A 57671-nucleotide genomic window follows, 5' to 3' on the forward strand; every position below is an offset into this window, starting at 1 on the left:
CGGCGTCAGCGAAGGTCATCTGCTTCATGGGGAAACTCAGCGGGTGGAATCCGGGTATTTTGCCAAAATCTGGAAGTCTTCTTCAGAGTTTCCCTAAGGACCGCCTACGACCGGCTGCGCGTCGGAAAAACTGCGTTGAGAACGGCTTCGAAATGCTCATTTACAACTCGTAAACTCCGCTTTCTCAGCCGTTCTCGCCTGGTTTTTCTCTAGCTCGCACGCCCGTAAGCTGGCCCTTGTTAATTGAAGTGGGCTGCCCTTGGGAGAGCGGGCTTACGGGTCAGGAATCCCTGAACCCGCTCACCCAAGGGGTGCCGTAACCTGCGGTCACTGCACCAACGCCGCGCCCGCGCGGCTGGTTTGTTGCGTAAAGCGGTAAGGCTCCCCTCCCCCATTTATTGGGGGCACGCCTAGTGGAGAGGGGCTGGGAGAGAGGGCCGAAACACCGCAAAGCGGGCAGCAGCCCACTCTCCCTAACCCTCTCCCCAAAGGGGCGAGGGGACTGATCGGATGCAAGCGGATGGTCGCGAGAGATCGCCAGCAAGCTGGCTCCTACAGGTCGTCATCCACATCTAAAAAAGGGGGCTGATCCTGCGATCAGCCCCCTAGGTGTTACTTAGCCATTACTCGGGAAGGCGAACTGCGCCGCTTCGTGCGAAGCGCGCTGCGGCCAGCGTTGGGTGATGGCTTTTTTGCGGGTGTAGAAGCGCACACCGTCCGGGCCGTAGGCGTGCAGGTCGCCGAACAGCGAGCGCTTCCAGCCGCCGAAGCTGTGGTAGCTGACCGGTACTGGCAGTGGCACGTTGACGCCGACCATGCCCACTTCGATTTCGTCGCAGAACAGGCGCGCCGCTTCACCGTCGCGGGTGAAGATGCAGGTGCCGTTGCCGTATTCGTGGTCGTTGATCAGCTGCATGGCGGCTTCCAGGCTGCCGACGCGGACGATGCACAGCACCGGGCCGAAGATTTCGTCGGTGTAGATGGTCATCTCTGGGGTCACCTTGTCGAACAGCGTGCCGCCGACAAAGTAACCGTCTTCATGCCCTGCTACGACGAGATCGCGACCATCAACCACCAGGCGTGCGCCCTGGGCCACACCGGCGTCGATATAGCCTTTGACCTTGTCACGCGCCGCAGCGGTAACCAGTGGGCCCATGTCCAGGCCGCACTGAGTGCCGGCACCGATTTTCAGGGCTTTGATCTGCGGGGTTAATTTTTCCACCAGCGCATCGGCGATCTGGTCGCCCACGCACACGACCACGGAGATGGCCATGCAGCGCTCGCCGCAAGAGCCGTAGGCGGCGCCCATCAGTGCGCTGACGGCGTTGTCCAGGTCGGCATCGGGCATCAATACAGCGTGGTTTTTCGCGCCGCCCAGGGCCTGGACGCGCTTACCGCGCTTGGTGCCTTCGCTGTAGATGTATTCGGCAATCGGCGTGGAGCCAACAAAGCTCAGGGCTTTGACGTCTGGCGATTCGATCAGGCCGTCCACGGCTTCCTTGTCGCCGTGGACCACGCTGAGCACGCCTTTCGGCAGACCGGCTTCGATCAGCAATTGGGCGATGTACAGGGTGGAGCTGGGGTCGCGCTCGGACGGCTTCAAGATAAAGCAGTTACCGCAGACGATGGCCAGCGGGTACATCCACAGCGGCACCATGGCCGGGAAGTTGAACGGGGTGATGCCGGCAACCACGCCCAGCGGCTGCATGTCGCTCCAGGCGTCGATGTTCGGGCCGACGTTGCGGCTGTATTCGCCTTTGAGGATTTCCGGGGCGGCGCAGGCGAATTCGACGTTTTCAATGCCGCGCTTGAGTTCGCCCACGGCGTCTTCGATGGTTTTGCCGTGTTCTTCGCTGATCAGCTTGGCGATGGTGGCTTCGTGCTGCTCCAGCAGTTGCTTGAAGCGGAACATGATCTGCGCACGCTTGGCAGGCGGGGTGTTGCGCCAGGCCGGGAAGGCGGCTTTGGCCGAGTCGATGGCCAGTTGCAGGGTGGCGCGGTCGGCCAATGCCACTTGCTTGCTGACAGCACCGATGGACGGGTTGAAGACGTCTGCCGTGCGGCCGGTGCCGGCGATCAGTTCGCCGTTGATCAGGTGGTTAACGATGGTCATGGGTCTTCCTCGTTGGTAATTCGTTGGGCAGATGAGCCATGGCTCATTTACCGAAATTCATGCCCTGTTGCGGGCGTCCCCTCTCCCGCCTGCGGGAGAGGGGAGACAAGCATCAATCCAGGCTGTTCAGCACATCACCGACAGCGTTGAACACAGAATCCAGTTGCTCGGGCTTGGTGTTGAAGGTTGGCCCGAACTGCAGGGTGTCGCCGCCGAAGCGCACGTAGAAGCCGGCGTTCCACAGTTTGATACCGGCCTCGAACGGGCGGATCACCGGGTCGCCGTCACGCGGGGCGATCTGGATCGCGCCAGCCAGGCCGCAGTTGCGGATGTCGACCACGTTCTTGCTGCCTTTGAGGCTGTGCAACTTCTCTTCAAAGATCGGTGCCAGGGCGGCTGATTGCTCGATCAGGTTGTCGCGCTGCAGCAACTCCAGCGTCGCCAAGCCTGCGGCGCACGCCACCGGGTGACCCGAGTAGGTGTAGCCGTGGCCGAACTCGACCATATGCTCAGGGATCGCCTGATTCATAAAGGTGTTGTAGATCTCGCTGGAAGCGATCACCGCACCCAGCGGAATCGCGCCGTTGGTGACTTGTTTGGCGGTGTTCATGATGTCCGGCACCACGCCGAAGAACTCGGCACCGGTCCACTTGCCCATACGGCCGTAGGCGGTGATCACTTCGTCGAAAATCAGCAGGATGTTGTGCTGGGTGCAGATCTCGCGCAGGCGCTGCAGGTAGCCCACTGGCGGCACAATCACACCGGCGGAACCGGACATTGGCTCGACGATCACGGCGGCAATGTTGGAGGCGTCGTGCAGTTCGATCAGTTTCAGCAGTTCGTTGGCCAGCTCCACGCCACCGGTGGCCGCCATGCCCTTGGTGAAGGCCAGGTGCGACTGCAGGGTATGCGGCAGGTGGTCGGCGTCCATCATCTGGCCGAACATCTTGCGGTTACCGCCGATACCGCCCAGCGAGGTGCCGGCGATGTTCACACCGTGATAACCACGGGCGCGGCCGATAAACTTGGTTTTGCTTGGCTGGCCTTTCAAGCGCCAGTAGGCGCGGGCCATTTTCACCGAGGTGTCGGCGCACTCGGAGCCGGAGTCGGTGTAGAACACATGGTCGAGGCCGGCTGGCGTCAGCTCAGTGATTTTCTCTGCCAACTGATAGGACAGCGGGTGGCCGTACTGGAAGCCCGGCGCGTAGTCGAGGGTGCCCAACTGCTTGGCCACGGCTTCCTGTATTTCTTTACGGTTGTGCCCGGCACCGCAGGTCCACAGGCCAGACAAGCTGTCGAACACGCGACGGCCCTTGTCATCGATAAAGTAGTTACCGTCGGCACCGACAATCAAACGCGGGTCACGCTTGAAGTTGCGGTTGGCGGAAAACGGCATCCAGTGCGCATCCAGTTTGAGCTGGCTGGCCAGGGATGGGACTTCGATCTGCGGCATGTTCATGGTGGCCTCGGTGTGGGCGATTGAAGCGGTGAAGTCGAATCTGTTGCCAGTAAAGGTGCCACGGGCTTAGAGTCATGAAAACACGACTCTTCTTATCTTTAGTTATCCGCTTACTAAACAAAGCCCCAGACAACGAGCCTCCTCTATGAGCACCCGCCGCCCCGATCCGCTGGCCCAGGTCAGTGACTTTGATATCCGTCTGCTCAAGCTGTTTCGCAGCGTGGTTGAGTGCGGCGGCTTTTCCGCTGCTGAAAGCGCCCTAGGCATCGGCCGCTCGGCTATCAGCCAGCAGATGAGCGACCTAGAGCAGCGCCTTGGCCTGCGCCTGTGCCAACGCGGCCGCGCCGGTTTTGCCCTGACCGAAGAAGGCCGCGAGGTGTACCAGAGCACCCTGCAACTGCTGACGGCGCTGGAGAGCTTTCGCACCGAGGTCAACGGCCTGCACCAGCACCTGCGCGGCGAGTTGAACATCGGCCTGACCGACAACCTGGTGACAGTGCCGCACATGCGCATCACCCATGCGCTGGCACGTCTGAAAGAGCGCGGCCCGGATGTGCATATCCACATCCGCATGACGCCGCCAAGCGAAGTGGAGCAAGGCGTGCTCGACGGTCGCCTGCACATCGGCGTGGTGCCGCAGGTGACGGCGCTCTCCGGGCTGGACTATCAGGCGCTATACGACGAGCGCTCGCTGCTTTACTGCGCGGTCGGCCACCCGCTGTTCTACGTCGATGATCAGCAACTGGACGACGCGCGCCTGAACACGCAGGAGGCCATCGCCCCGACCTTCCGCGTGCCGCCCGAGGTGCAGAGCCACTATCAGGCGCTGAACTGCACCGCCAGCGCCTCAGACCGTGAAGGCATGGCCTTTCTTATCCTCACCGGGCGTTATATCGGCTACCTGCCCGATCACTACGCGCAAGCTTGGGTGCAGCAGGGCCGCCTGCGCGTGCTGAAACCGGCCAGCCGCTTCTATGACATCAGCCTGGCCTCGGTCACCCGTAAAGGCCGCCGCCCGCACTTGGTGCTGGAGAGCTTTTTGGAAGCGCTGGCGAACTGCAACTAAGCCGTTTGAGCGCACCAGCGCTGTAGCCCGGATGCAATCCGGGCTACGCGCTGAAGGCGCAGACCGGCCAAAGACGGGAAAAACCCTAAAAACCTGCACATTTACGGTGCAAAGCCCGTAAAAATCATCCGCTGCTGTGCTTTTTAATCCCTAGCGACTTGTCACCCAGCCAGCACTGGGGTATCAGTGCAGCGACAAAAACCTGACCACTGCGGAACCGCCCATGACCGTTGAAGTACTTGCGCACCGAGCCGATTCAACCAGCAAACCCGCCGGCCGCATTCGGCAGAAAAACGAAGAAGCGATCATCAAGGCCGCCGAAGAAGAGTTCGCTCGCCACGGGTTCAAAGGCACCAGCATGAACACCATCGCGCAGAACGTCGGGCTGCCGAAGGCCAACCTGCATTATTACTTCAGCAACAAGTTGGGCCTGTATCAGGCCGTGCTGCTCAACATTCTTGAGCTGTGGGACAGCACTTTCAACAACCTGACCGTGGACGACGACCCCGCTCAGGCGCTGGCAGCTTATATCCGCGCGAAGATCGAATTCTCCCGCCGTCACCCCAAAGCCTCGCGCATTTACGCCATGGAAGTGATCAGTGGCGGTGAAACCCTGTCGAAAATGCTCAACCAGGACTACCAAGCCTGGTTCCGTGGCCGTGCAGCAGTGTTCACGGCCTGGAGCGCAGCCGGCAAGATGGACCCGGTGGACCCTGCGCACCTGATTTTCCTGCTGTGGGGCAGCACCCAGCATTACGCCGACTTTGCCTCGCAAATTTGCCGCGTCACCGGCCGCACGCGACTGGTCAAGGCCGATTACGACGAAGCCGCCGACCAGCTCATTACCATCATCCTCAAAGGCTGCGGCCTGACGCCGCCTGCTAAAGACGCCTAATGCCCTTCACCCTGCTCGGCCCTTGCGAGTACCGTGAGGAAATTCGCAAAAGCCGCTTTATTGCCCTCGCCGCGCCGGTTAACAGCGCGGCTGAGGCGCAGGCGTTTATCAGCGCGCAGAGCGATGCCAGCGCCAGCCACAATTGCTGGGCGTGGAAGGTGGGCCAGCAGTACCGTTTTAGCGACGATGGTGAACCGAGCGGCACCGCTGGCCGACCGATTCTTGCGGCGATTGAGGCACAGGAGATGGATCAGGTAGCGGTGCTGGTGATCCGTTTTTACGGCGGCATCCAGCTCGGCACCGGCGGCCTGGCCCGCGCCTATGGCGGCAGCGCCAACAAATGCCTGCAAGCCGCCTCGCGCCGCGAATTAATCGCCCGCGATCAGTACCGCTGCCATTGCCTGTTTGCCGAACTGCCGCTGCTCAAGGCACGCCTAGCAGAACTCGACTGCCTGCTGGAGAGCGAAAGCTACGACGCCACGGGTGCTGAGCTGCAGCTGGCACTCCCAGCCGCTCGGGTGGCCGAATTGCAACGGCTGCTGGCGGATATCAGCCGTGGGCGGATTGAGTTGCTGTCGCTGTAAGAGCCTGTCGCGGCTACGACTGCATGGAGGCAGGAGGTAGGGCGAAGCAGGATGCCAGAGCCGAAAGCCCCTCCCACGACGCAGCGCACCCTGTGGGAGGGGCTGGGCGGCACTCCGCTTTAACCGCGACTTCCCGTAAGTGTGCGAAAACGCACCGAAATCAAACCCAGCGCACCACGCTGGAGCAGCCAAGTCATACGAGGCCGCAGCCAAACAGTTAGCAACGCTGCACAGCCGCTTTTCTGACCCAATGGCCAGCTTTTTGCTTTAGCTCGGGCAGTTGTCATTTCCGAGCCTCTGTCCATGTCCATTTCCCCTGCTATTCCACGCTTGCAGCTGAGCGGCATCAGCAAGCGCTACCCCGGCTGCCTGGCCAATGACCGTATCGATTTGAGCATCGCCCCTGGGGAGATCCATGCGCTGCTCGGCGAGAACGGTGCTGGCAAAAGCACCCTGATGAAGATCATCTACGGCGTCACCCAACCTGACAGTGGCGAGATTCGCTGGCAGGGTGAACCACTGAAGATGCGCGACCCGGCCATGGCGCGCCGCCTGGGTGTGGGCATGGTGTTCCAGCATTTCTCGCTGTTCGAGACGCTGACTGTGGCGGAGAACATTGCCCTGGCCATGGGCACGGATGCCGGTACGCCGAAACAGTTGGAGCCGAAGATCCGTGAAGTGTCGCAGCGTTACGGCATGGCCCTGGAACCGGGCCGGCTGGTGCACAGCCTGTCCATCGGCGAGCGGCAACGGGTGGAGATCGTCCGCTGCCTGATGCAGGACATCAAACTCTTGATCCTCGACGAGCCGACCTCGGTGCTCACTCCGCAGGAGGCCGACGAGCTGCTTGTCACCCTGCGCCGTCTGGCGGCCGAGGGCTGCAGCATTCTGTTTATCAGCCACAAGCTCGGCGAAGTGCGCGCCCTGTGCCAGAGCGCCACGGTGCTGCGCGGCGGCAAGGTATCGGGGCATTGCATACCGGCCGAATGCAGCGACCTGCAACTGGCGCGGCTAATGGTCGGCGACGCCGAAGGCCTGGAAAGCAGCTACCCAAAAGCCAGCGGCGGTCTGCCGCGTTTGCGTGTGGATGACCTCAGCTGGCACAACGCCGACCCGTTCGGCTGCACCCTCAGCCAGATCCGCCTGGAAGTGCGCAGCGGCGAGATCGTCGGCATCGCCGGGGTTGCGGGCAATGGTCAGGACGAATTACTCGCCCTGCTCAGCGGCGAAACCCGCCTGCCGCGCAACGAACGTGAACGCATCAGCCTGGACACTCAGCCGATTGCCGACCTGTACCCGGATGCACGGCGCAAACTAGGCCTGGCCTTTGTTCCGGCCGAACGCCTGGGCCATGGCGCGGTGCCGGACATGAGCCTGAGTGATAACGCCCTGCTCACTGCTTTCCAGCAAGGTTTAGTCAGCAAGGGGCTGATTCAGCGCGGCAAGGTGCGCGCCCTGGCCGACGAGATCATCAAACGTTTTGCGGTGAAAACGCCGGATGCCGATGCGCCTGCGCGCAGCCTGTCCGGCGGCAATCTGCAGAAATTTATCCTCGGCCGCGAAATCCTGCAGAACCCCAAACTGCTGGTGGCCGCGCACCCGACTTGGGGCGTAGACGTAGGCGCGGCGGCGGCGATTCATCGCGCGCTGATTGCCCTGCGCGATGCCGGTGCGGCGATTCTGGTGATCTCCGAAGACCTCGACGAACTGTTCCAGATCAGCGACCGCATTGGCGCGCTGTGCAGCGGCAAGCTCTCGCCCCTGGCCGCCACCGCAGAAACCGAAGCCGTTGAAGTCGGTCGTTGGATGGCCGGCGAATTCGCCCCACTGCCCCTCATCACAAGCCCACTCGCAGCCCCTGCTGCCCACCTGAGCTGACGGAGTTTTCCATGCTGTTATCCCTCGAACCGCGCGGTCAGCAATCGCGCGCAATGCTCTGGTTGTCGCCACTGCTCGCCGCCGTGCTGACCCTATGCAGCGGCGCGCTGTTATTCGCCCTGCTCGGCCACGACCCGCTGGACACCTTGCACACGCTGCTGATCGCGCCGCTGGCCGACTGGTATGGCGTCTCCGAACTGCTGGTCAAGGCGCTGCCAATTCTGCTCTGCGCTCTCGGCCTGGCGGTGGCCTATCAAGCGCGCATCTGGAACATCGGTGCCGAAGGTCAGCTGCTGCTTGGGGCGCTGGCCGGCAGCGCCATGGCGATCCAGATCATCGATTGGGACAGCCGCTGGGCGCTGGTCTGGGTGGTGCTTGCCGGTGTAGCGGCGGGCGCGGCCTGGGGCGGCCTGACCGCCTGGCTGCGCACGCAGTTCAATGCCAACGAAATCCTCACCAGCATCATGCTCAACTACATCGCGCTGAACCTGCTGCTGTTCTTCGTACACGGCCCGTTGAAAGACCCGGCCGGTTTCAACTTCCCCGAGTCGGCGATGTTCGGTGATGCCAGCCGCCTGCCGCTGGTGAGTGAGGACGGCCGCCTGCACGCCGGTCTGTATTTCGCCCTGCTGGCGCTGGTGGCGGTGTGGGTGCTTCTGCACCGCAGTTTTCTGGGTTTTCAGATCAAGGTGCTCGGCCTCGACCGCCGCGCCGCCGGCTTTGTCGGTTTTCGCGAGAAGCGCCTGGTGTGGTTTGCCCTGCTGGTCAGCGGCGGCCTGGCTGGCCTGGCGGGTGTGGGTGAAGTGGCCGGGCCGATTGGCCAACTGGTGCCGCAAGTCTCACCGGGCTACGGCTACGCGGCGATCACCGTAGCCTTTCTCGGCCGCCTGAATCCGCTCGGCATTCTGTTCGCCAGTCTGCTGATGGCCCTGCTGTACCTGGGCGGCGAGAACGCGCAGATGACCATGAACCTGCCCCAGGCGATCACCCAACTGTTCCAGGGAATGATGCTGTTCTTCCTGCTCGCCTGCGACGTGCTGATCCTCTATCGGCCACGACTGAAGTGGAAATGGGCGCAGCGAAAAACTAAAGCCACCGCCGAGGCCCTGGCCTGACAAAGAACCTGTAGGCGCGATCAAGCGCGCCTACAAAAGCGATACACAAAGGAATTCCCGATGGATCTCGACCTGTTAAGCAATATTTTCTACGCCATGGTGCGCACTGGTACGCCGCTGTTGCTGGTGGCATTGGGTGAACTGATCTGCGAGAAGAGCGGTGTGCTCAACCTCGGCCAGGAAGGCATGATGCTGTTCGGCGCGGTGATCGGTTTTATCGTCGCCCTGAGCACGGGCAACCTGTGGCTCGGCGTGCTGCTGGCGATGAGCGCCGGCATGCTGCTGTCGATGTTGTTCGCCGCCGTGGCCCTGGGCTTTAACGCCAATCAGGTGGCCACCGGTCTGGCGTTGACCATCTTCGGCGTCGGCCTGTCGACCTTTGTTGGCGCGGCCTGGGTCGGCAAACCGCTGGCCGGATTCGAGCCCATCGCCATTCCGCTGCTGAGCGAGATTCCACTGATCGGGCGCATGCTGTTTGCTCAGGACATTCTGGTTTACCTGTCCTTCGCCCTGTTCGGTTTAGTGGCTTGGGTGCTGCTGAAAAGTCGCATCGGCCTGATCATCCAGGCGGTGGGTGAAAACCCCGATGCGGCCAGCGCCATGGGCCTGCCGGTGCTGCGCGTACGCACCTTGGCAGTGCTGTTCGGCGGGGCCATGGCTGGCTTGGCGGGCGGTTACCTGTCGCTGGCCTACACACCGATGTGGGCGGAAAACATGACCGCCGGCCGCGGCTGGATCGCCCTGGCGTTGGTGGTGTTTGCCAGTTGGCGGATATTCCGTGTGTTGCTTGGAGCCTACCTGTTCGGCTTGGCCAGCATCATCCACTTGGTGGCGCAGGGCATCGGCCTGTCGATCCCCTCCAACCTGCTGGCGATGCTGCCCTATGTGGCCACCATTCTGGTGCTGGTCCTGCTGTCGCGCGATGCGATCAAAACCCGCCTGTTTGCGCCTGTGTCACTGGGCAAGCCGTGGCAGCCAGGGCACTGATAACGCGTGCCAACGCACCATCTGGCAGCACAGATGGCCCGCTACGCACCAGCGCAGAACCTACACAGAACCCCGCTCCGGCGGGGTTTTGTGTGTTTGCGCGGGGGGCAGCGCTAATTGTCCAGTTGGTCAGCTTTTTGCAATTCAACTGGCAGCTGTTTAACCACACCGTACCCACACACAACGGAGTTTCATCAACCATGTTCGAGAAGAGTAAAAAACCCCTGTTGCGCGCCCTCGTTGCCGCCCTTGGCTTTAGCGTCACGTTGGGCGCTTCCGCTGCCGATCCGCTGAAGGTCGGCTTTGTCTATATCGGCCCCATTGGCGACCACGGCTGGACCTACCAGCATGAACAGGGTCGTCAGGCGGTGATCAAAGAATTGGGCGACAAGGTTACAACCAGCTACGTGGAGAACGTGCCAGAAGGTGCAGACGCCGAGCGGGTGATTCGCAACATGGCCAAGGGTGGCTTTGATCTGATTTTCACCACCTCGTTCGGCTACATGAACCCGACGCTGAAAGTGGCCAAGCAATTCCCCAAAGTCACCTTCGAACATGCCACCGGCTACAAGCAGGACAAAAACCTCGGCACCTACCTGTCACGCTCGTATGAAGGCCGTTACGTCGGCGGTTACCTCGCGGCGAAGATGACCAAAACCAAGAAAGTCGGTTACGTGGCCTCCTTCCCGATCCCGGAAGTGATCCGCGACATCAACGCCATTCAACTGGCGCTGGACAAGTACAACCCCGGCACCGAGATCAAGGTGGTTTGGGTCAATTCCTGGTTCGATCCGGGCAAAGAATCCGATGCGGCCAACGCGCTGATCGACCAAGGCGTGGACGTGATGTTCCAACACACCGACAGCCCGGCACCGATCCAGACCGCCGAACGCCGTGGCGTGTATGCCGTGGGTTATGCCTCGGACATGGCGCACTTCGGACCGAAGGCCGTGCTCACCTCGATCGTCAACGACTGGGGCCCGCACTACGTTAAATCCACACAGGCCGTGATCGACGGCACCTGGAAATCCGAAGATTTCTGGGGCGGCCTGACCGAAGACACCATCAAACTGCCGATCAGCGATTTGGTGCCGGCGGACGTCAAAGCCGAAGCCGAGCAGATCATCGCCGACATCAAGAGCGGTGCCTTCCACCCGTTCACCGGCCCGATCAAGGACCAGAGCGGTGTCGAGAAAATCCCGGCCGGCGTCGCCGCCACCAACGCCGAACTGGCCTCGATGAACTACTACGTGGAAAACGTAAAGGCTGAATTGCCCAAGTAACCGCAGAATCGCGGCTGAAGCCGCTCCCACAGCGTGGGAGGCGCTTTAGCGGCGACAGCTTTCAGCAATAACCGATGCCGTCCCTGCTCACCTGCAGCAGAACCGCATCAAAAGGACGATGCCTTAACCGGCATCGTCCTTTTTCGCTGCCCTGGGTACGAGAAGACTCGCAGCACCGCCCCACCCGGAGCCTCTATGAACACCCTACCGATTATTGACATCGCCCCGCTTTACTCAGCCGATCCAACCGCCTGGCCCGCCGTGGCCGAGCGGATTGACAACGCCTGCCGCGAATGGGGTTTCTTCTATATCACCGGCCACCCGATCAGCCCGGCGCGCATCGACGAACTGCTGAATGCCGCCAAAACGTTCTTCGCCCTACCGGCTGCCGAAAAGCTCAAGATCGACATCACCCAGACCACCCATCACCGTGGCTACGGCGCGATTGCCACCGAGCAGCTCGACCCGAGCAAACCGAGTGACCTCAAGGAGACCTTCGACATGGGTTTCCACATGGCACTCAATCACCCCGAGGTACTGGCTGGCAAGCCGCTGCGGGGGGCCAATCGCCACCCGGACCTGCCGGGCTGGACCGCTCTGATGGAACAGCACTACGCCGATATGCAGGCGCTGGCGCAAACCCTGCTGCGCGCCATGACCCTTGCCCTGGACATCGAGCGCGACTTTTTCGACAGCCGCTTTCGCGAGCCGATCAGCGTGCTGCGCATGATCCACTACCCGCCGCGCCACACCGCCAGCAGTGCCGAACAGCAAGGCGCGGGTGAACACACCGATTACGGCTGCATCACCCTGCTCTACCAGGACGACGCCGGCGGGCTGCAGGTGCGCAACCGTGACGGTGAGTGGATCGACGCCCCGCCAATTGCCGGCAGCTTTGTGGTGAACATCGGCGACATGCTGGCGCGCTGGAGCAACGACCGTTACACCTCGACCCCGCACCGGGTGATCAGCCCGCTGGGGGTGGACCGCTACTCCATGCCGTTCTTCGCCGAACCGCACCCGGACACCGGAATCAGCTGCCTACCGAACTGCTCGGACGCCAGCAACCCACCCAAGTATCCGTCAGTAACCAGCGCCGAATACCTGCTGTCGCGCTTTGCCGACACCTATGCTTACAGGCGTGAAGAACAGGCGGGCATATAACACCGCCCGCGCCCCGGAGGAACGGCCTTGGCCGCGAGAGCGTTGCGCGGCCAAGGCGATTTAGCGCCCGGCTGATTCGGCGAAATCCTGTCCTTACGGTTAAACTTTGTCGCGACCACGCCTGATAACGAGATCTGACCATGTACGACTGGCTCAATGCCCTGCCCAAGGCCGAACTGCACCTGCACATTGAGGGCTCGCTGGAGCCCGAGTTGCTGTTTGCCCTGGCCGAGCGCAACAAGATTGCCCTGCCCTGGAACGACGTTGAAGCGCTGCGCAGCGCCTATGCCTTCAACAACCTGCAGGAGTTTCTCGACCTGTATTACGCCGGTGCCGACGTGCTGCGCACCGAGCAGGATTTCTACGACCTGACCTGGGCCTACCTGCAAAAATGCAAGGCGCAGAACGTCATCCACACCGAGCCGTTCTTCGACCCGCAGACCCATACCGACCGTGGCATTCCCTTCGAGGTGGTGCTGCGCGGCATCAAACAGGCGCTGGTCGATGGCGAAAAACAACTGGGCATCAGCCACGGTTTGATCCTGAGCTTTCTGCGCCATCTGTCTGAAGAGGAAGCGTTCAAAACCCTGGAACAAGCCAGGCCATTCCGCGATGCGTTTATCGCCGTCGGTTTGGACAGTTCGGAAATGGGCCACCCGCCGAGCAAGTTCCAGCGCGTGTTCGACAAGGCACGCAGTGAGGGCTACCTGACCGTCGCTCACGCCGGCGAGGAAGGCCCGCCCGAATACATCTGGGAAGCCTTGGACCTGCTGAAAATCGAGCGCATCGACCACGGCGTGCGCGCCATCGAAGACGAGCGCCTGATGCAGCGCATCATCGACGAGCAGATCCCGCTGACCGTCTGCCCGCTGTCCAATACCAAGCTCTGTGTATTCGACGACATGCGCCAGCACAATATCCTGCAGATGCTCGAACGCGGCGTGAAGGTGACGGTGAACTCGGATGACCCGGCCTACTTCGGCGGCTACGTCACCGAGAACTTCGCCGCTCTGTACGACAGCTTGGGTATGACTCAGGAGCAGGCCAAGCGCCTGGCGCAGAACAGCCTGGATGCAAGGCTGGTTTAAACCAAATCGTCGCGGCTAAAGCCCCTCCCACAGAACGTATGAGCTGTGGGAGGGGCTTTCCGCTTGCCCGTGACCATCGACAGCGGCAGGTTTTCCTTCAGGCGGTAGCTTTCAAACAACGCCGCCGCGATGTGCAGGCCCACCAAGGCCATCAGCGCATCGGCGCAGAATTCATGTATTTCTAACGGCAGATCTGCACCCCAGAAGTAGTCGACTTCTTCCATCAGAAAGCCGGTCACACCCAGGCCGAGCATCAGCAGCATCATGCCGATCATCACCAGCGCGCCCAGCGGGGAATGCCCCAAGCGGTGATAATCACGCCCACTGAGCAGTGCCCGCAGGTGTTCGGCCACACGCGCTCGGGTCGGCCAGAAGTCCGCCCAGCGCGCTGCCGGTGTCCCGATAAAACCCCACACCAGGCGAATCACCAGCCAGGCCATGGCGTAGTAACCGAACCAGCGGTGCCAGTTCTCGCCCTCTTCGGTGAAGAAGTAATTGGCCAGAAAAGCGCTCGCCAGAGACCAGTGGAACAGCCTGACCAACGGGTCCCACAGGCGTGTGGTCGAACTGTTCATCAGTCTTCAACGCCGCCTTTAATGACCTTGCCGCTAACCGGATCGAAGTAGATTTCGACCTTCTGACCGTCTTTGTTAAAGCCGTAGATTTCGTAGCAGTTACCGCCAGTGACCTTGAACTTCTTGATCTCGTAGCCCTGGGCTTTGAGGTCGGCCTGGAATTTATCCTGATCCTGCCACTGCGCCTTGTCGGCGGTAGTGCATTGGGTGGCGGCGAAGGTCAGGGGGCTGGCCAGAACCAGAGACAGCAGAAGCAGTTTGCGCATGATGAAATCCTCGTGATGCAGGGGGAATGTGTGTCTGCGAGGACTACTTTGGCGCGGCAAGCTTAAGGCTGTATTAGGTAAAACCGGCTGACTGCCGCAGGCTCACCCACCGGCAGCAGACATTCGCAGTACGAAAATCGACATCGCCGGAAGAAACGGCCTTTAGACAGGCCGTTCGACCACCGACAGGATTCTTGAGAAGCCAACTGCACGCTGTCTAGCCGTGCGCATACCCGGCCATTTACGTGCAGCAAGAGTCATCAATGATGGTGCTTCTCTGCATGGTCAGCGGATACAGGCGCATCAGCTTGCACCGCAATCTCCACTTCAACCGCGCCGGCCTTTTCAAAGGTCAGGGTCAGCGGGAAGCGTTCGCCGTCTTTGGCTTGTTGCTTCAGGTTAAACAGCATGACGTGATAGCCCATGGGTTCGAACTTCACCTCGCCGCCAGCGGGAATCTCCACGCTCTGCACCTGCTGCATCTTCATCAGGCCGTCGGCGTGAATGTGTTCATGCAGTTCGGCCTTGCCGGCCACCGGGGTGCTGGCACTCAGCAGACGATCGGCTTCGCTGCCTTTGTTATGCACCACAAAATAGGCCGCTGCAGTGGGCGCAACCGGCGGCATGGCGCGCGACCACGGGTGTTCGATGTGCAGGTTGCCGACGCTGTAGTCGTGAGCGTTGGCAAACAAGCTTGGGCTAAGCAGTGCGGCGATCAGCAGGGTCTTTTTCAGCAACATGGTGTTCCTCCAGTGGTGGACTGAATGTCCAATAAAGCTGTTGTAACGCAAAGTCTTGATGCGGGCCAAGCCTGAGCAGCTCAGGCCGCTCAAGTGCTGCATATCCTCGAAACTCATACGCTGGATGGATGCACGCGCGGCTGTTTGCTGACTCGCACAGGGCGCCGCCCACGCAACCGCCGCCAGCCCATCACCGTGCCGCTCAGGCAAATTAGCAAACCGCCCAGACTGGCCAGCCACATCCAGCCATCCCAGAGGGGCCGGTTTTGCAGCAGCGGCAACCAATCCCAACTGTGCAGCAGGGCAAACAACCAGCGCGAGGTACGCTGCCCTTCATCCATTCGGCCGAGCAAAGCACCGGTGCGCGGATCAAGGTGCAGCCAGGTCTGGGCCGGATCATTGAAGCGCACCCGCAGAATTGGCAATGGCCGTTCCAAGTGCCCAGTCATGCTGTGCTCGGTCCGTGCGTAGTAGTAAAAGTCATAAGCCGTCAGGCGCTCGACTGTCGGTACATCCCCTGGCCGAATCGCCCGAGCTGCGCGCAATACGTCCGTTTCGTCCAACCCCCACTGCGGTGCGGATGCATCCATGGCCAGCACCGCGCTGGCACCCGTATTGTCCATACCCAGCAGATAGCCACGGCCACCTAACAGGCGCCAATGCAGCTCACGCACCGGCAGCCCCATCGCATTGAAACGCGACAAAGCCTGTTCAGGCCCGAGAGAAAAGGCATCAGCCTGCAACGCTCCGCCTTGGTAGGGAGCCAGGTTCAACGGAGTCGCGCTGTCCAGCAGTCGCCAGGGGTTCATCGACATCAAGCCGCTGAAAATCCATGCCAGCGCCAACCCACCAAACAGCAAACCACCGATATGGTGCCAACGTGCCAGCCCTTTATAAGGGCTGCGTGCGCCACTGCGATAAGGCGCAGCAAAGCGCCAACGCAGGAGGCCGACCACAATGCCCAGGAGCGTCATCAGCGTGGCGGCCACGGACAGGTAGATCACCGCATCACTCCACCAGCGATCCAGCACACCGCCGCGCAGGGGATAGACCCAGTGCAGCCAGGCGCCCAGCCAGTTCCAGGTCCGCTCGGTGAAAGTGGCATCGCGCACCACTTCGCCGCTACGCCCCGAGACATACAGCAGCGTGCCGTCATCCAGCCCCACACGATGCAGCGGTCGATCGCCGTCGAGGGCGCGCGAGTGCGTCCAGGCATCCTCCTGTATAGAGGCCTGGAAGTGCACCGCACGCTCACCGGCAAAGGGTTGAGCGGCAGCCTCAGCCTCTGCTGGGGTCACCGAGTCAATACGTTTGCCGCTGCGCGCATCAACCGCCACCGCGCCCGTCGCAAACCGCACAACAAAGCGCGGTTCACCGGCCACCGTAGTCAGCCGAATGGATGCCGGGGCGGCCTTCTCACCCGTGGCAGCCAGCACCTGCTCGAGTGGTACGCAACAGCCCTCCAACGACAACGGTGGCAGATGGGCCAGGTGCTCGCGCTGGGTCAGTTTGGGATAGCCGACGTACATCATCACCAAGCCAGACACGAACCAAAGCACCATCAGCAGGCAGAGGAAAATACCCAGCCAGCGATGCCACAGGTAGAGATAGCGCTTCATCGGGCGGCCTCTTAAAAGCGTGACTGCAAGGCCAGCTCAAACGAACGTGGCGCGCCGAGGAACAGCATGTCGCTACTGGCCCAGCTGGCGTATACCTCGTCGGTCAAGTTGCGCGCCCGCAAGGTCAGCAGGCTGTCGGCATCCAGGCGATAGCTGACAAATGCACCGAACAAGGTATAGGCCGGTGCCTTTAACCGGTTGGCCGCATCCGCATACACCGAGGCCACGTGGCGGCTGTCTGCACCAACCTGCCAATGCGACGTGAGGTCGTAGGTCAGCCACAGGTTGGCAACCTGATCGGGCACGTTGCTCGGCGTGTTGCCCTTACGCGAGACCGACTGCCCGCCCACGCTTTCATTGAACTCATCGTATTGCGCATCGATCCACGCCAGATTGGCTTCTGCCAGCAAGCGCGGGGTGATGCGCAGCGCTGTTGCCAGCTCTACACCAAGCGTCGATTGCTTACCCACTGGTAGCGTTTGCCCGGGGTTAGCGGGGTCGCGCGTAGCCAGGTTTTCGCGTTCGATCTTGTACGCAGCAACGGTGGTGGAGGCGCGTCCATCGAAGAAATCAAACTTGCTGCCGACCTCCAGTTGACGGCCCTTGGTCAGGTCAAAATCCTGCACCTGACCGAGGGTCGCGGTGGTGAGGATGCCAGCAGGCGGGTCGGCAGCGGTGCTGTATTGCACGTACACATTGGCAGCAGGACTCAAGGCATAGACCATACCGACACGGCCAGTGGTGGGCTCGTACTCACGGGCGAAAAACGCCGGGTTGGTCAGGCTGGCGGCTTGGTGGTTGGTCACTTCCAGGTCGATGCGGTCATGCCGCAGGCCGGTGAGCAGGGACAGGCGCTCAGTCAGTGCCAGGCGGTTTTCGACAAACAACGCCCAGGTGTCGAGTTGATTGGTGCGCTGGCGTGCGTAACCAGGATTCATACCCGGCAGGTCGAAGAAATGCCCCGGTTCGAAGTGCTCAGCATCCACCACGCCGAAGGGACCGGCGACCGAGCGTGGATAGCGGGTTTGCACGTTATGGCTGTAATCCAGCCCGGCTGCCCACTCGCTCGACAGGCCAAACAGCCCGCCCTGATGGAGCAACTCAAACCGATTGCCGTTGAGCTCCTGATCATGCCGTTGCAACAGCGCGTTACTGCGCTGCACGGCGCTATTAGTGGCATCCGTGTAGGCATAGGTCTCCAGGTTGCGGTAATCACGCTGCGCGTTGTAGTGATAGAGCGTATTGCGCAGGCGGGTGGCGTCCGTCAGTTGATACTCGGTGATGGAACGCGCCCAACGCACCCGCTGTTCATAGCGGCCGTCTGCAACGTTGTAGTTCTCGAAACGCCGACTCTCATCCACCTTCAGATCACCCGAGCGGCCCTTGAGCACCGGGCTGCCCCAATAAGGGCTGTCGACCTGTTCTTCCTGATACTCAAACGCCAGGGTGTGCGACAGCTGCTCGTTGAAGTCCGTCAGCAGGGAGAATGCACTGGTCCACGCCTCACGCTCTTCGCGATCCACGTAGCCATTGCTGCTGGTGCGGCTGACATCCATGCGCAGGTGATTGGCCTCGCCCAGCGGCTGGTTGAAACCATAGGCCAGTTCGTTGGCATCAAACGAGCCGTAGCGGATGCGTCCTTCGCTGAACACCTGATCGCGCGTGGCCAATTTAGTCAGGTAGTTGATCGAACCACCGACAGCGCCCGAGCCATTGAGAAAGCTGGACGCACCGCCGACCGCTTCAACCCGGTCGTAAATCCAGCTATCCACCGGACGCGCCGCAATGGAGTCGTACTGCACCGTGATGCCGTTGAACATCTGCGTGACCTGGCTACCGGTAAAGCCACGCCACGACACGGCCCCGGCAAAACCAGGCGGCGCGGCAGCCACCACACCCGTTACGCCATTGAGCATCTGTTGGGTGTTGTCCGCACCGCGACTTTCAATCTGCTCGCGGCTAACGACACTGACCGAAGCCGGCGTTTCCCGAGGCGTCAGGCCCAGGCGTGATGCGCTCTCGACCGGAGTATCAAGAGATAGTTCAGAAGCAAGCGCCGCACGGCCACGGACCTCACTGTCGGGCAAAGTGACGGCCTGTTCAGCCCAGAGTGAAGGGGTTACAGCGCACAGCAAGGCGGCGCTCAAGGCGCGCGAGGACGGTATAGACATAGCGTATTGTTTTCCTGAAAACACAAGCAATCGCACGCGGCATGGCTTCGCCACATGCAAACGGTGGGCGCGCCCTAAAGGCGCCGTGCATCAGGAAAGAGGAGAAGCGCGGGGGTTGGCCGAAGGCCAGAGGTAGCGAACCGGTCGCGGGGTATAAAAAAGCGTCAGCAGTGGCGCACGGCTGATGGCCAGTAGCCCCAACAAGCCAAAGAACGCCGCGAGGATGAGCGCACCAAAGCTGGAGCTCAGGGAGCAGCCGGAGCCGGTGGCGGGGTTGGGCGCAACGACACCTGAGCCTTCAAGGTCAGCCCCGGCACCAAAGTTACCGTCGAAGGAGCAGTACTGGCTGTCCAGACCACTCAATTGCAAACCGGCCATTTGCCCATGACTGATGCTGCAGCCGAACGCACTGAACAGAACGCTGAAATACAGCATCCAGGCCAGCAGGCGACGGTCAGATCGGGTCATTTTCATGGGGCGCGACTCTAGCATTGCTCTGGGACGCATGTGACATAGCAGCACTGCGTTGGATTGCCGCACTGCGCTGCCGGCAATAGTAGCGGGGCTTATGGGGAATGTCCTCCCCGCCGAGGCAGGCCAACTCGATAGCTGCCATCAACGACCCGTTTGTGCGGTTATTCGGGTAACCGCCAACACGCCCATCTGGCCATACTGGAAGTCTGTCGCACGGGCGGCTTAACTCAGGGCAGTATTGAACAAGCGCCAAGGCCATGCCATAACGCCGCCTACATGGATGAGTGCACGACCTCAACGTGGGCATCCGCCAACGCCGCTAGGAGCATCGAGTGACCCTACTCCCCTTGGAAACCCTGCTGATCGCCGCGCTGGTGCTGTTGCTAGGACGTGTCGTCAACCGCCTGGTGCCCTGGCTGTCGCACTACAACATCCCGGACCCCATAACCGGCGGCCTGCTGTTTGCTGTCGGCATGCTCTTTGCCGGGCAGTTTTCCCCAGCCGAGGTGGTGTTTGACAGCACCCTCAAGCCCGTACTTTTGCTGGCGTTTTTTGCTGCGGTGGGCTTGTCGGCCAATCTCAGTTTGCTCAGGCAAGGCGGCAAGCGGTTATTGCTGTTTGTTCTGGTACTGATCCCGTTCCTGTTTCTGCAAAACCTCACCGGCTTGCTGATTGCCTGGGGACTGGACATGCACCCGCTGATGGGCCTTGTGGGCGGCAGTATTACCTTGGTCGGTGGCCACGGTACGGGGGCGGCCTATGCCGAGCGCTTTGCCGAAGTAAACAATATCCAGTCGATCATGGAACTGGCCATGACCGCCGCGACCCTCGGCTTGGTGCTGGGTGGCATCTGTGGTGGGCCGCTGGCCCAATGGCTGATCAAGCGTCATAACCTCGACAACAACGTGACGGGCCAGCCCACTGCGCAGAATCTTCAGGAGAGTCCGGCCAGCGCGCCAATCAATGCGGGTAACCTGATCCCGGTTCTCGCCGCTGTACTCATTGCCGTCATCGCCGGGCGCTGGCTGGGTGATCTGGTCAGTGGCGGCCCTGTCACCCTGCCCAGCTTTCTCTGGTGCCTGCTGGTGGGTGTGTTGATTCGCAACGCGGGTCATCTGGTGGGCCTGCGCTTGAACGACTCAGGGATCGATATGCTCTCGAGCCTAACCTTGGCGCTGTTTCTCGCCATCACCATGATGACCCTGAACCTGGCCAGCGTGGCCAGCCTGGCGGGCCCCTTACTCGTTATGTTGCTGGGGCAACTGCTGTTGGTGGTGATCTATGGTGGCTTGCTGGTGTATCGCGCAGTGGGCCGCGATTACGAGAGCGCCGTCATGTCGGCCGCCTTCTGCGGTTTTGCCATGGGCGCAACGGCCACGGCGATCGCCAATATGCAGGCCATCACACAGAAGTACGGCCCCGCACCTCAGGCCTTTCTGGTGGTGCCATTAGTCGGTGCATTCCTTATCGATCTCCTCAACGCGCTGGTGCTCACGGGTTATCTGTCACTGCCATGGATAGGGGGTTAGGCATGCGCGTATTACTGATGGTGTTCTGCCTGACACTGCTGACAGCCTGCTCCAGAGGCCCAGCCAGCGACACCCTGCAGCACGATGTGCAGCAACGGTTGCAGCAAGCCTTTCCCGATTCGGTGTTACGCCTGACGGAGTTAAAACGCCGCGGCAGCGCCAACGACGCCAAGGCGCCACCCGGCGAGAAACGCCTGGTGGTCTACTTTGATGCCACGCTCACAGTTACGCAGGCGCAGAACTTTGGGGCATGGGATTCACCGGGCGTGGCCAGCCTCATCAGCTTAATGGGCGCAGGCCCACGCGGGCTGACAGGGATCGAAGGCGGCGGTAATCACGCCGGTGATACGTTAACCATTCATGGCAGCTTGATTTACCGTAAACAAGACGGTCAGTGGTTTGCCGAGGTGCCACAAGGCTTTACCGCAGCCCGTGAGACACTTGCACATGAAGGCGGCAGTACCACGCGGGAAACCTTGGTCAATGCATTCAGTACCGCGCTCAATCTCAGCCCAGGCGACACCGGGCCTCAGCAACGCAAAGCCATTAGCGACGAGTTGGAGCGCTCGCTGAATAATATTCAAGGCCGACTTTCACGCCTGAAAAACGGCTACCCCTTAGCAGGCGGCCCGTCTGCCGGGCAATACGCCCGGTTTGCCAACGCCTTCAGCCTGCATCTAAAGCACGAAGGCATCAACATGCCCGTATTGAACACTGAAGGAGGCCTGGATAACCTGCGCCTGCTGCGTGAGGGCGATGCGCTGCTGGCGTTGTCACAAAGCGATGCGGCATATGCGGCCGCGCACGGTAAAGGCGCGTTTGAAACCCAAGGGCCAGATCTTAATCTGCAGGCGATTGCCAGCCTTTATCCCGAGCCGGTGCATGTCGTCGTGAGCGCCAACAGCAGCCTGCAACAGCTGAGCGATTTGCGAGGGAAACGGGTCAATATCGGTCAACCAAGATCCGCCTCGCGCCTCACTGCACTGGCCATTTTGGAAGCCCACAACCTGCAACCCAGCGATCTGCAAGCAGTCACTGAGTTGGATCTGCAACAGGCATTGAAAGCGCTGCGCGACGGCCAACTGGATGCCCTGATTCAAGTGATCGGCGCGCCGGCTGACAACATCCGCGCGGCCAGCGAAGCGTTTGAATTACGCCTTATCCCGCTAAATGCGGACGCAGTAAAACGTTTAGAGGCGCAGCGCCCCGGCAGCTTTGCTTTCAGTGTTGCAGCCGAAACCTACCCAGGCCAGGTTCAACCCGTACCAACACTGGCAGTCGCCAGCATGTTACTGACGGGCGAGCAATTGACCGCTGCTGAAATAGAACGGCTGGTTCAACTGTTGTTTGCCCGCGATAACCAATGGCTGGAAAACGGCAGCATTCAAGGCAGCCAACTGTCTGCGCAAAGCGCCCTGCGTGATCTTGGTGTGCCGTTGCACAGCGACGCTGAAAAAGCCCTACAGGCCATTCAGTCAATGAATCCAGCGTTACCCGAGGGCTAGCAGGCCGCTGCCATCATTGGTTAGCCCCATAAATGTTACGCGCTCGGCCAACAAGCCCATTGTCGACGACTACGCTTATTGAAATGCCCACGCGAAGTAAGCGGGCGTTAGCAGAACCCCATTCGTTTGTTAAATGATCTAGAGGCGGTACGCCATGCGTTCCGAATTTCAAGGGCCATTGCGCCTTGCAGGCACGTATATCCTCTTCAGCGTGCTGTGGATTCTGGGCAGTGACACACTGCTCAATGCGCTCACGGAAGACAGCGCCTTAATCGCTAACTTGCAACTGGCCAAGGGGCTGCTCTTTGTCGCACTCAGCGGTGCGTTGATCTTTATGCTCGGCTACCGCCAATACGCTCTTCTGCATCGACAGCAGCACTTGCTGATGCAGAACATCCAGCAACTCAAACAGTCCCAACGCAATGCTGGCATAGGCAGCTGGCAGTATCGGCAAGGCTTTAATTGGAGCATTGAGGCCATGAGCTTGCTGGATCGTGAAAGCGATCCTCCGCACAGCAGCCTTGAGCAATTTCTCAGTTGGCTGCATCCGGCTGACCGTGCCGGTGCACAACGCGCTGTGCAGGCGTTGCTGGATGGCCAGGCACCACTCAATTTCAGCGCGCGGTTGGCGCAGGCGCAAACGCAGCCGTGCACCTGGCTGATGCTGCGCGGCGAAGCTGATGGTCGCGGCAACATCTTTGGTACGTTGCAAAATATCAGTGCGCAAAAGCGTGATGAAAGCGCCCTGCGTGAAAGTGAAAAACGCTTCCGCCAACTCTTTGAGCAAACACCGCGTATTGCCGTACAAGGCTATGACCGCGAGCGCCGGGTAATTTACTGGAACCAGGCCAGCACGCAGCTTTATGGCTATGAAGTCCATGAAGCCATGGGGCGACGCCTGGAAGAGCTGATCGTGCCGCCAAACGCCCGCAGCAAGGTGGTCAATGCCATTAACCTGTGGCAACTCGGCGGCCCACCCATTGCAGCCGCTGAAGTGCAATTGCAGTGCAAAGACAGCCGGCAGATCTGGGTTTATTCAAGCCATCTGATGCTGCGTAACAGCCTTGATCAGGTCGAGTTGTACTGCATTGACATCGACCTGACACAGCAGAAAAAAATCGATCACGACCTGCAATTAAGCGAAAGCCGCTACCGCACCCTGGTTGAACATTTGGCTGATGGAATTTTTCTCACCCACACCGACGACAACCTGAGCTTTCTTAACCCCGCCTGGGAGCAAATCAGTGGCTACTCGGTGCAAGAGAGCCTTGGTCATCCGCTGCAGCGGTTTATGCCGGAACTTGGCCAGATCCCGCTCAAGCTGCAACTGGAAGAATTACGCAGTGGCAAACTGGATAATCTGCGCGTTGAATGCCAGCTCCTGACCCGCAGCGGCGAAGTCAGGCAAGTCGAATTGCAAATAAGCCCTTGTGCGGTGCTGCCAGGGCTGCACGGCAGTCTGCGCGATGTGCATGAACGTCATCAGGCATACCATCTGCAACAGGCCCGTAACGCGGTGCTTGACGAGTTGCTAGGCCTACACCCCTTGTCCAGCGTCCTCACCGGCATTACCCGCCGACTGGAAAGCCTGCAACCGCAAATGCGCGTCTCAATCATGCTGCTTGATGAACAGAAACGGCTCCACGTGGGCGCAGCGCCAAGCCTACCCGATAGCTACAACCAAGCCCTTGAAGGCATTCAAGCAGACCTGGGCGTTGGCTCATGCGGACACGCGGCTTGCAGCGGTGAATTGGTGATTGCCGAAGACATTAGCCGGCACCCCTACTGGCAAGATTTCAAGATCCTCGCCATGAGCGCCGGCCTGCATGCCTGCTGGTCACTGCCGTTCAAGGACGACAGCGGCAAAGTGCTCGGCACGTTCGGGATCTATTACCCACACCCCACGCGCCCCAGCAATGCCGATATTGCTTTAGTGACCGAATTCACCCGACTGGCCGGTTTGGCGGTGCAGTTCCGCAGCCCGACGAATACTCAACAGATCAAAGGCGCGCCAGCCGTCCGGTAACTTGTTGCAGGTCAATGAATGTTCACATTGGGCAGCTAGACTGGCCACTCTTGCAAAGGAGATGGTCCCATGAACGTCATGATCCAACCGTTAAAAACAGCCGCAGGCCAGGGCTGGCAAGTACGCCTGGGTAAACAGAGCGTGACCTTCCGCAGTGAAAGCGAAGCGCAGACTTTTATCAGCACCCTGCAGGCACGTCTGAATGCGCCTCACACGCTACCGAGCATTCAACAACGCGCCGCCAGCTAAAGTACCGCAACGCATTAAGCGCGTTGAACCCGGCGGGTAAACAAAGAAAAGCTCACAGCCAGTACGCCGCAGCTGAAAATCACAGCCGCAACTGGCCAGGCGCTGCCGTCATGCAGTACACCCACCATAGCCGCTGCGCTGGCGGCAATTACAAACTGCACACTGCCTAGCAGCGCGGACGCGCTGCCGGCATGGTTGCCTTGCCCCGACATAGCGCACGCCGACGCGTTGGGCAGCAAAATACCCAAGCTGGCAATACACCCAAACAGCGGAATCAGTAATGGCCACAGGGCCAGCGGTTTGCTCAACGCCACCAGCAACAAGCCCAAGCCACACGCCAAGTAAAACCATACTGTTTTACCCAGCCAATACGCCGGTCCATGCCTGGCAACCAACCAGGCATTGAGCTGCGCGACCAGAATAAAACCCAGCGCATTACTACCGAACAGCCAGCCGTAATGCTCAGCAGGAATGCCGTAAAGCTCGATAAAAATAAACGGTGAGCCGGCGATGTAGGCAAACATGCCGGCAATCGCGAAACCACCAGTCAAGGCGTACCCCATAAATGGCAGATCCGCAAAAAGGCGCTTGTACTCACCCAACGCCCCCCGCAGCGGTGCCGGCGGGGCATCGTCAGCCAGGGTTTCCGGCAACCATTTGGCCACTGCCAGCAAGCAGGCAAAACTAAACAGCGTCAGGCAGATAAAAATCGATGGCCAGCCCAGGCTGCTGAGCAGCAGTCCTCCGGCCAGCGGCGCAAGAATCGGCGCCAGGCCCATTACCAGCATCAGCTGGGAAAACACCTTGGCCGAGCTGATCGGGTCACACATGTCACGCACCACGGCACGCGACACGACCATCCCCGCACAACCGCCCAAAGCCTGCACAAAACGAGCAGCAATCAGCCACTCAAGACTCGGTGCCAGGGCGCAGGCCAGTGATGCCAGGCTGAATAAGGCCACCCCAACCAGCAATGGTTTGCGTCGGCCAAAGCGGTCCGCCATCGGGCCATAGATCAATTGCCCAATGGCCAGTCCGACAAAGTAAGACGCTAGCGAGAGCTGCACATGCTCAACATCGGTGGCAAACGCACGCGCCAAGGCGGGGAAACTGGGCAGGTAAAAATCGATGGCCAACGGGCCAAAGGCGCTCAGCGCGCCCAAAATCAGCAAAAGACGTAACGGCATGAGTATCCAGAAATGTAAAAACAGATGGGCCGTTGTAGCTCGGATAAACCGCGGGCTACAACGGACTGACAAACCGCTCCCGGATTGCATCCGGGCTACGGCTTGCCCCTAACAGAAGGCCGCAGGTCAAACCGGCGTATCGACCTTTTTACGGCGTTTGCCCAGTTTCTCGGCGAATGACTCCACCAGCAGGTAGAACATCGGGATGAGGAAGATCGCCAGCACGGTCGCCGCGATCATGCCGCCAATCACCCCTGTACCAATCGAGTGACGGCTCGCCGAGCCGGCGCCCGTACTGATCGCCAGAGGCACCACACCGAGGATAAAGGCCAGCGACGTCATGATGATCGGGCGGAAACGCAGGCGTGACGCCTCCAGTGCCGACTCGAAGATGCTCATGCCCTGCTGCCTGCAGAGCACGGCGAACTCGACAATCAGAATGGCGTTTTTCGCCGCCAGACCAATCAGCGTGACCAAACCCACTTGGAAGTACAGGTCGTTCTCGATGCCGCGCAGCCACACCGCGAGAATCGCCCCGAATACTGCAAATGGCACCGCCGTGACCACCGCCAAAGGCAGCGTCCAGCGCTCGTACTGCGCGGCCAGAATCAGGAAGACCATGATCAGACCAAAGATAAAGGCGCTGCTGCCGGAACCTTGGGTGGCAATTTCCTGATAGGCCGAGCCGGTCCAGCCAATGCTGTATTCCGCGCCCAGCACCTCATTGGCCACTTCCTGAATGGCAGTGAGCGCCTGCCCGGAACTGTAACCAGGAGCCGGCCCGCCGAGGATTTTCGCCGCTGGGTAGACGTTGAAGCGCGCGTAGGTATCCGGGCCCAGAATGCGCTGCACCTTGACCAAACTGGCCAGCGAGACCAACTCGCCACTGGCGGCACGCACGTAAACTTGCGACAGGTCTTCGGGCTTACTGCGGAACTCTGCCTCAGCCTGCAAGCTGACCTGGAAGGTGCGGCCGTACAAGCTGAAATCGTTGACGTAGTAACTGCCAAAGGTAGCCTGCATGGCGGTGAACACATCGTTCACTGGCACACCCAAGGCGCGGGCCTTGGTACGGTCAAGGTCAATGAAGTACTGCGGCACATTGGCGCTGAATGTACTTTGCACGCCGGCCAGTTCCGGGCGTTTGGCAGCCGCCGCCAAAAAGGCCTGCACCTTGGTCGCCAACTCGGCCGTGGTGCCACCACTGCGGTCCTGAATGTAACCTTCAAAGCCACCGGTGGTGCTCATGCCGGTAATCGGCGGCGGATTGAAGCTCAGTACCACGCCGTCCTTCTGCGCCGCGCCCATGCCCATGAACTCCCGCGTCAGGTTGCGCGCATCCAGTTCAGGCGTGGTCCGCTCGCTCCAGTCGTTGAGCGGCACAAAGGACACCCCGGCATTGCTGCGCGTACCCGAGGAGAGGATGTCGAAGCCGGCGAACGTCACCACATCCTTCACCGCCGGGTGTGCCATCAGCTGTTGCGTGACATCGCTGGTCAGGGTTTCAGTACGCGTCAGCGAGGCGGCAGGCGGCAGGAAGTAGGCGTTGATCACATAGCCTTGGTCTTCACTGGGCACCAGCGAGCTGGGCACGCGGTTGAACAGCATCACCATCAGCACAATCATCACGCCAAACAGCAGCAGCCCAACAGCCGAACGCTTAAGGAAGAAACGCACGCCAGCGGTATAGCCATTGGTCAGCCTATCGAACACGCGGTTGAAGGCCCGAAACGGCGCGGCAGGTTCGTGGTGGCCGGGCTTGAGCAGCAAGGCACAAAGGGCCGGGCTTAGCGTCAGAGCGACAATGCCGGAGATGACCACCGATACAGCAATGGTGATGGCGAACTGTTTATACATCTCCCCGGCCAAGCCGCCGAGGAAGCCCACCGGCACAAACACCGCGCAGAGTACCAATACGATCGCAACGATCGGCCCGGTTACCTCCTCCATGGCTTTGATGGTGGCTTCACGTGGGCCGACCTTATCGGTGGCCATCACCCGCTCGACGTTCTCAATCACCACAATGGCATCGTCCACCACAATACCGATGGCCAGCACCATGCCGAACAAGGTCAGCAGGTTGATGGAGAACCCGAGCATGTACATACCGGCAAAGGTGCCGACCAAGGACACAGGAATGGCCAGCACCGGAATCAGCGTGGCACGCCAGTTCTGCAGGAAGATAAAGACCACCAACACCACCAGCACCAAGGCCTCGAAGAAGGTATGGATCACCTCTTCAATCGAGACTTGCACAAACTTGGTGGTGTCGTAGGGCACCTTGTAGGTCATGCCGCTGGGGAAGGTCTTGGACAGACGCTCCAGGGTGGTACTGACCGCCTCGGCGGTGTCCAGGGCGTTGGCACCCGGCTGCAAATACACGCCAAACGCGGCGTTTTGCTGGCCGTTGAGCGAGGTCATCAGCGAATAATCCTGAGCCCCCAATTCAATGCGTGCGACGTCTTTGAGCAGCAGGCTGGCGCCAGTTTCGTCGGTTCGCAGGATGACATTTTCAAACTCTTTCGGGTCGGTAAACCGCCCTTGCGTGGTCACCGTATAAGTAAAGTCCTGCTCCTGCTTGAGTGGCTGCTGACCAAAGCTGCCCGCAGCAAACTGCGAGTTCTGCTCACGGATCGAGTTGACCACATCCGTTGGCGTGAGGTTGAACTGCGCCAGCTTATCGGGCCGCAGCCAGATGCGCATGGAGTAGTCCTTGGAGCCGAACTGGCTGACGTCGCCCACACCCGGCAGGCGCTTGAGTTCGTCGATCACGTTGATCAACGCGTAGTTGCTGATATACACCGGGTCACGCGAGCCATCCGGCGAATACAACGTCACGACTTGAAGAATGTCGGACGACTTCTTCTGCACCTTGACGCCCTGACGGCGCACTTCTTCAGGCAACTTGGCCAGTGCGGCCTGCACCCGGTTGTTGACGTCGATGGTGGCTTGATCGGGGTCGCGGCCCACTTCGAAGTACACCGACAAACTCATGACGTTACCGCCCGAGTTGGACTGCTGGTAAATCATGCCCTCCACGCCGTTGATTGACTGCTCCAGCGGCGCCGCGACGGTTTCAGCGATCACCTGAGCACTGGCACCGGCATAGCTGGCCGTGACCGAGACCTGCGGCGGCAGGATCTGTGGATACTGGGCGATGGGTAGCGTACGCATGGCCATTAATCCGGCCAGTACGATGACAATCGAGATGACCGCTGCAAACACCGGACGGTCGATAAAGAAGCGTGAGATCACGGCAGACGCTCCTTAAGCGGGATTGGCGGCGGGGGCGGCAATACGCACAGGGGTATCGGGTCGCACCTTAGGCAGGCCTTCGACGATAACCCGATCACCAGCACTGATGCCCGAGACAATTACCCAGCGGCCCTTGGCGGTGTGCCCGGTTGTTACCTGGCGCATACGTGCAATCCCAGCGTCATCAACGATATAGACAAAGGTGCCACCGGGACCTTGAGCAACCGCACGCTCAGGCAGGGTCATGGCATTGGGAATGCTCAGACCCAAGACACGCACACGAACAAACTGACCAGGCAGCAAGGTTTGTTCGGGGTTGGGTACAACTGCGCGGGAGCTGACGGCCCCTGTGGTGCGATCAACCAGGCTGTCGGTGAAGTCGACCTTGCCCTCAAGCGGGTAAACCGAGCCGTCGCCCAAGGTGATCTGCACACTCATCTTGCCGTCTTCGGGCAACACTAGGCTGCCGTTCTGCAGGCCGCTGCGCACGCTTTCCACATCCGAATCCGGGGCGGCAAAGTTGACGTAGATGGGGTCGAGTTGAGTGATGTTGCTCAGCAGGCTGGCATTCGGATCACCGGCCACCATCAGGCTGCCTTCAGAGACGGTTTCTTTGCTGGTGATACCGGAAATCGGCGCTTTAACCGTGGTGTAATCCAAGTCAATCTGCTTGGACATCACCTCGGCCTCGGCGGCCTGGATATTGGCTTTGCTTTGCTCAAAGTTGGAAATGGCGTTGTCCAGTTCACTCTCACTGGCGAAGCCCTTTTTCTGCAATTCACGGATGCGCTTGAGGTCACGCTCAGTTTGACGGTAGCGCGCCTGCTCTTGCGCCAGCGCGGCCTTGGCCCGCGTCAGTGCGGCTTGGTAGATGCGCGGGTCAATGCGGAACATCACCTGCCCCTGCTTGACCTGGCTACCCTCGCGGTAAGTGCGCTCCTGCAAAATGCCACTGACCTGTGCACGCACCTGAACTTCGCGGAATCCTGCAGTGCGCGCGGAGTACTCCAGTTCGAGCGGCAGGGATTGCACCTGAACGGTTTCGACCACCACTTCAGGGGCGGGGGGTGCATCGGCAGCCTGCAGCGCAGGTATGACAGCCACCAACGCAAGTAGGGCTGCAGCGGATAGGGGGCGGGCAAGGAACATGGATGTCTCCAGATAAACGCAAGGCACGACGTTTGAGACGGACAATGCTAGTTACATACACAACTGTTTGTAAATAGAACATTGCGCTTAACTTAATTACACTCAGCGCTTGAGACTAGCCAGTAATACGCCTGCCGCCATGCGCCGAACCAAAGAAGAAGCCGAGAAAACCCGCATTGCCATCTTGCAGGCCGCTGAAACGTTGTTTCTGGAGAAGGGCGTCGCCAACAGCAGCCTCGAACATATCGCCCGACATGCTGGCGTTACGCGCGGCGCGGTGTATTGGCACTTTGCTAACAAGGCCGATCTGTTCAACGCCATGCTTAACCAGGTGCGCCTTCCGCCTGAGCAACTGGCTGAACGCATGCGCGGCTGCCCTGAACATGACCCGCTACTGACGTTGCGTACTGTGTGCATCGACGCCATCAGTAACCTGGCACGCGATGATCAAAAACGCCGTATTTTTACGATTTTGCTGCGCCGCTGCGAGTTTACCGAGGAGTTGCGCGAGGCCGAGAAACGCCACGAAGCCTTCATCAACCTTTTTATCGAACTCTGCGAGCAGCAATTCAGCAGCCCGGCAATCCAACCGCGCCTGCACAATGGCATGAGCCCGCGCCTGGCAGCTCGAGCGGTGCACGGCTTAATTGTCGGCCTGTTTCATGACTGGCTGCGCGACAACAACCTGTTCGACCCGCTTTGCGATACTGCGCCTTTGGTTGATGCCTGCTTTCGTGGACTGATCCGCGATTGGCCAACCCCAAACTGACGGGTTAGGACAAGCCAACGCAATAACCCGCCTCTGCAATCGCCACAATCAACTCATCGCTGGGCAAATTGCTGACAACCCGCACCTCACCGCCCTGCAGCTTGACCTTCACCTCAGCACTTGCATCACGCGCCTGAACAGCCTCAGTGACGGCTTTAATACAGTGATCACAAGTCATGCCTTCGACCCGAAATGTATGAATGCTTGCTGCTGACATCGCGAAATACCTCTGGATGAAATTAAGACCCACAGTTTGTCCCGTGCTATTGGGGTAGGGTCAAGATAAAAAAAGGCCACCCTGAGGTGGCCTTCAAAAGCAAAAAAGGAGAATGTTGCGTTACACCGCCGCAACCGGGCGCATGTAAGAGATTGGCGCGGTGTTGGGGTCGTCAAACGTCACGACTTCCCATGCATCGGTTTGCTCAATCAAGGTGCGCAGCAGGCGGTTGTTAAGCGCGTGCCCTGATTTGAAACCCTTGAACTCGCCAATCAGGCTGTTGCCCAGCAGGTACAGATCGCCGATGGCATCGAGAATCTTGTGCTTAACAAACTCGTCCTCATAACGCAGGCCGTCTTCGTTCAGCACGCTGAATTCGTCTACCACAATGGCGTTATCTACGCTGCCGCCGAGTGCCAGGTTTTGTGAACGCAGGAACTCGATATCACGCATAAAACCAAAGGTACGGGCGCGACTGACTTCTTTCACAAAGGAGGTGCTAGAGAAATCAACGCTGGCCGATTGGGTGCGATTGCGGAAAACCGGGTGATCGAAATCGATCTCGAAACTGACCTTGAAACCATCAAAAGGCACGAAAGTGGCGCGCTTGTCGCCCTCTTCCACCGTAACCTCACGAAGAATCCGGATAAATTTCTTATGGGCTTCCTGCTCTTGCAGACCCGCTGATTGAATCAGGAATACAAAGGGACCCGCACTGCCATCCATAATCGGGACTTCGGACGCGGAGAGCTCGACATAGGCGTTATCGATGCCCAGGCCAGCCATGGCCGAAAGCAGGTGCTCTACCGTATCCACCTTGACATCACCATTGACCAGCGTGGTCGACATGGTGGTTTCACCGACATTGCCTGCACGCGCGGGAATTTCCACGACAGGGTCAAGGTCGGTACGACGGAACACGATACCGGTGTCCACAGGTGCCGGCTTCAGGGTCAGGTATACCTTCTCCCCGGAATGCAGGCCAACGCCAGTGGCGCGGATAATGTTCTTCAGGGTGCGTTGTCTGATCATGGCTTGGGCCGCTATAGCACTAGTTGCGAATAGTTTTCAACAATGGCCGGCGATGATAGCAGAACCGGCCTTTGCTGAACACCAATCACCCAGATACTCCTGATACATTTCATCAATCAGCCTGACGACGAAGGAAAGCCGGGATATCGAGATAATCCAGGTCATCCTGCGGGTTCAGTTTGGCTGCCGTTGCTGCACCGCCGTGACTTTGACGTTGCACGGTCGGACGCTCGTAGTCTTTGTAATTAACGCTTTGCTCGCCACGTGCTGGCATTGCCTGACTGCTGGAGCTGGCGGCCACTTGCACAGTATTGTCGATCACTTTGACCGGTTTCTCGATGCGCGCACCCAGGCCTGTAGCGACCACGGTTACGTGCAGTTCGTCGCGCATGTCCGGATCGATCACGGTGCCAACCTTGACGGTGGCGTGCTCGGAGGCGAACTGCTCGATGATGTTACCGACGTCGGAGTACTCACCCAGGGACAGGTCAGGACCGGCTGTGATATTCACCAGGATGCCGCGCGCGCCTTGCAGGTTGACGTCTTCCAGCAGCGGGTTGCGGATCGCCGCTTCGGTGGCTTCACGTGCACGGTTAGGACCGCTGGCGCAGCCAGTACCCATCATCGCCATGCCCATTTCGCTCATCACAGTTTTCACGTCAGCGAAGTCGACGTTGATCATGCCCGGACGTTTGATGATATCGGAGATACCGCGCACAGCACCGGCCAGTACATCGTCCGCCTTGGCGAACGCCGACAGCAGGCTGGCGTCTTTGCCGAGGATGGTCAGCAGTTTTTCGTTCGGGATGGTGATCAGCGAGTCGACGCTTTCCGACAATGCGCGAATACCTTCTTCGGCGATCAGCATGCGCTTCTTGCCTTCGAACGGGAACGGACGGGTCACCACCGCAACGGTGAGAATGCCCATTTCTTTGGCCACTTGGGCAATTACAGGGGCTGCACCGGTACCGGTACCGCCGCCCATGCCAGTGGTGATAAAGACCATGTCAGTGCCGGCCAGCACTTCAGCGATACGCTCGCGATCTTCCATGGCCGCCTGACGGCCAACTTCTGGATTGGCACCGGCGCCAAGCCCTTTGGTCACTGCAGTGCCCAGTTGCAGCACAGTGCGTGCACCAATGTTTTTCAGCGCTTGTGCGTCCGTGTTGGCGCAAATGAATTCCACGCCTTCAATGTTGTTTTTCGCCATGTGATTAACGGCATTACCGCCGCCGCCACCCACGCCGATGACCTTGATAACTGCACTAGCTGGAGCGCTGTCTACGAGTTCGAACATTTCCCTCTCCTTTTTACTTTCTAGTTATAACGCCTACTGCAAAATCAAAAATTGCCCTGGATCCAGCGTTTAAGCCGTTCCAAGACAGGTTGTTTGGGTTCGTCGCTAAAATTGCCCAGCGCAGACATGGATAAGCCGTCGGCCTGCTTTTGCAGTCCATACAGCAACAGGCCTACGCCGGTGGAATAGATGGGGTTACGCACAACGTCGGCCAATCCTTTGACACCTTGCGGCACGCCCAAGCGCACCGGCATATGGAAAATCTCTTCGGCCAACTCGACGGCGCCTTCCATTTTCGCGGTGCCACCGGTCAACACGATGCCGGCGGGAATCAGATCTTCGTAGCCGCTGCGGCGCAGTTCAGCCTGAATCAGGGTGAACAGCTCGTCGTAACGCGGCTCAACCACTTCAGCCAGGGACTGACGCGACAGGTCGCGCGGCGGACGATCACCGACGCTCGGCACCTTGATGGTCTCGCCTGCACCGGCCAGTTTGGCTAATGCGCAAGCATATCGAATCTTGATCTCTTCGGCATACTGCGTTGGCGTGCGCAGGGCCATAGCGATGTCATTTGTGACTTGATCGCCAGCAATCGGGATCACCGCGGTGTGGCGGATTGCGCCTTCGGTGAAAATACAGATATCGGTGGTGCCGCCACCGATGTCAACCAGGCACACGCCCAGCTCTTTCTCATCGTCAGTGAGCACGGCATAGGCCGATGCCAGTTGCTCCAGGATGATGTCATCCACCTCCAGACCGCAGCGGCGCACGCACTTCTCGATGTTCTGCGCGGCGTTCACAGCGCAGGTAACGACGTGCACTTTGGCTTCTAGGCGCACGCCTGACATGCCCAGTGGCTCACGCACGCCTTCCTGGTTATCGATCACGTAATCCTGCGGCAGGGTGTGCAGCACGCGCTGATCGGCCGGAATGGCGACAGCCTGGGCAGCGTCGAGTACGCGCTCCAGATCGGCCGGGCTGACTTCACGATCACGAATGGCGACGATGCCGTGGCTGTTAAGGCTGCGGATATGGTTGCCCGCCACGCCGACAAACGCGGAGTGGATACGGCAGCCGGCCATCAGCTGGGCCTCTTCCACTGCGCGCTGAATCGACTGCACGGTGGATTCAATATTCACCACCACGCCCTTTTTCAAGCCGCGCGATGGATGAGTGCCGATACCAACGATCTCCAACTGACCGTCAGCATTCACTTCGCCAACCAGCGCCACCACCTTGGAGGTGCCGATATCGAGACCGACGATCATCTTGCCGCTCTGCACGTTTGCCATGGCTTTCATCTTCTCCTGATTCACTGCACGACAGCGGCTTCAGCCGCTGCGGGCGCTACCGGCTCTCGCCATGCCACGGCCAGGCCGTTGGCATAACGCAGATCGATCCGCGCAATATTCGTTTGTTGCTCTTTCAAGGCCTTGTCGTATATGGCCGAGAAGCGGCGCATTTTTTCCACCAGATGGTCACGGCCCAGCAGCACTTCGATGCCTTGCCCGGTCGACAAGAACCAACTGCCACGTTCACGCAACTCCAAACGCGCCACGGAAAAGCCCATAGGCCGCAGCATCTGGCTGAGCACTTGGTATTGCTGCATCACTTGCTGCTGGGCCCGCTTAGGACCATAAAGCTGCGGCAAGTGCTGGTAATTACTCACTTCCTGCGGGGCAAACGCTTCGCCCTGATTATTCAACAATGCTTCGTCGCCCCAGCGAGCAATCGGCAACTGCTCTTCCAGGCGCACCACCAACTGATCGGGCCATACGCGGCGCACTTGGGCGCTGGCGATCCAAGGCATCATTTCCAGCTCACGGTGCAGGCTAAGCAGGTCAACCTTGAAGAAACTGGCCGTGGCATAGGGCGCAATACGCTGCTGCACGGCTTGCTGGTTGACGACGCTGAGATCGCCCTCGACGCTGATGCGCGCAATCGGCTGATCGGCATACGGCAGTGCGCGCAGCGAAAGTTCATACGCGCCGTAACCCAGTGCGAGCAGCAGCACTGGCCAGCTGATGCGTTTAAGCCATACCTTGGCACCGTCAACACGGGCCTTGGGCAGGCTCATGCGCAGGCTGATCGGTTCCTTGGCGACCATCCGGCTGGCGCCACGCGGCACAGGCTTGCCGCGCACGGGAGCGCGGTTCGAGCCTGGCGGGTGACGCAGCGCAGCGGTCATGGTTTAACCCCTCGCCTCAAGACTGTCGGCCAGAATCGCCAACACCAACTGTTGAAAATCAAGACCCGCCGCGCGGGCTGCCATCGGCACCAAACTATGGTCGGTCATGCCCGGCACGGTGTTGACTTCCAGCAGCCAGAATTGGCCCTCGGCATCCTGCATCACGTCCGCACGTGCCCAGCCCTGGGTGCCTACGGCTTCGCAAGCGCGGGCAGTGAGGTCCATGAGTTCGGCTTCTTTCTCAGCCGACAGGCCGCACGGGATACGGTACTGGGTGTCATTGGCCAGGTACTTGGCGTCGTAGTCGTAGAAGCTGTGCGAGGTGCCCAACGCAATCGGCGGCAGCACCTGGCCACGCAACATGGCGATGGTGAATTCAGGACCTGCGATCATCTGCTCGACCAGCACCTGCGAGTCGTAGCGGCTGGCATCCTTCCAGGCAGCAATCAGCGCGTCGACATCACCGACCTTGGCCATGCCGATGCTGGAACCTTCATGCGCCGGTTTGACGAACAACGGGAAGCCCAACTCGGCAGCGGCCGCGTGACAATCTGCCTCGTTGGCCAGCGCGGCGTGTTTGGGCGTAGGCAGACCGAGGCTTAACCACACACGCTTGGTGCGCAGCTTGTCCATGGCCAGCGCCGACGCAAGAATGCCGCTGCCGGTGTAAGGAATCCCGGCGCACTCCAGCAAGCCCTGCATCGAGCCGTCTTCACCACCGCGACCGTGCAGCACGATAAAGGCGCGGTCGACTTTCTCGGCACTCAGGCGTTGCAGCAGGTCATCACCCACATCAATGCCAAACGCGTCCACGCCAGCATCGAGCAACGCGCCCAGCACGGCATTACCCGACTTCAGGGAAACCTCACGCTCAGCACTCTTGCCGCCGAACAGCACAGCCACGCGACCGAAGGCGTTGACCGGGAATTGTGATTGCAGGCTGACAGCACTCATTTCGCCACCTCTGATAACTCGCCGCCAGTTGAGGCGAACAAAGGGCTTTGCAGCAATTGCGGAGCCAGGCCACCGATATCACCGGCACCTTGGCAAAGAAGAATGTCACCGGCGCGCAGCAAGGGTTTGACGATCGGCGCAAGGTCTACACCGCGCTCGATGTAGATAGGGTCGAGCTTGCCGCGCTGGCGGATGCTGTGGCACAGGTTGCGGCTTTGCGCACCAGGAATCGGGGCTTCGCCAGCGGGATAAACTTCCATCAGCAACAACACCTGCGCATCACCGAGCACCTGAACGAAATCGTCGTACAGGTCGCGGGTACGGCTGAAACGGTGCGGCTGATAGACCATCACCAAGCGACGCTCCGGCCAACCACCGCGCACGGCTTTGATGACTGCTGCTACTTCACGCGGGTGGTGACCATAGTCGTCAACCAACATCACGCTACCGCCCTCTACCGGCAAGTTGCCATAGACCTGGAAGCGCCGGCCAACACCCTGGAATTGCGACAACCCTTGCACGATGGCTTCATCGCTGATGCCTTCGTCGCTGGCGATGGCGATAGTGGCCAGGGCGTTCAGCACGTTGTGGTTGCCCGGCATGTTCACCGACACATCCAACGGCTCGCGGCCATTGCGCAGCACGGTGAAGAAAGTTTGCATGCCTTGTTGACGGATATTGATGGCGCGCACGTCTGCGTCTTCATCAAAGCCGTAGGTCACGGTTGGACGCGCCACCTGCGGCAGAATTTCACGCACGATTGGATCGTCCACACACAGCACGGCGAGACCATAGAACGGCAAGTTGTGGAGGAACTCGATGAAGGTTTTCTTCAACTTATTGAAGTCACCGCCATAGGTGCTCATGTGGTCCATGTCGATGTTGGTGACCACCGAGACCATCGGCTGCAGGTGCAGGAAGCTGGCGTCACTCTCATCGGCTTCAGCGATCAGGTAACGGCTGCTGCCCAACTGAGCGTTGGTGCCCGCCGCATTCAAGCGACCACCGATCACAAACGTCGGGTCCAGACCGCCGGCGGCAAACACCGAGGCCAACAGGCTGGTGGTAGTGGTTTTGCCATGGGTGCCGGCCACGGCAATACCGTGGCGGTAGCGCATCAGCTCGGCGAGCATTTCGGCACGCGGCACCACAGGAATTCGACGCTCAAGTGCCGTGGCCACTTCCGGGTTGCTGGTGTTGATTGCACTGGACACCACCAGCACATCAGCTTGCTCGGCGTTTTCAGCGCGGTGGCCGATGAAAATCTGCGCACCAAAGGTTTCCAGGCGCTCGGTCACAGCCGAAGCTTTCAGATCGGAACCGGACACTTCATAACCGAGGTTGAGCAGCACTTCGGCTATACCGCACATGCCGGCGCCGCCGATGCCCACAAAGTGGATGCGACGAATGCGGCGCATACGGCGAATTTCTGAACGTGCAGCGGCGGGAGACTTAGCCACGGGCCACCTCCAGGCAGATATCGACAACGGTGCGGGTTGCATCAGGCTTGGCCAGACGACGAGCCGTCTGCGCCATACGGGTAAGTTGTTCGGGGTGCATCAAAACCTCAGTCAACTGCGCGGCCAGTGCGGCGGCGTCAGTGGTACGTTGCGGCAACAGCACGGCAGCGCCGGCACTGGCCAGGTAATGGGCATTACGCGTTTGGTGATCGTCGATCGCGTGTGGTAGCGGTACGAGGAACGCCGGCAGCCCTGCGGCGGCCAACTCGCTGACAGTCAGCGCGCCGGCGCGGCAAATCACCAGATCCGCCCAGGCATAGGCGCGCGCCATGTCTTTGATGAACGGCGCGACCTGCGCTTCGACGCCTACCGCGCGATAGCGTTCAGCGGTAATCGCATCATGTTGCTTGCCAGCCTGATGAAACACTTCAGGACGCAGTTCATTGGCCAGCAGCGCCAGTGCTTCTGGCAGTAATTTGTTCAACGGCTCAGCCCCCAGGCTGCCACCGAGTACCAGCAAACGCGGCTGGCGATTGCGCAGCGCATCGCGCGGGGTTTCCAGGAACAGCTCTTCACGCACCGGGTTACCGGTGGTGCGGCGCTTGGCGCTGTTGCTGAAGGTATCCGGGAAGGCTTCGCAGACACGGCTGGCAAACGGCACCAGGCTGCGGTTAGCAGTCCCGGCGACGGCATTCTGCTCGTGGATGATCAGCGGCGCGCCACTCAGTCGCGCGGCCAGCCCGCCTGGGCCTGTGACATAACCGCCCATGCCCAAGACGCACACTGGTTGCAGTTCGCGCATCACTTTGCGCGCCTGGAACAGCGCCTTAATCAACTGAAACGGCGCTTTGAGCAGCGACAATTTGTCCTTGCCGCGCAGGCCCGTGACGTCGATCAAGTGCAGCGGCAGCTCAGCGGCTGGCACCAGTTCGTTCTCAATGCCACGCGGCGTGCCCAGCCAATGCACGCTGTAACCACGCGCCTTGAACTCGCGGGCACAAGCCAGTGCCGGGAATACGTGGCCACCAGTACCGCCTGCCATGATCAAGACATTACCGCGCATGACGCACCTCCTCACTGGCCGGGCCATCGAAGAAGTCGGCTTCACTGAATTCGTAGTCTTCAAACCCTAAGTGGGTGCGGCGCTCCCATTCGATGCGCAGCAACAGCGCCAGGCTGATGCAGCACACCACCAGCGAGCTACCACCGTAACTGAGGAACGGCAGGGTCAGGCCTTTGGTTGGCAGCAGGCCGATATTCACGCCGATGTTGATCAGAATCTGGCCGATCCACAAAAACGCCAGCCCGTAGGCCATGTAGGCCGAAAAGAACTGCTTGGCTTTCTCGGCCCATAGACCGATGTACAAAGCGCGCACACTGACAAACACGAACAGGCCGACCGTGACCAACGCACCGATCATGCCCAGTTCTTCCGCCAGTACGGCAAAGACGAAGTCGGTGTGCGCTTCCGGCAGGTAGAACTGCTTCTGGATACTGTTACCCAGGCCAACGCCAAACCACTCACCACGGCCAAAGGCGATCAGCGCCTGGCTCAACTGATAACCCGCACCGTATTGATCCGCCCAAGGGTCAACGAAGTTGGTCAAACGCTCCAGGCGATAGGCCTGACTGGTCATCACCAGCACGCCAAGCCCCAGCACGCAGGCGGCCAACGGGATAAAGCGCAGCAAGTTAACGCCGCCGAGAAACAGCATGGCGATGGCCGCGCCGACCAGCACCACCGTCGCGCCGAAGTCTGGCTCGGCCAGTAGCAACGCTGCAATCGGGCCCAGCACCAGCATCGGCTTGATAAAGCCGGTGAGTTTTTCCCGCACTTCAGTCTGCCGACGAACCAGGTACGCACCGATAAACATCACGCTAAACAGCTTGGCCAACTCGGACGGTTGCAGGTTGAAAATGCCGAAACCGATCCAGCGCCGTGCGCCGTTTACTTCACGGCCAATCCCCGGCACCAGCACCAGCACCAGCAGCACCACAGCCACCACCAGCAGCACGCCGCTGTAACGCTGCCACAGCGCCATGGGCACCAGCAGGGTAGCCAGCGCAGCACCCAAGCCGATGGCCAGATAAATCAGATGCCGAATCATGTGATACAGCGGGTTGCCTGTTTGCGCCGCCGCTACTTCCGAAGATGCCGAGGCAATCATCACCAACCCCAGCCCCAGCAACGCCAGACAACCGGCGAGCAGGGGGAAGTCCAGGTCAATGCCACGACGGCTGAACAGTGGGGAAGGTGCGGCGAGCAGGCGGGCTAGCATCAGCGCAAACCCTCCACGGCCTGGGCAAACAGACGCCCACGCTCTTCAAAGTTTTTGAACATATCCAGGCTCGCGCAGGCGGGCGAGAGCAGCACAGCGTCGCCTGCCTCGGCCAACTCGGCAGCGCGCGCTACGGCTTCTTCCAGAGTTTTCACGCGAATCAGCGGCGCAGCATCGCCCAGTGCGTCAGCCAACAATTCGGCATCGCGGCCCAGCAGCACAACTGCGCGGCAAAAGCGCCCGACCGGTGCCTTCAACGCAGAGAAGTCAGCACCCTTGCCATCGCCACCGGCGATCAACACCAACTTGCCCGCAATATCCGCCCCCAGCCCCTCAATGGCGGCCAACGCAGCACCGACGTTGGTGGCCTTGGAGTCATCGTAATAGCTCACGGCCTGGCGCTCGCCGACCCACTGGCAACGGTGAGCCAAACCAGCAAACTGGCGCAGGGTGGCCAACATGGCCTCCATCGGCAGCCCCACCGCATGGCCCAGCGCCAAGGCGGCCAGCGCATTGGACTGATTGTGCGCGCCACGAATCTTCAACTCGCGCACGGGCAGCAAGGTGTCGAACTGGAAGGCCAGGTGTTTCTCACCGTTTTCTTCCAGCAAACCAAAGCGTTTGAAATCAGGCTTGCCCAGACCGAAGTACCAGCAAGGCAGCTGATCCGCGACCAGAGGACGAGACAAGGCGTCATCACGGTTGACCACCACCTGACGCGCGCCACGGAAGATACGGTGCTTGGCCAGGTGATAGGCCGGCAGATCGGCGTAGCGATCCATGTGGTCTTCGCTGAGATTCAAGCAGGTCGCCACCTCGGCATTCAGCTGATCGGTGGTCTCCAACTGAAAACTCGACAACTCCATGACGTACAACTCGACGTCATCGCTGAGCAAATCCAGCGCCGGAGTGCCCAGATTGCCGCCCACAGCGACTTTCTTCCCAGCCGCGACGGCCATCTCACCAACTAGGGTGGTCACGGTGCTTTTTGCATTGGAGCCGGTGATGGCCACAATCGGTGCTTTGGCATAACGCGCAAACAAGTCGATATCACCAGACAGCTTCACACCCCGTGCGGCAGCGGCTTGCAAAGCGGGTGTGGCGATGGCCAGGCCTGGGCTAACCAGCAACTCACTGGCGCGGCACAGGTACTCGACATCCAGTTCGCCGCAACGCACTTCCACCTGCGGGAACTGCTCACGCAAGGTGGCGAGTTCCGGCGGGTTGGCACGGGTGTCGACCACGGCAAACGGCAAGCCCTGGCGTGCGAGGAAACGCACCAGGGACATGCCGCTCTTGCCGAGGCCGACAACGATGCGGAATTGGTCAGAAGCAATCAGGCTCATGCTGTCCTCAACGCAACTTCAGGGTGGCAAGGCCGATCAACACCAAAATCACGGTGATGATCCAGAAACGCACGATCACGCGCGGCTCAGGCCAGCCTTTCAATTCAAAATGGTGATGGATGGGGGCCATACGGAACACACGTTTGCCGGTCAGCTTGAAGCTGGCGACCTGAATGATCACCGACAGGGTTTCCAGAACAAAAATGCCGCCCATGATGAACAAGACGATTTCCTGCCGCACGATCACAGCAATGGTGCCCAGCGCCGCACCGAGGGCCAACGCGCCCACATCGCCCATAAACACTTGCGCCGGGTAGGTGTTGAACCAGAGAAAACCCAGCCCCGCGCCAACCATGGCCGCGCAGAACACAATCAGCTCACCTGCGCCCGGTACATAAGGGATAAACAGGTACTCAGCGAAATTCACGTTACCGGACAGGTAGCAGAAAATGCCCAGTGCGCCGCCAACCATGACGGTGGGCAAAATGGCCAGACCATCCAGGCCGTCGGTCAGGTTGACCGCGTTGCTGGAGCCGACGATGACGAAATAGGTCAGCACGATAAAGCCCAGGCCCAACTCCAGGCCGAAGTCTTTGACCATTGGCAGAATCAGGGTGGTTTCTACCGGGCTTTGCGCGGTGGTATAGAGGAAGATCGCCGCACCCAGACCAAACACTGACTGCCAGAAATACTTCCAGCGGCTTGGCAAGCCACGGGAGTTCTTCTCGATCACTTTGCGGTAGTCATCCACCCAGCCAATGGCCCCAAACAGCAGGGTTACAGCCAGCACGGTCCACACGTAGCGGTTGGACAGATCAGCCCAGAGCAAAGTGCTGACAGCTATAGCCGTGAGAATCAGCGCACCGCCCATGGTCGGCGTGCCTTTCTTCGACAGATGCGACTGCGGGCCGTCGTTGCGCACAGACTGGCCAATCTGACGGATTTGCAGGGTGCGGATCATCCACGGGCCAAGCCACAGCGAAAGCGCCAGCGCGGTCAATACGCCGAGAATGCCGCGCAGGGTCAGGTACTGAAAGACCGCGAAGCCCTTGTGGAACTGTTGCAGGTACTCCGCCAGCAGCAGCAGCATTAGTGAATCTCCCCGGATGTGCCACACAGCGCCGCCACGACTTTTTCCATCGCCGCGCTGCGTGAACCTTTAATAAGAACAGTGGTGTCGCCCTGCTCGCCTTGCAGCGCTGCAATCAGGCTGGCCTGATCACTGAAGTGACGACCGGCAGCACCGAATTCAGCCACGGCATGGGCCATCAACGGGCCAACGGCATACAGTGCGTCAACCTTGCCGATGGCATGCTGACCCACTTGGCGATGGCCTTGCTCCGCCCATTCGCCAAGCTCGCCAATATCGCCCAGCACCAGCACGCGGCGCCCGGCAAGACCGGCGAGGATATCGATGGCCGCGCACACGGACGTCGGGTTGGCGTTGTAGCTGTCGTCGATCACGCGCAGGCCATTGTTGGCCAATTGGCTTACCGTGCGACCTTTAACCGGTTGCAGCGCTTCCAGTCCGACCTTGATGGCGCTGACCGCAACCCCCACTGCCAGCGCAGCGGCGGCAGCAGCCAAGGCATTGGCGACGTTGTGCTCACCCAGCAGATTGAGTTGGATGCGTGCTTCACCCGCAGCGCAATGCAGGGTGAATGCAGAGCAGCCGCGAACGTCGCGCGCCAAGTCAGAGGCATACACATCAGCGGCAGAGTTCTGCAGGGCAAACGAACGCACCTGACGCCCGGCCGCACGTTGCTGCCAAATGGCAAAGGCGCGGTCATCGAGGTTAAGCACGATCACACCGTCATCGTTGAGCCCTTCGATGATTTCGCCCTTGGCTTGAACGATTTTCTCTGGGCCGCCGAACTCGCCCACGTGGGCCGTGCCGGCGTTATTCAACACAGCCACATGCGGACGGGTCAGGTTAACGGTGTAGGCGATTTCGCCGACGTGGTTAGCGCCCAATTCGATCACCGCAGCCACGTGCTCGGGTGCCAGTTCCAGCAAGGTCAGGGGTGCGCCGAGGTCGTTATTCAGGTTGCCACGCGTGGCCAGCACCGGACCTTGCAGGCCTTCGCGCAGAACGCTGGCGAGCATTTCCTTGACCGTGGTTTTACCGCTGGAACCGGTAATGGCCACCACAGGCGCGAGGAATGCCTGACGATTGAGCGAGCCCAACTGGCCGAGGGCCAAACGGGTATCTGCGACCAGCAGTTGCGGCAATGGCGCACCAACGACTTCACGCTCAACCAGGGCAGCCACCGCGCCTTTGGCGGCGACTTCTGCCAAGTAGTCATGGCCATCAAAGCGTGGGCCAGCCAAGGCAACAAACAATTGGCCCGGCACAACCGCGCGGCTGTCTGTGCTGACCGCAGCAAAAGCCACATCTGCACCAATCACCTGTGCGTTCAGGGTGCTTGCAACTTCGCTCAAATACATCGGCTTAAGCATGCGTCACCTCCCAAGCGGCCAAGGCCTTGGCTGCCTCGACCAAATCGGAGAACGGCTGACGCACGCCGTTGATTTCCTGATAGTCCTCATGGCCCTTGCCAGCCAAGACCACTACGTCATCGGCACTGGCACTGGCGATCAACTGGGCAATGGCTGGACCACGACCGTGGACGAACTGCACGGCTTCAGGCGCGCTAAAACCAGCGCGGATGTCGCTGAAAATCTGTGCGGGCGTTTCGCTGCGCGGGTTGTCATCGGTGACCAGCACCGCGTCCGCCAGGCGCTCAACCACGGCGGCCATCAGCGGACGCTTGCCGCTGTCGCGATCACCACCACAACCGAACAGGCACAGCAGCCGACCTTTAACGTGTGGGCGCAGGGCTTCGAGGACTTTTTCCAGGGCATCCGGGGTGTGCGCGTAATCCACCACCACCAACGGTTTATCCATGCCGCCCAAGCGTTGCATACGACCAATCGGCCCCTGCAACTGCGGCAACACCTTGAGGATTTCATCCAGCGGGTAATCCAGGCCCAACAGCGCGCCCACAACAGCCAGCAGGTTGCTCAAGTTGAAGCGACCGAGCAATGAACTGCGCAGCATGCCCTCACCGCGCGGCGTAACCAGCGTGGCGCGCACGCCCTGCTCGTCGAACTGCGCATCACGGCAGTACAGGTAGGCATCGGCATCGTTCAGGCTGTAGCTGATCAGGCGCGACTCATGCTCAACATCTGCCAACTCACGGCCAAAAGTGTCATCCAGGTTGAGCACACGGCAGCGCAGACCCGACCAAGCAAACAGTGCAGCTTTGGCCTGGGCATAAGCCTGCATGGAACCGTGGTAATCCAGATGATCACGCGACAAATTGGTTAGCACCGCGACATCGAAAGCCAGCGCAGCAACACGCCCTTGATGCAGACCATGGGAAGACACCTCCATGGCCACGGCGCGGGCACCGGCATTTTTCATATCCGCCAGAGTGGTCTGCACACCGATCGGATCCGGCGTGGTGTGAAGGCCCTGCTCCAGCGAACCATAAAAACCATTGCCCAAGGTGCCAACAATGCCGCAGCGCTCGCCGAGCAGATCCAAGGCCTGCGCCAGCAATTGGCTAACACTGGTTTTGCCGTTGGTGCCGGTAATACCAATCAGGTGCATGCCACGGCTTGGCTCACCATAAAAGCGCCCGGCTATGGCTGACAGTTGCTGCGACAACCCCTTAAGGGCAATCAGCTCAGCACTTTGCGCCGTCATGGGCGACGCGCCTTCAGTTTCATAGGCGACAGCGGCCGCGCCACGAGCAATGGCATCGCTAATGTGCACGCGACCGTCTTGCTGAGTACCCGGAACGGCCAGAAACAGATCGCCCGGACGTACCTTGCGGCTGTCCAGGGTCAATTCACGAATCAGGGTTGAACTGGCCGCTTGCGGTAATAATTGGTTAAGGGGCATAGGCATCAGATGCGCCCTCCTTTAATAGGATCAACGGCCGCCGTTTCAACTTTCAATGGCTCAGGCTCTGGCAGATTGTCTGGCACAACGTTCATCAGGCGCAGCGCACCTGCCATCACCTTGCCAAACACTGGCGCCGACACTAGGCCGCCGTAATAGCCGCCTTCGCTCGGCTCATCGATCATGATCACGGCAGCAATACGCGGGTTATCAATAGGTGCGACACCGGCAAAGAAGGAGCGGTAAGCCTTGTCGACATAGCCTTTAGTGCCCGTGGCGGCTTTGCGCGCGGTGCCGCTTTTGCCGCCGACGTGGTAGCCCGGTACTTTGGCCCGCGCACCACCACCGCCGGGCTCTTCCACCACGGCTTGCAGCATGTGCAACACCGTCTTGGAAATCGCTTCGTCAATGACTTGCGTGGATACTGGCGCGCGGTCCAGTCGCACCATCGACAACGGCACATTGCGCCCGTGGTTGGCCAGCACCGAATACGCATGCGCCAACTGCACAGCGGTTACTGACAGGCCATAGCCATAAGCCAGGGTCGCAGTCTCGGCCTGCCTCCAGACGCGGTAGTTAGGCAAGTTACCCACTCGCTCACCCGGAAAGCTCAAGCCGGTGTCCTGGCCCAGACCCACCTGCTGCATCACTGCATAAATGGGTTCGGCACCGATATCAAAGGCCACCTTGGAGATCCCAACGTTGCTTGATTTCATCAGGATCTGCGTAAGGTTGAGCATGCCGCCGCGTGATACGTCGCGGATGGTGTAACGACCAATGCGCAGGCTACCCGGCGCAGTATCTACGGTCATTTCCGGCGTCCAACGACCCGAACCCAGAGCAGCCGCAATCGAGAACGGTTTGACGGTTGAGCCTGGCTCGAACACATCAATCATCGCGCGGTTACGCATGGCTGCCGGTTGCAGGTTGCGGCGATTGTTAGGGTTGTAGGTCGGCTGATTGACCATGGCCAGCACTTCGCCGGTCTGCACGTCGAGCAGTACCAGGCTGCCAGCCTTGGCACCAAATTCGGTCACGGCATTACGCAGTTCGCGGTGCGCCAGGTATTGCAGGCGCAGGTCAATCGACAATGCCAAAGCTTTACCGGCTTTGGCATTTTGCGCGACTTGCACATCTTTGATCAGCCGACCGCGCCGATCCTTGAGCACCTGGCGCTTACCCGGCACGCCCGCGAGCCACTCTTCGAAAGCCAGCTCCATGCCTTCACGGCCTTGGTCGTCAATGTCGGTGAAGCCCACCACATGGGCAGCAACCTCACCCGCCGGATAAAAACGGCGAAATTCTTCAATGCCATACACACCCGGCATTTTGAGATCAAGGATGCGCTGGCCACGCTCAGGCGTCAGGCCGCGCACTAGGTACATGAACTCGCGCTCGGCATTGGCTTGCAGCCGCGCGCTGAAGGCCGCAGGCTCTTGACCAAGAGCAGTGGCCAGTTCATTCCAGCGCGCCTTGCCCTGCTGCAGTTCCTTGCCATTGGCCCACAGAGTAGTCACCGGCGTACTTACGGCCAGCGGCTCGCCATTGCGGTCAGTGATCAGACCTCGGTGCGCAGGAATCGGGATGTGCCTGACGCTGCGTGCGTCGCCATGGGCCTGCAGGAAACTCTGGTCAAACACCTGCAGGTCGACGATACGCCAGACGATTGCCGCCACCATCAGCGCGAGCGCCAACAGCACCAGACGGAAGCGCCATGGATAGAGTGCGCCCTCCAGTCCCATCATGGAGCCACCATGCGAACTTCGGCCGCATCCGGAATACGCATGCCCAGACGTTCAGCCGCCAGGGATTCGATGCGGTTGTGTGCAGTCCAGGTGCTTTGCTCAAGGATCAGCCGACCCCACTCTGCCTGGGCCTTGTCGCGCACGCTGAGCTCGGCATACAGCTCGTTAAGCAGCTGACGATTCCAATGAGCACTGTAAGAAACCGCCACAGCCGAGACCAATACGGCCGCAAACAGCAGCAACATGATCAAGCTGCCGCCTGGTAGCGGCTTGGCGAACAGTGCACTCATCGCAGCTTCTCCGCGATGCGCATTACGGCGCTGCGTGAACGCGGGTTGGCTGTCAGTTCGGCCTCAGACGGGAAGACAGGCTTGCCGATCAGCTTCAAACGAGGCTCAAAGGCCTTCGGAATAATCGGCAGGTCGCGGGGCAACGTATCCATTTCGCCCTTGGCATGCTTGCGCATAAAGAGCTTCACGATGCGATCTTCCAGCGAGTGGAAACTGATCACCACCAGACGACCGCCCACTTCAAGATTATCCAGCGCCGCATCAAGGCCACGCTCAAGATCGCCCAGCTCGTTATTGACGTATATACGCAGGCCTTGGAAGGCGCGGGTAGCCGGATTTTTGCCTTTTTCCCAGGCGGGGTTAGCCACCGTCAGCACCTGCGCCAAATCAGCCGTGCGGGTAAAGGGCTGTTCCGCACGGCGCAGCACCACGGCGCGGGCCATGCGCTTGGCGAAACGTTCCTCGCCGTATTCCTTAAACACCCGGGCAATTTCTTCCTCAGGAGCATTGGCAATAAATGTGGCCGCACTGACGCCGGCATCCGGGTTCATGCGCATGTCCAGCGGGCCATCATTCATAAAGCTGAAGCCGCGCTCGGCATCATCCAACTGCGGCGAAGACACACCCAGGTCGAGAAGAATGCCGCTGACTTTACCTTGCAGTTCACGCTGGGCCAGCTCCTCGCCCAACTCGGCAAAGCTGCGCTGCACAACGACAAAGCGGCCGTCTTCGGCCGCCAGCGTTTGCCCTGTGGCGATGGCCAATGGATCTTTATCAAAGCCCAACAAGCGACCGTCTGAGCCGAGCTTTTCTAGAAGCAGACGACTGTGACCACCGCGCCCGAATGTGCCATCGAGGTAGCAACCATTCGCACGCACAGCCAGCCCTTCGACAGCCTCGTCGAGCAGCACGGTGATATGGCGAAAATGGCTAGTCATGGTCACAGGATCAGGTCACGTAGTTCGTCGGACAAAGCGCCGGGCTGCTTGATCGCTGCCAGATCGGCATCGGCCACAGCATTCCAGGCATCTTCATCCCACAGTTGAAATTTATTGAGCTGCCCCACCAACATCGCGCGCTTGTCGAGCTTGGCGTACTCACGCAGGCGTGGCGGCACCAGAAAACGACCACTGGCGTCCAACTCAAGGTCAACAGCATTACCAATCAGCAAACGCTGCAGGCGGCGGTTTTCTTCACGGAAGGAGGCGAGTTCGCGGAGCTTGGCTTCGATCAGCTCCCACTCGGCGAGCGGGTAAACACAGAGGCAGGGGTCAATCGCATCGATCGTGACAATAAGCTGGCCGGCACAACGCGAAACGAGCTCATCCCGATACCGACTTGGCATCGCGAGCCGCCCTTTGGCGTCGAGACTGATGGCGTTAGCTCCGCGAAACACGATCGCGACTCCCCTTTTTTATTAGCTTTCCATGCCCAAGAAACCCACTTTCTGCCACTTCTTACCACTCGCGCACACTATAGGAATGCACACGCCCCACCGTCAAGGCACGCTTGGCGGGAAAAATCCTTACAGGACGGCGATTTAGCTAACTTTCAGGGGGGTAAAACGGAGAGAAAACAGGAGGGTAAAAACGCAAAAACCAGCACACACAGAAGGCTGAACTTCAAAGTTAAAGTAGTTTGTTAAGAGTAAGATTTTTTCGGTCTTAGAAAGGAGGCAAAACAGTGAAGCGAAGAGGTGGAGAGTCGATCTGTAAGCCGGGTTCTGTCGAGGACAGTCATTCCTCTACGACGTACATCACTGCACGCCTTTAGCAACCTACCCGGTTCCAGCGCGGGCCACGCCAATGGAACCCTATTTGGTCTTGCTCCGAGTGGGGTTTGCCTAGCCACGGACTGTTACCAGCCGTGCGGTGCGCTCTTACCGCACCTTTTCACCCTTACCGGCACCGAAGCGCTTAGGCGGTTATTTTCTGTGGCACTTTCCGTAGGCTCACGCCTCCCAGGCATTACCTGGCACTCCGCCCTATGGAGCCCGGACTTTCCTCCCCCTTCTTGCGAAGGCAGCGACTGTCCGATCGACTCTCCGCCGGCAAGGTTAACGACCTGCGCCCTTTAGAACAAGGTTTAAACGTCTTTTTGCCGTTCCAACGCAACCTGATAGAGCAAGTTCTTGCGCACCCCGGTGATTTCTGCAGCCAATGCCGACGCACGCTTGAGCGGCATTTCTGCCAAAAGCAGATCCAGCACACGCATAGCCTCAGAACTGACTGCCTCTTCACCTTCCGGTGCCTGCCAGCCCGCTACAAGCACTACGCACTCACCACGCTGTTGATTGCTATCCGCCGCCACCCAGGCAGCCAACTCAGCCAAGGGCATGCCCTTGAGCGTCTCGAAGGTTTTGGTCAGTTCACGCGCCAGCAATGCCGGGCGCTCATCACCGAACACGGCCTGCATGTCCTGTAGGCACTCGAGAATACGATGCGGGGCTTCATAAAAGATCAGGGTGCGCGGCTCTTCCTTAACATGTTCAAGGCGTGCGCGCCGACCCGCTGCTTTGGCGGGTAGAAATCCTTCAAAGATGAATCGATCAGACGGCAAACCTGCCGCCGAAAGTGCCGCGATCAAGGCGCACGCGCCGGGCACCGGCACCACCGCGACACCTGCCGCACGGGCCTGGCGCACCAGGTGATAGCCAGGATCGGAAATGAGCGGCGTACCGGCATCGGAGATCAGTGCCACATCGTCACCCGCCAGCAAGCGCGCCAGAAAGCGCCCACCCTGGTCGCGCTCATTATGCTCATGGCAGGCGGCCAAAGGCGTGGGGATACCGAAATGCTGCATCAAGCGCGCCGAATGACGAGTATCTTCAGCAGCGATCAGGGAAACGCTGCGTAGAACATTCAGCGCACGCGCACTGATGTCGTCCAGGTTACCAATCGGTGTAGCCACCACATAAAGACTGCCCAAAGGCGCGTTTGCAGCGGCAGAAGTGGTCACAGCACAAGCCCTCAAAATCAGTAAAGCGCGCATTGTAGCCCGTTTCAGCCCGCTAACATCGCGCCACCGCCCGCGCTTGGGTACAATTCGAACTCATTTTGATCAAGTATCAGGAACGCTTACATGATCGCCTGCCTTCGCCCGGTTTTTGTCATCTGCCTCGCGGGCTTGCTTGCCGCCTGCGCCAGCCAGCCTTCATCCACGCTGGGCGAGCTGCCACGCACGCCGCAAGCCAGCATCGAACAGTTGCTGCAGCAGGCGGCAGAAAGCCCTGCCGAGCAAGCCGCCTCTCTGCGCCTCTCAGCGGCAGACATGGTTTATAAAGAGAATGACTTCGCCCGCACCGGCAGCATCCTCGATCAAGTCTCACTGGACAGCCTCAAACCTGCGCAGCAGATCTATGCCAGCACCTTGCGTGCTGAATTGGATATGCAGCGCAATAAACCCAAGGCTGCCTTGCGTGCACTCAATCATCCTAGCCTGGAGCGGCTTGGCGAACTGCCCGTTGAGCAACAGGTACGCAGCCAATTGGTTCGCGCTAAAGCGCTGCAAGCCACCGGTCAATCCCTGGCAGCAGCACGCGAGCGCGCATTCATTGCCCCGCTACTGAGCGGTGCAAGCGCATTGAACAATCAGGAAACCATCTGGGAACTGGTTTCCTATCTTGCAAAGGATGATTTACAGGCCAGCGGCGATGCCGATCTTGATGGCTGGCTTGCCCTGGCCCGCGCCGCAAAAACAGCCGGCACGCTGGAACAACAACAAGCAGCCGTTGATGCCTGGGTTGCCGCCAACCCTCAGCATCCAGCGGCGCTCCAACTACCGCAAGCCCTCATCGAGCTGAAAAAACTCTCCAGCCAGCCGCTGACTGAAATAGCCCTACTGCTACCGCAAGACGGTCAACTCGCCAGCGTTGCACGTGCTCTGCGCGATGGCTTTATGGCCGCTCACTACCAAGCCCAACAGGCCGGTCAAAACCCACCCAACATTCAATTCTTCGACAGCTCGCGCATTGGCTCCATGGATGCGTTTTATGCACAAGCGCAAGCCGCTGGCGTACAGCTGGTGATTGGCCCACTGGAAAAAAATCTGGTTAGCCAACTTAGCAGCCGCGAACAACTGCCGATCACCACCCTGGCCCTGAACTACAGCGAAACCAATCAGGAAGGTCCAGCGCAGCTCTTCCAATTCGGCCTTGCCGCCGAAGACGAGGCGCGCGAAGTTGCCCGCCGCGCGTGGGCCGACGGGATGCGCCGCGCTGTTGCACTGGTGCCCAACGGTGAATGGGGGGATCGCGTACTTGCCGCCTTCCGGCAAAGCTGGCAAGCCCAAGGCGGAACTTTGATCGCTGCCGAGCACGTCGATCAGCCGGTTGAACTGGCCCGCCAGATTGCCGACCTGTTCCAACTGCGCGAAAGTGAAGCGCGCAGTAAGCGCCTGCAAAACACGCTGGGTAGCAGCATTGCAGCCGCCCCTTCGCGGCGCCGCGATGTAGATTTCATCTTTCTCGCCGCAACACCGCAGCAAGCCCAACAGATCAAACCTACCCTGGCCTTCCAATATGCAGGTGATGTTCCGGTTTACGCCACATCACACCTGTTTACCGGCATCTTTAATCAGGCCCAGTACGTTGATCTCAACGGCATCATGTTCTGCGAGACGCCCTGGCTGCTCAACGTTAATGACCCGCTACGCCAGCAAGCCAGCGCACAATGGCCACAAGCGGCTGGCAGCCTTGGCCGCCTCTACGCCATGGGTGCTGACGCCTTTCAGCTGGCACCACGCCTGAGTCAACTCAAAGCACTGCCGGAGATGCGCCTGCAAGGCTTATCCGGCAATCTGGGCCTTGGCCCAGCACAACGCATCGAGCGACAGTTGCCGTGGGCTGAGTTCCGCGACGGCCAAGTTCAGGCACTGCCTGACATCAGCCTTTGAGCGAGCGCATCAACACACAACAACGCGGTGAGGCTGCCGAAGCCATGGCTCGGCAGCATCTCGAAAAGCACGGCCTGCGCCTGCTGGCGCAAAACTGGCGCTGCCGCCTCGGCGAGCTCGATCTGGTCATGCTCGACGCCGATACAGTAGTATTCGTTGAAGTTCGCTATCGGCGCTATAGCGCCTGGGGCGGCGCGGCAGCGAGCGTAGACGCACGCAAACGTGAGAAACTCAGCCGCGCTGCTCAACTCTTTTTGCAACAAGAATCCCGCTGGGCCAAGTACCCATGCCGCTTTGATGTGATTGCCATAAACGCCGACGGCCAAGCCCCCGCGCAACTGGACTGGATTCAAAACGCCTTTGATACCTGAACAGACGCCACACTGAAGGTTATATCTACGATGGATATGCAAGCCCGTATTCGCCACCTGTTCCAAGCCAGTATTGAAACCAAGCAACAGGCTATGGAAGTGCTCATTCCCTTTATCGAACAGGGCAGCCAAGTCATGGTTCAGGCCTTGCTCAGCGAAGGCAAAATCCTTTCGTGCGGCAATGGCGGCTCAGCTGGCGATGCTCAGCACTTCTCTTCTGAGTTGCTCAATCGCTTCGAGCGGGAACGCCCAAGCCTGCCGGCGATCGCACTGACTACAGACAGCTCGACCATCACCTCAATCGCTAACGATTACAGCTACAACGAGGTTTTTTCCAAACAGATTCGCGCCCTCGGCCAACCCGGCGACGTGCTGCTGGCAATTTCCACCAGCGGCAACTCGGCCAACGTTATCCAGGCGATACAGGCCGCTCACGATCGCGAGATGTTCGTTGTGGCCCTGACCGGCCGTGATGGCGGCGGCATGGCCTCGCTGCTGTTGCCGGAAGACGTGGAAATCCGCGTACCGTCAAAAGTTACCGCACGGATTCAGGAAGTCCACTTGCTGGCCATCCACTGCCTGTGCGACCTGATCGACAGTCAATTGTTTGGGAGTGAAGAATGACCCGTTCACCACTGATTCTTGCTGTTCTTGCACTGAGCTTGGTCTTGGCTGGCTGCGGCAATCGCAGCGTCGGCAACAAAATTGACGACCAGTTCATCCCCTCACAAGTCAGCTCCAATATCGCCAGGGCGCATATTGATCTCACCAGCCCAACGTCGCGCATCATCGTCACCAGCTACAACGGCGTCGTCCTCTTGGCGGGGCAAACCCCTCGTAACGACCTAAAAGGCATTGCCGAGCAGGCAGCGCGACGGGTCAACAACGTCAAAAAAATACACAACGAACTGCAGATCCAAAACCCCACCTCGCTGCTGGTTCGCAGCAATGACTCACTGCTCACCAGCCGCATCAAAACCCAGATGCTTGCAGACAGCACGGTGCCAGGTAGCAGGATCAAGGTCATCACCGAGAATGGCATCGTATACCTACTCGGGCTGGTGTCGCAGGCTGAGGCCAACCATGCAACCAACCTGGTTCAGAGTGTTTCCGGCGTACAAAAGGTCGTGAAGCTGTTTCAGTACACCAACTGACTGCACGCTAAGCACAAAAAAACGGGCGCCATCGGCGCCCATTTTTTTATTGCGACTGCATGCAAACCTGCAGCTTCAACGACGTCTTACTTGACGACCTTGAGACTAGGTCTGCCACTAGGCCGCGGCGGCTCGTCATCAGGTGAAACTTCTTCATCCGGATCTTCGATTTCCTCACGCCCCATAGCGGAAGGCTCGGACTCAAAAACCATGCCCTGCCCGTTCTCACGGGCGTACACGGCAAGCACAGCGCCCGCCGGGATGTACAAGCTTTGCGGAACACCCGCAAAACGGCCTTCAAAACTCACCGCTTCGTTATCCATGTGCAGATTGCGCACAGCTGTAGGCGAAACATTCAGCACGATCTGCCCATCGCTGGCGAAACCGCTTGGTACCTGAACGCCAACATATTCCGCATCGACCAGCAAATGCGGCGTGCAATCGTTATCCACAATCCACTCATAGAGGGCGCGCACCAAATAAGGACGGCTCGACTTCATGACCAGCTCCTTGAGTTAACGCATGTCACGTTCGACAGGTGAAAGACTGACCTGAAACGCCTCGCGGGCAAACTGACGCTCCATGTAATCGAGCAACGGTTTAGCCGGCTTAGGCAACTCGATACCCAGTATCGGCAGGCGCCAAAGGATAGGCAGCAAGCAACAGTCGACCAAGCTCATTTCTTCGCTGAGAAAATACGGCTTGTCAGCAAACAGCGCCGAAACGCCCGTCAGGCTCTCACGCAATTCCTTGCGAGCCACAGCACGTGCGGCCTCTTTACTGCGCGGGTCGAGTATCAAGTCGACCTGAGCACACCAGTCACGCTGAATACGATGCACCAGCAGACGGCTATTCGCACGCGCCACCGGATAAACAGGTAGCAGCGGTGGATGCGGATAGCGCTCATCCAAGTATTCCATCACAACCGTTGACTCATACAACGCCAGATCACGGTCCACCAGAGTAGGCAAACTGGCATAAGGGTTAACCTCAAGCAGCTTGGCTGGATAGCGGCCCTTTTCGACACTGATGATCTCGGCGCTGACACCCTTCTCGGCGAGCACAATGCGTACGCGGTGGGAATAGTGGTCGGCGGGGTCGGAGTAGCAGGCCAACCGATTGGTCACGCCCATGGCGATCCTCCTCGCTTATAAAGTTATGTGAAGCAGAAAAAATTGCCGTGAGCAATTTTTGACGGGACTTGCAACGGCCCTCCTTGAAGGACCGCCGAAATGGCAGGGCACAAAGCAAGCGCGCCCCAAAAGGGCGCGCGAGCTAGTAACAATGCTGCAAAGGATTAATGCACATCCTTCCAGTATTCACGCTTGAGCAAATAGGCGAATACAAAGAAGAAGGCAAGATACAGCAATACGTAGGTACCGATACGCTGGCTTTGCAGTTTCACCGGATTAGCTGAGTAAGCGAGGAAAGTCACAAGATTGCGGACCTTCTCATCAAACTCTTCTGCGCTCAGTTCACCCGTCTTTGGCACGACAGTCAGCTGATCGCAGGCCTCATGGGTGATGGGTGTGCCGGTCAGTGGATCAAACTGCTTTTTGCCGTTTTCAACCACTTGCACCTGCTTACAACCAATAACCTGCTTGCCCTGCAGACCGACCAACACGTTAGGCATGCCCACATTGGGGAATACCTTATTGTTGGCGCCCAATGGACGGCTTGGGTCGTCATAGAAAGTACGCATGTAGGTGTACAACCAGTCGTTGCCGCGCACGCGCGCCACTAGAGTCAAGTCAGGTGGCGCCGCACCAAACCAAGACTTGGCATCCGACACCTGCATGCCAATCTTCATGTGGTCACCGATGTTCGCACCAGTGAACACCAGATTCTCCAGCATGACTTCGTGTGGAATACCTAAGTCATTGGCAACACGCTCATAGCGCTGGTACTGAGCAGCATGACAACCCATGCAGTAGTTGGCGAACGTGCGCGCGCCATCCTGCAGAGCAGCCTTATCCTTAAGATCAACATTAGCCTTATCCAACGGATAGTCAGATGCAGCGCCAATCGCCAACGCAGGCATTGCAGCAAAAATGAGTGCAGCAAATAGCTTCTTCATTAGCCAGTCACCCTTTCCGGAACCGGTTTAGTCTTCTCATACTTGGTATAGAACGGCATCAAGAGGAAGTACGCGAAATACAGGATGGTACATACCTGCGACAACAGCGTACGGCCTGGGGTTGGAGCCAGAACACCCAGCACACCCAGAATCACAAAGGATATGCAGAAGATCAGCAGCCAAACCTTGCTCATCCAACCCTTGTAACGCATCGATTTAACCGGACTACGATCCAGCCATGGCAACACGAACAACACTGCAATGGCTGCGCCCATGGCGATTACGCCTAAGAGCTTGTCTGGCACCGCACGCAGAATCGCGTAGAACGGTGTGAAGTACCAAACCGGGGCAATGTGTGCAGGCGTTTTAAATGGGTTGGCCGCTTCAAAGTTCGGCTTCTCGAGGAAATACCCACCCATCTCCGGGAAGAAGAACAGCACAAAGCAGAAGACAAACAAGAACACCACAACACCAACAATATCTTTCACGGTGTAGTAAGGGTGGAAAGCAATGCCATCAAGCGGCTTGCCGTTCTCGTCCTTGAACTTCTTGATGTCCACGCCATCAGGGTTGTTCGAGCCTACTTCGTGCAGCGCCAGGATGTGCAACACAACCAGACCCAGAATCACGATTGGCAGTGCCACAACGTGCAGCGCAAAGAAGCGGTTCAGGGTAATACCAGAAATCAGGTAGTCACCACGAATCCACTGAGTCAGGTCCGCGCCGATTACCGGAATAGCCCCGAACAGCGAGATGATCACCTGGGCACCCCAGTAGGACATCTGGCCCCAAGGCAGCAGATAGCCCATGAAGGCTTCAGCCATAAGCATCAGATAAATCAGCATACCGAAGATCCACACCAGTTCGCGCGGCTTCTGGTAAGAACCATAAAGCAGGCCACGGAACATGTGCAGATATACCACCGCGAAGAACGCAGAAGCACCGGTGGAATGCATGTAACGCAGGATCCAGCCGTACTCGACGTCACGCATGATGTATTCGACTGAAGCGAACGCACCCTCGGCGGTCGGGGTGTAACTCATCGTCAGCCAGACACCCGTTACGATCTGGTTAACCAGAACCAGCAGGGCAAGCGAACCGAAAAAGTAGAAAAAGTTAAAGTTCTTGGGCGCGTAGTACTTGGAGAGATGCTCTTCCCACATCTTGGTCGCGGGAAAGCGCGCATCGACCCATTCCATGAATTTACTCATCATGCTTTCTCCTGATCCACACCGACGATGATCACGTCATCAGACTCGTATGTGTGCGGCGGTACCGGCAGATTCAGAGGGGCTGGCTGCGCCTTGTACAC

Annotated in this window: 52 protein-coding genes and 1 other RNA gene (1 of these 53 running past the window's edge); 18 read left to right on the forward strand and 35 right to left on the reverse strand. The window is 59.5% G+C overall.

Annotated features, from left to right (window positions below; all coding sequences use genetic code 11):
- Nucleotides 1-616: 616 nt before the first annotated feature.
- Nucleotides 617-2113 carry a CoA-acylating methylmalonate-semialdehyde dehydrogenase gene (locus AUK77_RS11490; RefSeq protein WP_296129751.1) on the reverse strand — a complete coding sequence of 499 codons (1497 nt, stop codon included), beginning with the start codon at nt 2111-2113 and terminating at the stop codon, nt 617-619.
- A 112-nt stretch (nt 2114-2225) separates the two neighbouring features.
- A complete protein-coding gene (locus AUK77_RS11495; RefSeq protein ID WP_296129754.1) occupies nt 2226-3572 on the reverse strand; it encodes an aspartate aminotransferase family protein in 1347 nt (448 codons plus the stop codon).
- Between the two features lie 145 nt (nt 3573-3717).
- Between AUK77_RS11495 and AUK77_RS11500 the strand changes: the two genes are divergently transcribed.
- The 9 genes from AUK77_RS11500 (at nt 3718) to AUK77_RS11540 (ending at nt 13632) form a co-directional block, all read left to right on the forward strand.
- On the forward strand, nt 3718-4638 hold the full coding sequence (locus AUK77_RS11500; RefSeq protein ID WP_296129757.1) for a LysR family transcriptional regulator: 921 nt from the start codon (nt 3718-3720) through the stop codon (nt 4636-4638).
- A 223-nt stretch (nt 4639-4861) separates the two neighbouring features.
- Nucleotides 4862-5533 carry a TetR/AcrR family transcriptional regulator gene (locus AUK77_RS11505; protein ID WP_296129759.1) on the forward strand — a complete coding sequence of 224 codons (672 nt, stop codon included), beginning with the start codon at nt 4862-4864 and terminating at the stop codon, nt 5531-5533.
- A complete protein-coding gene (locus AUK77_RS11510) occupies nt 5533-6117 on the forward strand; it encodes a YigZ family protein (RefSeq protein WP_296129762.1) in 585 nt (194 codons plus the stop codon). The genes AUK77_RS11505 and AUK77_RS11510 overlap by 1 nt, the downstream gene beginning before the upstream one ends.
- A gap of 303 nt (nt 6118-6420) precedes the next feature.
- On the forward strand, nt 6421-7995 hold the full coding sequence (locus tag AUK77_RS11515) for an ABC transporter ATP-binding protein (RefSeq protein WP_296129764.1): 1575 nt from the start codon (nt 6421-6423) through the stop codon (nt 7993-7995).
- Between the two features lie 11 nt (nt 7996-8006).
- The gene (locus tag AUK77_RS11520; RefSeq protein ID WP_296129767.1) at nt 8007-9110 is read left to right on the forward strand and encodes an ABC transporter permease; all 1104 of its coding nucleotides are present in this window, start codon (nt 8007-8009) and stop codon (nt 9108-9110) included.
- Nucleotides 9111-9170: 60 nt separating this feature from the next.
- A complete protein-coding gene (locus AUK77_RS11525; RefSeq protein WP_296129770.1) occupies nt 9171-10097 on the forward strand; it encodes an ABC transporter permease in 927 nt (308 codons plus the stop codon).
- A 200-nt stretch (nt 10098-10297) separates the two neighbouring features.
- Complete coding sequence (locus AUK77_RS11530) at nt 10298-11380, forward strand: BMP family ABC transporter substrate-binding protein (RefSeq protein WP_296129773.1); 1083 nt, start codon at nt 10298-10300, stop codon at nt 11378-11380.
- Between the two features lie 195 nt (nt 11381-11575).
- On the forward strand, nt 11576-12544 hold the full coding sequence (locus AUK77_RS11535; protein WP_296129774.1) for a 2-oxoglutarate and iron-dependent oxygenase domain-containing protein: 969 nt from the start codon (nt 11576-11578) through the stop codon (nt 12542-12544).
- Between the two features lie 140 nt (nt 12545-12684).
- Nucleotides 12685-13632, forward strand: a complete 948-nt coding sequence (locus tag AUK77_RS11540) for an adenosine deaminase (protein ID WP_296129775.1) — start codon at nt 12685-12687, stop codon at nt 13630-13632.
- Here the strand turns inward: AUK77_RS11540 and AUK77_RS11545 are convergent.
- The 6 genes from AUK77_RS11545 to AUK77_RS11570 all read right to left on the reverse strand — a co-directional run bounded on the left by AUK77_RS11545 (nt 13629) and on the right by AUK77_RS11570 (nt 19477).
- Nucleotides 13629-14207, reverse strand: a complete 579-nt coding sequence (locus tag AUK77_RS11545) for a cytochrome b/b6 domain-containing protein (protein ID WP_296129776.1) — start codon at nt 14205-14207, stop codon at nt 13629-13631. The genes AUK77_RS11540 and AUK77_RS11545 overlap by 4 nt on opposite strands.
- The gene (locus AUK77_RS11550; RefSeq protein ID WP_267808994.1) at nt 14207-14473 is read right to left on the reverse strand and encodes a PepSY domain-containing protein; all 267 of its coding nucleotides are present in this window, start codon (nt 14471-14473) and stop codon (nt 14207-14209) included. The genes AUK77_RS11545 and AUK77_RS11550 overlap by 1 nt, the downstream gene beginning before the upstream one ends.
- A gap of 260 nt (nt 14474-14733) precedes the next feature.
- Nucleotides 14734-15213 (reverse strand): copper chaperone PCu(A)C, encoded by a 480-nt coding sequence (locus AUK77_RS11555; RefSeq protein WP_296129779.1) that lies wholly within the window; start codon nt 15211-15213, stop codon nt 14734-14736.
- A gap of 113 nt (nt 15214-15326) precedes the next feature.
- Nucleotides 15327-16832, reverse strand: a complete 1506-nt coding sequence (locus AUK77_RS11560; protein WP_296129781.1) for a PepSY domain-containing protein — start codon at nt 16830-16832, stop codon at nt 15327-15329.
- A gap of 11 nt (nt 16833-16843) precedes the next feature.
- Nucleotides 16844-19003 carry a TonB-dependent receptor gene (locus tag AUK77_RS11565; protein WP_296129783.1) on the reverse strand — a complete coding sequence of 720 codons (2160 nt, stop codon included), beginning with the start codon at nt 19001-19003 and terminating at the stop codon, nt 16844-16846.
- Nucleotides 19004-19093: 90 nt separating this feature from the next.
- Entirely contained in the window at nt 19094-19477 is a 384-nt protein-coding gene (locus AUK77_RS11570; RefSeq protein ID WP_296129785.1) for a DUF2946 domain-containing protein, read from the reverse strand.
- 332 nt (nt 19478-19809) lie between these two features.
- On the opposite strand from AUK77_RS11570, the gene gltS reads away from it, so the two are divergent.
- The 4 genes from gltS (at nt 19810) to AUK77_RS11590 (ending at nt 24786) form a co-directional block, all read left to right on the forward strand.
- Entirely contained in the window at nt 19810-21006 is a 1197-nt protein-coding gene (gene gltS, locus AUK77_RS11575; protein ID WP_296129788.1) for a sodium/glutamate symporter, read from the forward strand.
- Nucleotides 21007-21008: 2 nt separating this feature from the next.
- On the forward strand, nt 21009-22511 hold the full coding sequence (locus AUK77_RS11580) for a TAXI family TRAP transporter solute-binding subunit (protein WP_296129791.1): 1503 nt from the start codon (nt 21009-21011) through the stop codon (nt 22509-22511).
- 154 nt (nt 22512-22665) lie between these two features.
- Nucleotides 22666-24537, forward strand: coding sequence for a PAS domain S-box protein (locus AUK77_RS11585; RefSeq protein ID WP_296129793.1), 1872 nt, complete (start codon nt 22666-22668; stop codon nt 24535-24537).
- A 69-nt stretch (nt 24538-24606) separates the two neighbouring features.
- Nucleotides 24607-24786: a hypothetical protein gene (locus AUK77_RS11590; RefSeq protein ID WP_296129796.1), complete on the forward strand. Its 180-nt coding sequence runs from the start codon at nt 24607-24609 to the stop codon at nt 24784-24786.
- A 14-nt stretch (nt 24787-24800) separates the two neighbouring features.
- On the opposite strand, the gene AUK77_RS11595 is transcribed toward AUK77_RS11590, so the two are convergent.
- The 3 genes from AUK77_RS11595 to AUK77_RS11605 all read right to left on the reverse strand — a co-directional run bounded on the left by AUK77_RS11595 (nt 24801) and on the right by AUK77_RS11605 (nt 30377).
- Nucleotides 24801-25973 carry a multidrug effflux MFS transporter gene (locus tag AUK77_RS11595; RefSeq protein WP_296129797.1) on the reverse strand — a complete coding sequence of 391 codons (1173 nt, stop codon included), beginning with the start codon at nt 25971-25973 and terminating at the stop codon, nt 24801-24803.
- A 126-nt stretch (nt 25974-26099) separates the two neighbouring features.
- A complete protein-coding gene (locus AUK77_RS11600) occupies nt 26100-29228 on the reverse strand; it encodes an efflux RND transporter permease subunit (protein ID WP_296129799.1) in 3129 nt (1042 codons plus the stop codon).
- Nucleotides 29229-29240: 12 nt separating this feature from the next.
- Nucleotides 29241-30377 (reverse strand): efflux RND transporter periplasmic adaptor subunit, encoded by a 1137-nt coding sequence (locus AUK77_RS11605; protein ID WP_296129801.1) that lies wholly within the window; start codon nt 30375-30377, stop codon nt 29241-29243.
- Between the two features lie 139 nt (nt 30378-30516).
- Here AUK77_RS11605 and AUK77_RS11610 point away from each other — a divergent pair, with 139 nt between their 5' ends.
- Entirely contained in the window at nt 30517-31146 is a 630-nt protein-coding gene (locus AUK77_RS11610) for a TetR family transcriptional regulator (protein ID WP_296129803.1), read from the forward strand.
- 4 nt (nt 31147-31150) lie between these two features.
- On the opposite strand, the gene AUK77_RS11615 is transcribed toward AUK77_RS11610, so the two are convergent.
- The 19 genes from AUK77_RS11615 to rsmI form a co-directional block, all read right to left on the reverse strand.
- Complete coding sequence (locus tag AUK77_RS11615) at nt 31151-31348, reverse strand: heavy-metal-associated domain-containing protein (protein WP_296129984.1); 198 nt, start codon at nt 31346-31348, stop codon at nt 31151-31153.
- 135 nt (nt 31349-31483) lie between these two features.
- Nucleotides 31484-32395: a UDP-3-O-acyl-N-acetylglucosamine deacetylase gene (gene lpxC / locus AUK77_RS11620; RefSeq protein ID WP_296129805.1), complete on the reverse strand. Its 912-nt coding sequence runs from the start codon at nt 32393-32395 to the stop codon at nt 31484-31486.
- 112 nt (nt 32396-32507) lie between these two features.
- Entirely contained in the window at nt 32508-33692 is a 1185-nt protein-coding gene (gene ftsZ, locus AUK77_RS11625; protein WP_296129808.1) for a cell division protein FtsZ, read from the reverse strand.
- Between the two features lie 44 nt (nt 33693-33736).
- Nucleotides 33737-34984: a cell division protein FtsA gene (gene ftsA, locus AUK77_RS11630; RefSeq protein WP_296129810.1), complete on the reverse strand. Its 1248-nt coding sequence runs from the start codon at nt 34982-34984 to the stop codon at nt 33737-33739.
- Nucleotides 34985-35004: 20 nt separating this feature from the next.
- Entirely contained in the window at nt 35005-35880 is an 876-nt protein-coding gene (locus AUK77_RS11635) for a cell division protein FtsQ/DivIB (protein ID WP_296129813.1), read from the reverse strand.
- 3 nt (nt 35881-35883) lie between these two features.
- Entirely contained in the window at nt 35884-36834 is a 951-nt protein-coding gene (locus AUK77_RS11640) for a D-alanine--D-alanine ligase (RefSeq protein ID WP_296129816.1), read from the reverse strand.
- Entirely contained in the window at nt 36831-38252 is a 1422-nt protein-coding gene (murC, locus tag AUK77_RS11645) for a UDP-N-acetylmuramate--L-alanine ligase (RefSeq protein WP_296129987.1), read from the reverse strand. Before murC ends, AUK77_RS11640 begins: the two co-directional genes overlap by 4 nt.
- Before the next feature lie 34 nt (nt 38253-38286).
- Nucleotides 38287-39357: an undecaprenyldiphospho-muramoylpentapeptide beta-N-acetylglucosaminyltransferase gene (gene murG, locus AUK77_RS11650; RefSeq protein WP_296129819.1), complete on the reverse strand. Its 1071-nt coding sequence runs from the start codon at nt 39355-39357 to the stop codon at nt 38287-38289.
- Nucleotides 39347-40573, reverse strand: coding sequence for a putative lipid II flippase FtsW (ftsW, locus tag AUK77_RS11655; protein WP_296129823.1), 1227 nt, complete (start codon nt 40571-40573; stop codon nt 39347-39349). Before ftsW ends, murG begins: the two co-directional genes overlap by 11 nt.
- On the reverse strand, nt 40573-41919 hold the full coding sequence (murD, locus tag AUK77_RS11660; protein WP_296129825.1) for a UDP-N-acetylmuramoyl-L-alanine--D-glutamate ligase: 1347 nt from the start codon (nt 41917-41919) through the stop codon (nt 40573-40575). Before murD ends, ftsW begins: the two co-directional genes overlap by 1 nt.
- A 7-nt stretch (nt 41920-41926) precedes the next feature.
- Nucleotides 41927-43009, reverse strand: a complete 1083-nt coding sequence (gene mraY, locus AUK77_RS11665; RefSeq protein WP_296129828.1) for a phospho-N-acetylmuramoyl-pentapeptide-transferase — start codon at nt 43007-43009, stop codon at nt 41927-41929.
- A complete protein-coding gene (gene murF / locus AUK77_RS11670) occupies nt 43009-44379 on the reverse strand; it encodes a UDP-N-acetylmuramoyl-tripeptide--D-alanyl-D-alanine ligase (RefSeq protein ID WP_296129832.1) in 1371 nt (456 codons plus the stop codon). The genes mraY and murF overlap by 1 nt, the downstream gene beginning before the upstream one ends.
- On the reverse strand, nt 44372-45835 hold the full coding sequence (locus AUK77_RS11675; protein ID WP_296129835.1) for a UDP-N-acetylmuramoyl-L-alanyl-D-glutamate--2,6-diaminopimelate ligase: 1464 nt from the start codon (nt 45833-45835) through the stop codon (nt 44372-44374). Before AUK77_RS11675 ends, murF begins: the two co-directional genes overlap by 8 nt.
- Nucleotides 45835-47571, reverse strand: a complete 1737-nt coding sequence (locus tag AUK77_RS11680) for a penicillin-binding transpeptidase domain-containing protein (RefSeq protein ID WP_296129990.1) — start codon at nt 47569-47571, stop codon at nt 45835-45837. Before AUK77_RS11680 ends, AUK77_RS11675 begins: the two co-directional genes overlap by 1 nt.
- A complete protein-coding gene (gene ftsL, locus AUK77_RS11685) occupies nt 47571-47864 on the reverse strand; it encodes a cell division protein FtsL (RefSeq protein ID WP_296129838.1) in 294 nt (97 codons plus the stop codon). Before ftsL ends, AUK77_RS11680 begins: the two co-directional genes overlap by 1 nt.
- Nucleotides 47861-48802 carry a 16S rRNA (cytosine(1402)-N(4))-methyltransferase RsmH gene (gene rsmH, locus AUK77_RS11690; RefSeq protein WP_296129841.1) on the reverse strand — a complete coding sequence of 314 codons (942 nt, stop codon included), beginning with the start codon at nt 48800-48802 and terminating at the stop codon, nt 47861-47863. Before rsmH ends, ftsL begins: the two co-directional genes overlap by 4 nt.
- A gap of 2 nt (nt 48803-48804) precedes the next feature.
- The gene (gene mraZ / locus AUK77_RS11695) at nt 48805-49260 is read right to left on the reverse strand and encodes a division/cell wall cluster transcriptional repressor MraZ (protein ID WP_296129843.1); all 456 of its coding nucleotides are present in this window, start codon (nt 49258-49260) and stop codon (nt 48805-48807) included.
- A 300-nt stretch (nt 49261-49560) separates the two neighbouring features.
- Nucleotides 49561-49908, reverse strand: an RNA gene (gene rnpB / locus AUK77_RS11700) — RNase P RNA component class A.
- A gap of 41 nt (nt 49909-49949) precedes the next feature.
- Entirely contained in the window at nt 49950-50855 is a 906-nt protein-coding gene (gene rsmI, locus AUK77_RS11705; RefSeq protein WP_296129846.1) for a 16S rRNA (cytidine(1402)-2'-O)-methyltransferase, read from the reverse strand.
- A gap of 90 nt (nt 50856-50945) precedes the next feature.
- Between rsmI and AUK77_RS11710 the strand changes: the two genes are divergently transcribed.
- The 4 genes from AUK77_RS11710 to AUK77_RS11725 are packed head-to-tail and all read left to right on the forward strand — an operon-like array spanning nt 50946 to nt 54282.
- Nucleotides 50946-52757: a penicillin-binding protein activator gene (locus AUK77_RS11710; RefSeq protein ID WP_296129849.1), complete on the forward strand. Its 1812-nt coding sequence runs from the start codon at nt 50946-50948 to the stop codon at nt 52755-52757.
- Nucleotides 52754-53128, forward strand: coding sequence for a YraN family protein (locus AUK77_RS11715; RefSeq protein ID WP_296129850.1), 375 nt, complete (start codon nt 52754-52756; stop codon nt 53126-53128). Before AUK77_RS11710 ends, AUK77_RS11715 begins: the two co-directional genes overlap by 4 nt.
- Before the next feature lie 30 nt (nt 53129-53158).
- Complete coding sequence (locus AUK77_RS11720; protein ID WP_296129853.1) at nt 53159-53752, forward strand: phosphoheptose isomerase; 594 nt, start codon at nt 53159-53161, stop codon at nt 53750-53752.
- On the forward strand, nt 53749-54282 hold the full coding sequence (locus tag AUK77_RS11725; RefSeq protein WP_296129855.1) for a BON domain-containing protein: 534 nt from the start codon (nt 53749-53751) through the stop codon (nt 54280-54282). The genes AUK77_RS11720 and AUK77_RS11725 overlap by 4 nt, the downstream gene beginning before the upstream one ends.
- 86 nt (nt 54283-54368) lie before the next feature.
- On the opposite strand, the gene AUK77_RS11730 is transcribed toward AUK77_RS11725, so the two are convergent.
- From AUK77_RS11730 to petA, 5 genes are all read right to left on the reverse strand, one after another.
- A complete protein-coding gene (locus AUK77_RS11730; protein ID WP_296129858.1) occupies nt 54369-54782 on the reverse strand; it encodes a ClpXP protease specificity-enhancing factor in 414 nt (137 codons plus the stop codon).
- A gap of 15 nt (nt 54783-54797) precedes the next feature.
- Complete coding sequence (locus AUK77_RS11735; RefSeq protein ID WP_296129860.1) at nt 54798-55415, reverse strand: glutathione S-transferase N-terminal domain-containing protein; 618 nt, start codon at nt 55413-55415, stop codon at nt 54798-54800.
- Between the two features lie 164 nt (nt 55416-55579).
- The gene (locus AUK77_RS11740; RefSeq protein ID WP_296129863.1) at nt 55580-56359 is read right to left on the reverse strand and encodes a cytochrome c1; all 780 of its coding nucleotides are present in this window, start codon (nt 56357-56359) and stop codon (nt 55580-55582) included.
- Nucleotides 56359-57570: a cytochrome bc complex cytochrome b subunit gene (locus AUK77_RS11745; protein WP_296129865.1), complete on the reverse strand. Its 1212-nt coding sequence runs from the start codon at nt 57568-57570 to the stop codon at nt 56359-56361. The genes AUK77_RS11740 and AUK77_RS11745 overlap by 1 nt, the downstream gene beginning before the upstream one ends.
- Nucleotides 57570-57671, reverse strand: partial view of a ubiquinol-cytochrome c reductase iron-sulfur subunit gene (gene petA, locus AUK77_RS11750; RefSeq protein WP_296129866.1) — the 3' end only. It continues 492 nt past the right edge of the window; only the last 102 of its 594 coding nucleotides appear in the window; the start codon falls outside the window, past its right edge; its stop codon occupies nt 57570-57572. The genes AUK77_RS11745 and petA overlap by 1 nt, the downstream gene beginning before the upstream one ends.

It is taken from the genome of Pseudomonas sp. Ga0074129 (assembly GCA_001465025.1).
In the GTDB taxonomy this organism is placed as follows: Bacteria; Pseudomonadota; Gammaproteobacteria; order Pseudomonadales; family Pseudomonadaceae; genus Aquipseudomonas.

What these genes read in the sequence shown, in the direction of transcription:
- AUK77_RS11490 (WP_296129751.1), bottom strand. Translation starts at nt 2,113, where the DNA reads ATGACCATCGTTAACCACCTGATCAACGGCGAACTGATCGCCGGCACC.
- AUK77_RS11495 (WP_296129754.1), bottom strand. Translation starts at nt 3,572, where the DNA reads ATGAACATGCCGCAGATCGAAGTCCCATCCCTGGCCAGCCAGCTCAAA.
- AUK77_RS11500 (WP_296129757.1), top strand. Translation starts at nt 3,718, where the DNA reads ATGAGCACCCGCCGCCCCGATCCGCTGGCCCAGGTCAGTGACTTTGAT.
- AUK77_RS11505 (WP_296129759.1), top strand. Translation starts at nt 4,862, where the DNA reads ATGACCGTTGAAGTACTTGCGCACCGAGCCGATTCAACCAGCAAACCC.
- AUK77_RS11510 (WP_296129762.1), top strand. Translation starts at nt 5,533, where the DNA reads ATGCCCTTCACCCTGCTCGGCCCTTGCGAGTACCGTGAGGAAATTCGC.
- AUK77_RS11515 (WP_296129764.1), top strand. Translation starts at nt 6,421, where the DNA reads ATGTCCATTTCCCCTGCTATTCCACGCTTGCAGCTGAGCGGCATCAGC.
- AUK77_RS11520 (WP_296129767.1), top strand. Translation starts at nt 8,007, where the DNA reads ATGCTGTTATCCCTCGAACCGCGCGGTCAGCAATCGCGCGCAATGCTC.
- AUK77_RS11525 (WP_296129770.1), top strand. Translation starts at nt 9,171, where the DNA reads ATGGATCTCGACCTGTTAAGCAATATTTTCTACGCCATGGTGCGCACT.
- AUK77_RS11530 (WP_296129773.1), top strand. Translation starts at nt 10,298, where the DNA reads ATGTTCGAGAAGAGTAAAAAACCCCTGTTGCGCGCCCTCGTTGCCGCC.
- AUK77_RS11535 (WP_296129774.1), top strand. Translation starts at nt 11,576, where the DNA reads ATGAACACCCTACCGATTATTGACATCGCCCCGCTTTACTCAGCCGAT.
- AUK77_RS11540 (WP_296129775.1), top strand. Translation starts at nt 12,685, where the DNA reads ATGTACGACTGGCTCAATGCCCTGCCCAAGGCCGAACTGCACCTGCAC.
- AUK77_RS11545 (WP_296129776.1), bottom strand. Translation starts at nt 14,207, where the DNA reads ATGAACAGTTCGACCACACGCCTGTGGGACCCGTTGGTCAGGCTGTTC.
- AUK77_RS11550 (WP_267808994.1), bottom strand. Translation starts at nt 14,473, where the DNA reads ATGCGCAAACTGCTTCTGCTGTCTCTGGTTCTGGCCAGCCCCCTGACC.
- AUK77_RS11555 (WP_296129779.1), bottom strand. Translation starts at nt 15,213, where the DNA reads ATGTTGCTGAAAAAGACCCTGCTGATCGCCGCACTGCTTAGCCCAAGC.
- AUK77_RS11560 (WP_296129781.1), bottom strand. Translation starts at nt 16,832, where the DNA reads ATGAAGCGCTATCTCTACCTGTGGCATCGCTGGCTGGGTATTTTCCTC.
- AUK77_RS11565 (WP_296129783.1), bottom strand. Translation starts at nt 19,003, where the DNA reads ATGTCTATACCGTCCTCGCGCGCCTTGAGCGCCGCCTTGCTGTGCGCT.
- AUK77_RS11570 (WP_296129785.1), bottom strand. Translation starts at nt 19,477, where the DNA reads ATGAAAATGACCCGATCTGACCGTCGCCTGCTGGCCTGGATGCTGTAT.
- AUK77_RS11580 (WP_296129791.1), top strand. Translation starts at nt 21,009, where the DNA reads ATGCGCGTATTACTGATGGTGTTCTGCCTGACACTGCTGACAGCCTGC.
- AUK77_RS11585 (WP_296129793.1), top strand. Translation starts at nt 22,666, where the DNA reads ATGCGTTCCGAATTTCAAGGGCCATTGCGCCTTGCAGGCACGTATATC.
- AUK77_RS11590 (WP_296129796.1), top strand. Translation starts at nt 24,607, where the DNA reads ATGAACGTCATGATCCAACCGTTAAAAACAGCCGCAGGCCAGGGCTGG.
- AUK77_RS11595 (WP_296129797.1), bottom strand. Translation starts at nt 25,973, where the DNA reads ATGCCGTTACGTCTTTTGCTGATTTTGGGCGCGCTGAGCGCCTTTGGC.
- AUK77_RS11605 (WP_296129801.1), bottom strand. Translation starts at nt 30,377, where the DNA reads ATGTTCCTTGCCCGCCCCCTATCCGCTGCAGCCCTACTTGCGTTGGTG.
- AUK77_RS11610 (WP_296129803.1), top strand. Translation starts at nt 30,517, where the DNA reads ATGCGCCGAACCAAAGAAGAAGCCGAGAAAACCCGCATTGCCATCTTG.
- lpxC (WP_296129805.1), bottom strand. Translation starts at nt 32,395, where the DNA reads ATGATCAGACAACGCACCCTGAAGAACATTATCCGCGCCACTGGCGTT.
- ftsZ (WP_296129808.1), bottom strand. Translation starts at nt 33,692, where the DNA reads ATGTTCGAACTCGTAGACAGCGCTCCAGCTAGTGCAGTTATCAAGGTC.
- ftsA (WP_296129810.1), bottom strand. Translation starts at nt 34,984, where the DNA reads ATGGCAAACGTGCAGAGCGGCAAGATGATCGTCGGTCTCGATATCGGC.
- AUK77_RS11635 (WP_296129813.1), bottom strand. Translation starts at nt 35,880, where the DNA reads ATGACCGCTGCGCTGCGTCACCCGCCAGGCTCGAACCGCGCTCCCGTG.
- AUK77_RS11640 (WP_296129816.1), bottom strand. Translation starts at nt 36,834, where the DNA reads ATGAGTGCTGTCAGCCTGCAATCACAATTCCCGGTCAACGCCTTCGGT.
- murC (WP_296129987.1), bottom strand. Translation starts at nt 38,252, where the DNA reads ATGCGCCGCATTCGTCGCATCCACTTTGTGGGCATCGGCGGCGCCGGC.
- murG (WP_296129819.1), bottom strand. Translation starts at nt 39,357, where the DNA reads ATGCGCGGTAATGTCTTGATCATGGCAGGCGGTACTGGTGGCCACGTA.
- ftsW (WP_296129823.1), bottom strand. Translation starts at nt 40,573, where the DNA reads ATGCTAGCCCGCCTGCTCGCCGCACCTTCCCCACTGTTCAGCCGTCGT.
- murD (WP_296129825.1), bottom strand. Translation starts at nt 41,919, where the DNA reads ATGAGCCTGATTGCTTCTGACCAATTCCGCATCGTTGTCGGCCTCGGC.
- mraY (WP_296129828.1), bottom strand. Translation starts at nt 43,009, where the DNA reads ATGCTGCTGCTGCTGGCGGAGTACCTGCAACAGTTCCACAAGGGCTTC.
- murF (WP_296129832.1), bottom strand. Translation starts at nt 44,379, where the DNA reads ATGCTTAAGCCGATGTATTTGAGCGAAGTTGCAAGCACCCTGAACGCA.
- AUK77_RS11675 (WP_296129835.1), bottom strand. Translation starts at nt 45,835, where the DNA reads ATGCCTATGCCCCTTAACCAATTATTACCGCAAGCGGCCAGTTCAACC.
- AUK77_RS11680 (WP_296129990.1), bottom strand. Translation starts at nt 47,571, where the DNA reads ATGGGACTGGAGGGCGCACTCTATCCATGGCGCTTCCGTCTGGTGCTG.
- ftsL (WP_296129838.1), bottom strand. Translation starts at nt 47,864, where the DNA reads ATGAGTGCACTGTTCGCCAAGCCGCTACCAGGCGGCAGCTTGATCATG.
- rsmH (WP_296129841.1), bottom strand. Translation starts at nt 48,802, where the DNA reads ATGACTAGCCATTTTCGCCATATCACCGTGCTGCTCGACGAGGCTGTC.
- rsmI (WP_296129846.1), bottom strand. Translation starts at nt 50,855, where the DNA reads ATGCGCGCTTTACTGATTTTGAGGGCTTGTGCTGTGACCACTTCTGCC.
- AUK77_RS11710 (WP_296129849.1), top strand. Translation starts at nt 50,946, where the DNA reads ATGATCGCCTGCCTTCGCCCGGTTTTTGTCATCTGCCTCGCGGGCTTG.
- AUK77_RS11720 (WP_296129853.1), top strand. Translation starts at nt 53,159, where the DNA reads ATGGATATGCAAGCCCGTATTCGCCACCTGTTCCAAGCCAGTATTGAA.
- AUK77_RS11725 (WP_296129855.1), top strand. Translation starts at nt 53,749, where the DNA reads ATGACCCGTTCACCACTGATTCTTGCTGTTCTTGCACTGAGCTTGGTC.
- AUK77_RS11730 (WP_296129858.1), bottom strand. Translation starts at nt 54,782, where the DNA reads ATGAAGTCGAGCCGTCCTTATTTGGTGCGCGCCCTCTATGAGTGGATT.
- AUK77_RS11735 (WP_296129860.1), bottom strand. Translation starts at nt 55,415, where the DNA reads ATGGGCGTGACCAATCGGTTGGCCTGCTACTCCGACCCCGCCGACCAC.
- AUK77_RS11740 (WP_296129863.1), bottom strand. Translation starts at nt 56,359, where the DNA reads ATGAAGAAGCTATTTGCTGCACTCATTTTTGCTGCAATGCCTGCGTTG.
- AUK77_RS11745 (WP_296129865.1), bottom strand. Translation starts at nt 57,570, where the DNA reads ATGAGTAAATTCATGGAATGGGTCGATGCGCGCTTTCCCGCGACCAAG.